The organism is Baaleninema sp. (assembly GCF_049974805.1).
Lineage (GTDB): Bacteria > Cyanobacteriota > Cyanobacteriia > Cyanobacteriales > Geitlerinemataceae > Baaleninema.
Window position 1 is genome coordinate 1 of the sequence record NZ_JBNGCO010000023.1, and the last position, 49,927, is coordinate 49,927.

General features: G+C 53.6%; 50 protein-coding genes and 1 pseudogene. 25 read left to right on the plus strand and 26 right to left on the minus strand.

The genetic code is table 11. From position 1 onward, the window contains the following. Positions 1 to 70: 70 nt before the first annotated feature. Together ACP5D4_RS06660 and ACP5D4_RS06665 are read right to left on the minus strand one after the other, a co-directional pair. On the minus strand, positions 71 to 685 hold the full coding sequence (locus ACP5D4_RS06660; RefSeq protein ID WP_428010846.1) for an alpha/beta hydrolase: 615 nt from the start codon (positions 683 to 685) through the stop codon (positions 71 to 73). A gap of 68 nt (positions 686 to 753) precedes the next feature. Next, entirely contained in the window at positions 754 to 1,005 is a 252-nt protein-coding gene (locus tag ACP5D4_RS06665) for a hypothetical protein (RefSeq protein ID WP_428010847.1), read from the minus strand. Here ACP5D4_RS06665 and ACP5D4_RS06670 point away from each other — a divergent pair. Beyond that, positions 1,004 to 2,029, plus strand: a complete 1,026-nt coding sequence (locus ACP5D4_RS06670) for a M23 family metallopeptidase (RefSeq protein WP_428010848.1) — start codon at positions 1,004 to 1,006, stop codon at positions 2,027 to 2,029. The genes ACP5D4_RS06665 and ACP5D4_RS06670 overlap by 2 nt on opposite strands. Positions 2,030 to 2,605: 576 nt before the next feature. After that, the gene (locus ACP5D4_RS06675) at positions 2,606 to 3,748 is read left to right on the plus strand and encodes a M23 family metallopeptidase (RefSeq protein ID WP_428010849.1); all 1,143 of its coding nucleotides are present in this window, start codon (positions 2,606 to 2,608) and stop codon (positions 3,746 to 3,748) included. Positions 3,749 to 3,830: 82 nt separating this feature from the next. Here the strand turns inward: ACP5D4_RS06675 and ACP5D4_RS06680 are convergent, their stop codons facing one another. The 4 genes from ACP5D4_RS06680 to ACP5D4_RS06695 form a co-directional block, all read right to left on the minus strand. Next, a complete protein-coding gene (locus tag ACP5D4_RS06680) occupies positions 3,831 to 5,009 on the minus strand; it encodes a nuclear transport factor 2 family protein (protein WP_428010850.1) in 1,179 nt (392 codons plus the stop codon). Positions 5,010 to 5,045: 36 nt separating this feature from the next. Next, positions 5,046 to 6,167, minus strand: coding sequence for a tetratricopeptide repeat protein (locus tag ACP5D4_RS06685; RefSeq protein WP_428010851.1), 1,122 nt, complete (start codon positions 6,165 to 6,167; stop codon positions 5,046 to 5,048). A 168-nt stretch (positions 6,168 to 6,335) separates the two neighbouring features. Continuing rightward, positions 6,336 to 7,334: a porphobilinogen synthase gene (gene hemB / locus ACP5D4_RS06690; RefSeq protein WP_428010852.1), complete on the minus strand. Its 999-nt coding sequence runs from the start codon at positions 7,332 to 7,334 to the stop codon at positions 6,336 to 6,338. Positions 7,335 to 7,348: 14 nt separating this feature from the next. Continuing rightward, a complete protein-coding gene (locus tag ACP5D4_RS06695; protein WP_428010853.1) occupies positions 7,349 to 7,537 on the minus strand; it encodes a hypothetical protein in 189 nt (62 codons plus the stop codon). Positions 7,538 to 7,673: 136 nt separating this feature from the next. On the opposite strand from ACP5D4_RS06695, the gene moaA reads away from it, so the two are divergent. Next, complete coding sequence (gene moaA / locus ACP5D4_RS06700) at positions 7,674 to 8,666, plus strand: GTP 3',8-cyclase MoaA (protein ID WP_428010854.1); 993 nt, start codon at positions 7,674 to 7,676, stop codon at positions 8,664 to 8,666. 276 nt (positions 8,667 to 8,942) lie between these two features. Here the strand turns inward: moaA and rpsD are convergent, their stop codons facing one another. Further along, positions 8,943 to 9,551 (minus strand): 30S ribosomal protein S4, encoded by a 609-nt coding sequence (gene rpsD, locus ACP5D4_RS06705; RefSeq protein ID WP_428010855.1) that lies wholly within the window; start codon positions 9,549 to 9,551, stop codon positions 8,943 to 8,945. Positions 9,552 to 10,247: 696 nt separating this feature from the next. Here rpsD and ACP5D4_RS06710 point away from each other — a divergent pair. Further along, positions 10,248 to 10,763 carry a hypothetical protein gene (locus ACP5D4_RS06710; protein ID WP_428010856.1) on the plus strand — a complete coding sequence of 172 codons (516 nt, stop codon included), beginning with the start codon at positions 10,248 to 10,250 and terminating at the stop codon, positions 10,761 to 10,763. A gap of 118 nt (positions 10,764 to 10,881) precedes the next feature. Here ACP5D4_RS06710 and ACP5D4_RS06715 read toward each other — a convergent pair whose 3' ends face one another. Continuing rightward, positions 10,882 to 11,439 (minus strand): thylakoid membrane photosystem I accumulation factor, encoded by a 558-nt coding sequence (locus ACP5D4_RS06715; protein ID WP_428010891.1) that lies wholly within the window; start codon positions 11,437 to 11,439, stop codon positions 10,882 to 10,884. Positions 11,440 to 11,691: 252 nt separating this feature from the next. Here ACP5D4_RS06715 and ACP5D4_RS06720 point away from each other — a divergent pair, with 252 nt between their 5' ends. Both ACP5D4_RS06720 and rpsU read left to right on the plus strand, forming a co-directional pair. Next, on the plus strand, positions 11,692 to 11,997 hold the full coding sequence (locus tag ACP5D4_RS06720; RefSeq protein WP_428010857.1) for an RNA recognition motif domain-containing protein: 306 nt from the start codon (positions 11,692 to 11,694) through the stop codon (positions 11,995 to 11,997). Between the two features lie 51 nt (positions 11,998 to 12,048). Next, the gene (gene rpsU, locus ACP5D4_RS06725) at positions 12,049 to 12,246 is read left to right on the plus strand and encodes a 30S ribosomal protein S21 (protein WP_017659473.1); all 198 of its coding nucleotides are present in this window, start codon (positions 12,049 to 12,051) and stop codon (positions 12,244 to 12,246) included. Between the two features lie 238 nt (positions 12,247 to 12,484). Here rpsU and miaA read toward each other — a convergent pair whose 3' ends face one another. Then, positions 12,485 to 13,417, minus strand: coding sequence for a tRNA (adenosine(37)-N6)-dimethylallyltransferase MiaA (gene miaA / locus ACP5D4_RS06730; RefSeq protein ID WP_428010858.1), 933 nt, complete (start codon positions 13,415 to 13,417; stop codon positions 12,485 to 12,487). Positions 13,418 to 13,589: 172 nt separating this feature from the next. On the opposite strand from miaA, the gene gyrB reads away from it, so the two are divergent. Further along, positions 13,590 to 15,530 (plus strand): DNA topoisomerase (ATP-hydrolyzing) subunit B, encoded by a 1,941-nt coding sequence (gene gyrB / locus ACP5D4_RS06735; protein ID WP_428010859.1) that lies wholly within the window; start codon positions 13,590 to 13,592, stop codon positions 15,528 to 15,530. Between the two features lie 527 nt (positions 15,531 to 16,057). Continuing rightward, on the plus strand, positions 16,058 to 16,465 hold the full coding sequence (locus ACP5D4_RS06740) for a hypothetical protein (protein ID WP_428010860.1): 408 nt from the start codon (positions 16,058 to 16,060) through the stop codon (positions 16,463 to 16,465). Positions 16,466 to 16,829: 364 nt separating this feature from the next. On the opposite strand, the gene recJ is transcribed toward ACP5D4_RS06740, so the two are convergent. After that, complete coding sequence (gene recJ / locus ACP5D4_RS06745) at positions 16,830 to 19,139, minus strand: single-stranded-DNA-specific exonuclease RecJ (RefSeq protein ID WP_428010861.1); 2,310 nt, start codon at positions 19,137 to 19,139, stop codon at positions 16,830 to 16,832. A 59-nt stretch (positions 19,140 to 19,198) separates the two neighbouring features. After that, positions 19,199 to 19,657 (minus strand): STAS domain-containing protein, encoded by a 459-nt coding sequence (locus tag ACP5D4_RS06750; RefSeq protein ID WP_428010862.1) that lies wholly within the window; start codon positions 19,655 to 19,657, stop codon positions 19,199 to 19,201. Between the two features lie 468 nt (positions 19,658 to 20,125). Here ACP5D4_RS06750 and ACP5D4_RS06755 point away from each other — a divergent pair, with 468 nt between their 5' ends. Further along, entirely contained in the window at positions 20,126 to 20,647 is a 522-nt protein-coding gene (locus tag ACP5D4_RS06755; RefSeq protein WP_428010863.1) for a phycobiliprotein lyase, read from the plus strand. A gap of 37 nt (positions 20,648 to 20,684) precedes the next feature. Here the strand turns inward: ACP5D4_RS06755 and clpS are convergent, their stop codons facing one another. Then, positions 20,685 to 21,008 carry an ATP-dependent Clp protease adapter ClpS gene (clpS, locus tag ACP5D4_RS06760; protein WP_428010864.1) on the minus strand — a complete coding sequence of 108 codons (324 nt, stop codon included), beginning with the start codon at positions 21,006 to 21,008 and terminating at the stop codon, positions 20,685 to 20,687. A gap of 263 nt (positions 21,009 to 21,271) precedes the next feature. Here clpS and ACP5D4_RS06765 point away from each other — a divergent pair, with 263 nt between their 5' ends. The 4 genes from ACP5D4_RS06765 to ACP5D4_RS06780 all read left to right on the plus strand — a co-directional run bounded on the left by ACP5D4_RS06765 (position 21,272) and on the right by ACP5D4_RS06780 (position 24,698). Next, the gene (locus ACP5D4_RS06765; protein WP_428010892.1) at positions 21,272 to 21,337 is read left to right on the plus strand and encodes a helix-turn-helix domain-containing protein; all 66 of its coding nucleotides are present in this window, start codon (positions 21,272 to 21,274) and stop codon (positions 21,335 to 21,337) included. 102 nt (positions 21,338 to 21,439) lie between these two features. Beyond that, positions 21,440 to 22,477 carry an RNA-guided endonuclease InsQ/TnpB family protein gene (locus ACP5D4_RS06770; protein ID WP_428010865.1) on the plus strand — a complete coding sequence of 346 codons (1,038 nt, stop codon included), beginning with the start codon at positions 21,440 to 21,442 and terminating at the stop codon, positions 22,475 to 22,477. A 191-nt stretch (positions 22,478 to 22,668) separates the two neighbouring features. After that, a complete protein-coding gene (locus ACP5D4_RS06775; protein WP_428010866.1) occupies positions 22,669 to 23,421 on the plus strand; it encodes a WecB/TagA/CpsF family glycosyltransferase in 753 nt (250 codons plus the stop codon). Positions 23,422 to 23,567: 146 nt separating this feature from the next. After that, a complete protein-coding gene (locus ACP5D4_RS06780) occupies positions 23,568 to 24,698 on the plus strand; it encodes an AI-2E family transporter (protein ID WP_428010867.1) in 1,131 nt (376 codons plus the stop codon). A 29-nt stretch (positions 24,699 to 24,727) separates the two neighbouring features. Here the strand turns inward: ACP5D4_RS06780 and ACP5D4_RS06785 are convergent, their stop codons facing one another. Continuing rightward, the gene (locus tag ACP5D4_RS06785; protein WP_428010868.1) at positions 24,728 to 25,465 is read right to left on the minus strand and encodes a response regulator; all 738 of its coding nucleotides are present in this window, start codon (positions 25,463 to 25,465) and stop codon (positions 24,728 to 24,730) included. Positions 25,466 to 25,724: 259 nt separating this feature from the next. Beyond that, positions 25,725 to 25,943 carry a photosystem II protein, Psb35-related gene (locus tag ACP5D4_RS06790; RefSeq protein WP_428010869.1) on the minus strand — a complete coding sequence of 73 codons (219 nt, stop codon included), beginning with the start codon at positions 25,941 to 25,943 and terminating at the stop codon, positions 25,725 to 25,727. A 203-nt stretch (positions 25,944 to 26,146) separates the two neighbouring features. On the opposite strand from ACP5D4_RS06790, the gene ACP5D4_RS06795 reads away from it, so the two are divergent. From ACP5D4_RS06795 to ACP5D4_RS06805, 3 genes are all read left to right on the plus strand, one after another. Further along, entirely contained in the window at positions 26,147 to 26,545 is a 399-nt protein-coding gene (locus tag ACP5D4_RS06795; RefSeq protein ID WP_428010870.1) for an ArsR/SmtB family transcription factor, read from the plus strand. A 198-nt stretch (positions 26,546 to 26,743) separates the two neighbouring features. Beyond that, entirely contained in the window at positions 26,744 to 27,442 is a 699-nt protein-coding gene (locus tag ACP5D4_RS06800; RefSeq protein WP_428010871.1) for an MBL fold metallo-hydrolase, read from the plus strand. A gap of 59 nt (positions 27,443 to 27,501) precedes the next feature. Continuing rightward, on the plus strand, positions 27,502 to 28,287 hold the full coding sequence (locus ACP5D4_RS06805) for a sulfite exporter TauE/SafE family protein (RefSeq protein WP_428010872.1): 786 nt from the start codon (positions 27,502 to 27,504) through the stop codon (positions 28,285 to 28,287). Positions 28,288 to 28,432: 145 nt separating this feature from the next. On the opposite strand, the gene ACP5D4_RS06810 is transcribed toward ACP5D4_RS06805, so the two are convergent. From ACP5D4_RS06810 to murC, 4 genes are all read right to left on the minus strand, one after another. Beyond that, positions 28,433 to 28,909 (minus strand): low molecular weight protein-tyrosine-phosphatase, encoded by a 477-nt coding sequence (locus ACP5D4_RS06810; protein WP_428010873.1) that lies wholly within the window; start codon positions 28,907 to 28,909, stop codon positions 28,433 to 28,435. A gap of 142 nt (positions 28,910 to 29,051) precedes the next feature. Then, on the minus strand, positions 29,052 to 29,396 hold the full coding sequence (locus ACP5D4_RS06815) for a YbaB/EbfC family nucleoid-associated protein (protein WP_428010874.1): 345 nt from the start codon (positions 29,394 to 29,396) through the stop codon (positions 29,052 to 29,054). 142 nt (positions 29,397 to 29,538) lie between these two features. Further along, positions 29,539 to 30,480: a UDP-N-acetylmuramate dehydrogenase gene (gene murB, locus ACP5D4_RS06820; protein ID WP_428010893.1), complete on the minus strand. Its 942-nt coding sequence runs from the start codon at positions 30,478 to 30,480 to the stop codon at positions 29,539 to 29,541. Positions 30,481 to 30,522: 42 nt separating this feature from the next. After that, positions 30,523 to 32,055: a UDP-N-acetylmuramate--L-alanine ligase gene (gene murC, locus ACP5D4_RS06825; protein ID WP_428010875.1), complete on the minus strand. Its 1,533-nt coding sequence runs from the start codon at positions 32,053 to 32,055 to the stop codon at positions 30,523 to 30,525. 278 nt (positions 32,056 to 32,333) lie between these two features. Between murC and nadD the strand changes: the two genes are divergently transcribed. Together nadD and ACP5D4_RS06835 are read left to right on the plus strand one after the other, a co-directional pair. After that, positions 32,334 to 32,978 (plus strand): nicotinate (nicotinamide) nucleotide adenylyltransferase, encoded by a 645-nt coding sequence (nadD, locus tag ACP5D4_RS06830; protein WP_428010876.1) that lies wholly within the window; start codon positions 32,334 to 32,336, stop codon positions 32,976 to 32,978. Positions 32,979 to 33,918: 940 nt separating this feature from the next. Next, the gene (locus tag ACP5D4_RS06835; protein ID WP_428010877.1) at positions 33,919 to 34,935 is read left to right on the plus strand and encodes a type I glyceraldehyde-3-phosphate dehydrogenase; all 1,017 of its coding nucleotides are present in this window, start codon (positions 33,919 to 33,921) and stop codon (positions 34,933 to 34,935) included. Between the two features lie 136 nt (positions 34,936 to 35,071). Here the strand turns inward: ACP5D4_RS06835 and ACP5D4_RS06840 are convergent, their stop codons facing one another. From ACP5D4_RS06840 to ACP5D4_RS06850, 3 genes are all read right to left on the minus strand, one after another. After that, the gene (locus ACP5D4_RS06840) at positions 35,072 to 35,539 is read right to left on the minus strand and encodes a DNA phosphorothioation-associated protein 4 (protein ID WP_428010878.1); all 468 of its coding nucleotides are present in this window, start codon (positions 35,537 to 35,539) and stop codon (positions 35,072 to 35,074) included. A gap of 174 nt (positions 35,540 to 35,713) precedes the next feature. After that, complete coding sequence (locus ACP5D4_RS06845; protein WP_428010879.1) at positions 35,714 to 37,624, minus strand: peptidoglycan D,D-transpeptidase FtsI family protein; 1,911 nt, start codon at positions 37,622 to 37,624, stop codon at positions 35,714 to 35,716. 56 nt (positions 37,625 to 37,680) lie between these two features. Continuing rightward, entirely contained in the window at positions 37,681 to 38,205 is a 525-nt protein-coding gene (locus ACP5D4_RS06850) for a hypothetical protein (protein ID WP_428010880.1), read from the minus strand. Between the two features lie 28 nt (positions 38,206 to 38,233). On the opposite strand from ACP5D4_RS06850, the gene ACP5D4_RS06855 reads away from it, so the two are divergent. The 5 genes from ACP5D4_RS06855 (at position 38,234) to glgB (ending at position 42,684) form a co-directional block, all read left to right on the plus strand. Then, positions 38,234 to 38,392 (plus strand): hypothetical protein, encoded by a 159-nt coding sequence (locus tag ACP5D4_RS06855; protein ID WP_428010881.1) that lies wholly within the window; start codon positions 38,234 to 38,236, stop codon positions 38,390 to 38,392. Positions 38,393 to 38,503: 111 nt separating this feature from the next. Then, the gene (locus ACP5D4_RS06860) at positions 38,504 to 38,788 is read left to right on the plus strand and encodes a hypothetical protein (protein ID WP_428010882.1); all 285 of its coding nucleotides are present in this window, start codon (positions 38,504 to 38,506) and stop codon (positions 38,786 to 38,788) included. 120 nt (positions 38,789 to 38,908) lie between these two features. Next, positions 38,909 to 39,580, plus strand: coding sequence for a glutathione S-transferase family protein (locus tag ACP5D4_RS06865; RefSeq protein WP_428010883.1), 672 nt, complete (start codon positions 38,909 to 38,911; stop codon positions 39,578 to 39,580). A gap of 236 nt (positions 39,581 to 39,816) precedes the next feature. Beyond that, complete coding sequence (locus tag ACP5D4_RS06870) at positions 39,817 to 40,113, plus strand: hypothetical protein (protein ID WP_428010884.1); 297 nt, start codon at positions 39,817 to 39,819, stop codon at positions 40,111 to 40,113. 243 nt (positions 40,114 to 40,356) lie between these two features. Next, positions 40,357 to 42,684: a 1,4-alpha-glucan branching enzyme gene (glgB, locus tag ACP5D4_RS06875; RefSeq protein WP_428010885.1), complete on the plus strand. Its 2,328-nt coding sequence runs from the start codon at positions 40,357 to 40,359 to the stop codon at positions 42,682 to 42,684. Positions 42,685 to 42,799: 115 nt separating this feature from the next. Here glgB and ACP5D4_RS06880 read toward each other — a convergent pair. Then, positions 42,800 to 42,989 (minus strand): annotated as a pseudogene (locus tag ACP5D4_RS06880) (hypothetical protein); the annotation flags it as partial. An 841-nt stretch (positions 42,990 to 43,830) separates the two neighbouring features. On the opposite strand from ACP5D4_RS06880, the gene cysH reads away from it, so the two are divergent. Next, on the plus strand, positions 43,831 to 44,589 hold the full coding sequence (gene cysH / locus ACP5D4_RS06885) for a phosphoadenosine phosphosulfate reductase (protein ID WP_428010886.1): 759 nt from the start codon (positions 43,831 to 43,833) through the stop codon (positions 44,587 to 44,589). Positions 44,590 to 44,661: 72 nt separating this feature from the next. Here cysH and ACP5D4_RS06890 read toward each other — a convergent pair whose 3' ends face one another. The 4 genes from ACP5D4_RS06890 to ACP5D4_RS06905 all read right to left on the minus strand — a co-directional run bounded on the left by ACP5D4_RS06890 (position 44,662) and on the right by ACP5D4_RS06905 (position 48,245). Then, on the minus strand, positions 44,662 to 45,942 hold the full coding sequence (locus ACP5D4_RS06890) for a TldD/PmbA family protein (protein ID WP_428010894.1): 1,281 nt from the start codon (positions 45,940 to 45,942) through the stop codon (positions 44,662 to 44,664). Between the two features lie 69 nt (positions 45,943 to 46,011). Further along, positions 46,012 to 46,881, minus strand: coding sequence for a Tab2/Atab2 family RNA-binding protein (locus ACP5D4_RS06895; protein WP_428010887.1), 870 nt, complete (start codon positions 46,879 to 46,881; stop codon positions 46,012 to 46,014). A 167-nt stretch (positions 46,882 to 47,048) separates the two neighbouring features. Continuing rightward, positions 47,049 to 47,822, minus strand: a complete 774-nt coding sequence (locus ACP5D4_RS06900; protein WP_428010888.1) for a tetratricopeptide repeat protein — start codon at positions 47,820 to 47,822, stop codon at positions 47,049 to 47,051. A 6-nt stretch (positions 47,823 to 47,828) separates the two neighbouring features. Beyond that, positions 47,829 to 48,245, minus strand: coding sequence for a resolvase (locus ACP5D4_RS06905; RefSeq protein WP_428010889.1), 417 nt, complete (start codon positions 48,243 to 48,245; stop codon positions 47,829 to 47,831). A 421-nt stretch (positions 48,246 to 48,666) separates the two neighbouring features. On the opposite strand from ACP5D4_RS06905, the gene ACP5D4_RS06910 reads away from it, so the two are divergent. Then, positions 48,667 to 49,863 (plus strand): trypsin-like peptidase domain-containing protein, encoded by a 1,197-nt coding sequence (locus ACP5D4_RS06910; protein ID WP_428010890.1) that lies wholly within the window; start codon positions 48,667 to 48,669, stop codon positions 49,861 to 49,863. Positions 49,864 to 49,927 lie beyond the last annotated feature (64 nt).

Consider the following 49,927-nt stretch of genomic DNA (forward strand, 5'->3'; position numbering starts at 1 on the left):
TTAATGCGATCGCCTGTGTTTGAGGGGGGTAGATTTACGTTTTGTTATTTTATTTATCTCATCGGACTCATCAATTTTGCGTGTTGTCGAGGACGAACTGACGCAATTTCAACACTTCTTGAGGACAGATTTGATGGGCCATATCGAACTCTTCGTATGCGACGGTGGCACCGATTTCGGTGAGTCGATCGCGGGCTTGACGAGCCGCCGACAGGGGAACGATGGGATCTTGGCGTCCGTGCATGACCAAGACGGGGGGGAATTTGGCACGAGCCTCGATCGAACCGTGAAGATAGCCGCTCATGGCCACCAACCCCGCCAAGGGATAGTGCGCTCCCACGTCCAAGGTCATGGCGCCCCCTTGGGAAAAGCCCGCCAGAACCGTCTTTTCGAGGGAAATTCCCGTTTTCGCTTCCAGGCCGTCGAGCCACTGACAGAGGCGATCGCGACTGTCCGCCAAGCCATCGTACTCCTCCGTTTCCAAGTCGTACCACATTTTCCCGCCGGGAACGTAGGGGTGGGGGAGAGGGGCATCGGGACAGAGACAGAGGTAATCTGGTAAGTTCAAGAGCGGATGTAACGACGCCAAATCTCTGGCGTTGGCGCCCCAACCGTGAAGGAGGACGAGAGTTGCCGTCGGTGTTCGATCGCGTTCTGGCGCGATTTCGATAACCTCAAGTGACATGGTGCGATCTCCTCGAATACAACGGTTTTAAGACGACTGGTGCGAAACCCTCGGTAACGCGATCGATCCTACCCCGAGATGGCTGAGATTCCGTTCTCTTTGGCGCGATCGCCGTTTTGATAGCTGCTTCCGACTTCTGTAACGGACATCATGACGTACTCTTCTCGTCCAGATCCCCCAACCCGAGGTGCGATCGATCCCTTCGATCGCACCTCCACCAACCCCGAGAAAAATCCGTTTTTTTCCGACAGCGACCGCGATCGACCGGCCGCCTCGAAGCGCGATCGCACCTCCACCGTCCCCCCGTTACCGAGTCCCATGTCCTACTCAGCCTTGATTGAATGGGCCAAAACCAACGAACGGGAAGCCCTCGCCGAACGACAACAGACCCAACGTCGCCTGTCCGACCTTCAAGAAGAAGGGGAAGAACGCCTCGAAGCCGAACGCCGCAAACTTTGGCTGGAATGGGCGCTTTTAGTATTCGTGTTGTTGGCCATGTTGGGGATTTCGCTGTTGCAGTTTTTTCCGGGTCTCAGCTTAACGCGAGGGAACGGAACCGCCACCACCGCCACGAACTCCGCCGAAACCACCCCAGAGACATCAGTTGACGAGACGCCGCCTCAACCCGACTCTCAACCCGACTCTCAAACCGACTCTCAAACCGAGGTCGATCGTGCCTTACAGCAGTGGCAGTGGGATTGGGGGGACGACGCCGACGATGCCGCCTCTAACGTACCGTCTCGACCCGAACCCGATGCCTCCCTGGGGGTCGATCGCGCCTTGGGACAGTGGCAGTGGGATTGGACGGACGACACCCACGACACCGCCTCAGCCGGAGTTTATCAACCCTCAGCCCCCCAAACCTCTAGCGGAGACATCCGAAGCGATCGCCCCAGCGGAGACGCCGACAGAAGCCCTTACCCTTCTTCCGGAGGCAGTTCGACCCCGTCCGCCGTCCGCCCCAGCGGTGGCACCGTCGAAGCCGATCCTGGCGTCAATATCTGGCTGCCAGAAGGCTCGAATTTGTACGCTGTCGGTAAAGACGGCGAGAAAGTCACGGTACGTTGCGAATCCCTCTCCCACGACGGCTTTTCGGCAACCATTGTCAGCGAACAGTTACCCGACTACGTTTTTCTGGCCTCGAACTTAGACGATTGCGTTCCCGGGGTGTACCGTCCCGGCGATGCGATCGCCACCGTGGGAGACCCCCAAAACTCGGGAGAGCCTCATTTCCATTGGGAAGTCCGACAGGACGGCACGCCCATCGAACCGCCCCTGTGGTCGATCGAGTACGTCATCAAAGGGGATTTATCGGTCTATTTACCCCATAAACCTTTAGATTGAAGTCGGGAGTTCGACTGAAACCATCTATTTATTGACTCAAAGAAAATCAATGCAGCCTCGCTTATTATTATTTTTTTGTAAATTCAGGATGTTTTTATGTGAATTTAATCTGAACAGACTATAAGTCTTTTTTAATCATCGTCTTTTGAAATCAAATTACGCCCGCAAAGAAAAAATAGAATATTCTGCTTTTTGGTATGTATTCTGCCAAAAAATAAATCCTGCCATAAACTCAAACAAACTCAATATGGACAAAAAAATGCTTTAAATCAACTTGAAATCCATAAAACGCAAATTATTTTATAGCTCAAAATTTAATTTTGTAAAAAATCGACATTTATTTATAAAACTCCCGAAAATTCGCGGCTGAGAGAGGCTATACTGCAAGAAAAGGCTAACTGTAGTCGCTTAATCGCCCATCGTCCCTATGGCTTGTCTGTTTGAGCCAGGACTCGGCTGTTGCGATAACGGCAGCGTCTCCGAGAAAGCAGTAAAATTCGGATATTTAAGCAGAAAACAGCCTCGATCGCGCGATAAAGGCACATCGTATGAAAAAAACACAGCACTTCAAGCCAAATGACTCAACTGCCACTTGAGGATGCATCGCCAACACAGCTCGATTCCCATCGCGCACGGAGCAATCCCTATCTCGATACCGCAGCTCGCCGAAAGCCGTCGGAGATTTACCCAGCGCCACCGAGACGCCGTCCTCAACCTCGTCCCTATCGTCCCCTGTCTTCACCCTCTCGATCGCAGGAAACGGGATTATCTGCCTATCATCCATTACACAACTGGGCCCGCCAAATCGAAGCCGAACGGGAAACTCAACTTAAAGAAGCCGAAGCTCGCATCGCCGCCCTCAAAGAACGCCACGACAGCTTACTCGCCGACGAAGGAACGCCGCTGTGGTGGGAATTGGTGGTGTTATTTCTCGCCGCTCTCGGCGTAAGCTGGGGCTATATTGCCTTGTTTCCGAACCTTGCCAAAGAGCGCACGGTTCCCGCCCCAACAATTCCCGGCAAACCGACGCCTGACATCGCCTCGAAACCCGCTCCCGTCCTCTTAGAAGATATTGCCGCCGCCCCAGTCGAAAAGCAAGTACAGTTAAAAGGACAGGACAGCGATTTCGCCACAGAACCGCTGTCCGAGTCGAAACTGCCCCTAGCGCGATCGACCCAAAAATTCAAAACGGTCATCGACGGCATCGCCAAAAAACTGCCTCCCGACTTAGAAAAACCCGTCACCCACAACGAACGCATCGCCGGGTATCGCGTCAGCGATGTTTTCCTACCCTGTCAGGCGGCGGACTTTTCCGACTGTCGCTCCGTCCATCCCGTGTACGGCAGTTACAGCGTCCCCCACTGGGGCGTCGATATCGCCATGCCCTACGGCGCTCCCTTGCGGGCTGTGGGTAAAAACAAAGCCTCTGTAGAAGTCACCTGTTCCTACCGAGCCGGAGGCGGACTCACGGCGACGATGTACAGTTCCAGCTTTCCCGAGTACGAATTCCGGGCGATGCACCTCAGCGATTGCTTGCCGGGAACTTACGAAGCCGGGGATATTGTAGCGGCGGTGGGTTCGAGTGGCGGCACCACCGGTCCTCATCTCCACTGGGAAGCGAAATTTTACGATCGCCGCATCGATCCCCCCCGTTGGTCGATCGAATACGTCATCAAAGGCGATATCGTCTTAGAAATTCCCAAAAAATACACCTATTAAACGACAGCAATTCAAGGAATTTCTCGATCGCAGCACGGGCGTCGAGCCGGTGCTGCGCCAGACCCAGCCTCAAAACCCCGCCTCAAATTATCAACCAAATCGCCAAGCCCCAAAACGGCAGGAATCGCAACCAACGCACCGCACTCCCCACAGGTTCGACGGCGCCAATTAACACCGCTTGAAAAATCCCGAAGAGGATTAAATCCGTACTGAACGCCACCGCCACGCGATCGCTCGTCACTTTCTCGGCGAAAAACTGCAACCGTTCCGCCAATCCCCCAAATTCCGGGCGTCCGACAAAAAACCAAACCACGGCGATCGATCCCACCACCAACCCCGTCCAGCCAAAAACCCGCGCCAGAAGTCCCTTTTCGCGCCGTTGGCTGACATCGGGAACCGTCATCGATCGACGCGCCATATAGGGCATCATAAAAATATTCGTCAAAAACATCGCCGCGCCCCACACCCCCACGCGAGGAACCCGATACCCTCGCGCATCGGCCAGAAACAGCGGCAAAAACATAAAAATCCAGGCTTCGGCAAAATTAAAAAACGCCTCTGTCACCGGATGCACCACCGGGGCGTCGATACCCGGAATTCCGCTGAGAATCGGCAACAGGAAAAAGAAATTGGTCGATTCGTCGATGAGTTCCCGTACCGTCTCCGGTTGAATCGCCCAAAGCGGCTCCCCAGGAAGCCACCAATTCGGCGGCGAGAGCAACAACAGCCCTACGTACACAGCCGTCAGAACCCACAACAACCGGGCGTAACCGGGATAGAGTTTCGTATTTTTCTCGTTTTTCTCATTCTCAGATTTGGGAGTTTCCCTCGGTTTCAACACAGGACGCACCAGCGGCGTTACCAACCGAATCACCCCTAACGAGAGTTTCCCCGGTTTCAAGGGCGGTTCGACTAAATCGCGGGCGAATACCAGCTTTCCCGTGGTATCGGAAATCCGGTAAAAACTCGCGCCGCGTCCGTTGGGAAACGGAATCCCATCGAGTTCCACGTGCCACAGCAACCCGACGGCGTTTCCCTCAGCTTCAGTAATATCGTCAATCACGAACAGCAAATCTTCAGGAACGCTGTCACAGGAGGTTTCAAACAGTCGGCGAACCGCTGCTTTTCCCCGAAACGGTTGAGGAAAATTCAAATCTTCATAAATACACTCGTCGTCTACCAGCGCGATCGCCCCATCGATATCGCGGCGGTTAATCGCATCGTAGAGCGATCGAACCAATTCGGACCCATTATCGAACATCTAAAAAGGAAACCCTAAATTCTCAATTCTCAATTCTCAATTCTCAAAGTTTCTCAAAAAGACCAAACCGCTGTAAAGCTGAAAGGCGGGGTCCCAATTCGTCGGTTCCGATCGCGGAATATCGATATAGGGCGTCACTTTCTCGAGGAGGAAGTTGAAATCGATCGCCGTTTCAGCAAACTGAGAAAAATCCGACCAAACGGGAATTTCGGGCAAAAATCGATCGAACGCCTGTATCATGCCGTTCCAATTAATCCGCGTCGTCGCCGATCGCATTTTACCGAGAGTTTGTTGCTGTTCCGGGGTAAAAATGACCCCTTGCTGGAAATCGTAACTGCGATCGCACAGGCGCAGGATGCAGCGTCGTCGCGGTAAGTGCAGATCGCACACTTGCGCGAAATCCCGAGTTTCCACCTTCCGCTTAACCTGTTCCTCCGTTTTGCGGCTGATGTCGTAACTCACCGCATTGACGAAAATCGGCACGCCACCGCGCACCTGCTGGCGCACCTCCTCCCAAGAAAAGCGAAATTTCCCCAGGCGATCGTGTCGATCGCGACACACCACCACAGGCTGAGGCGACAGCGATTCAAAATAAACCCCCCGCAACAGTTCCAATTTCTCAACATCCCCCACCGACGCCGCAAACGCGGGGATTTCCACCCCCTTCAACTCCTTCACATATAATTTCAACTCGCCCACCGCCCCCGTTCGATACAACCGCCACCCCCGCGACTGCAACATCAAGCGAGCGCTATAGGGATCGGCGTTAAAAATCTGGGCGAGATGTTGGGCGAATTCCTGACGGCGTTCCGGCGGCGTAGCTTCGAGGATTAACGCCCCCGGTTCCGCGTTTTTCGGATCGGCTAAAAGCTGTTCGAGTTCCTGCTGTCGCTGCTGTTGCGCCGCTTCCTGCAATCGCTGCAACCCCTGACGGGCGCGATCGATCAGTTTCGGCGAAGGACTATCTCGCAACAGTTGGCGGTAAATGGTTTCAGCCGTATCGAAACGGCGACTTTCCTCGTACAGTCGTCCGATGTAATACCGTACCCAGGGATTCTGAGGGGCTGTGCTGTTGAGGTGCTTGAGGAGTTTCGAGGCTTGTTTGAAATTGCGCTCCTCGAACGCCTTCGCCACCCGATCGATCGAGGGGTCGGACATAGATAATTTAATTTCTGAATTAAATTTAGGGCTTTCTCTATGGTTGTAGCATTTTCCGAGTTTCCCCCTCTAGAAAATGCCTTCGCCCCAACAAACCGAACCCCGATACCGTGAAGATACCGGGGTTCTCACCCAAACCGTTGCAGTTAGAACTGACGTTTCTCGAACCTATTTCAACATCAACGCCACTTCTTTCGCGAAATAGGTCAAAATCAAATCAGCCCCCGCCCGTTTAATACTGAGTAACGTTTCGAGAATCACCTTTTTCTCGTCAATCCAGCCGTTTTGACCCGCCGCCTTAATCATGGCATACTCGCCACTGACGTTGTACGCCGCCACAGGAACGTCCGTTTCCTCGCGAATCTGGCTGATGATGTCCAGATAAGGCAGAGCCGGTTTCACCATCACGATATCCGCCCCTTCCGCGATATCCAATTCCACTTCCTTAATCGCTTCGATCGAATTCGCCGGGTCCATCTGATACGTCTTCTTATCCCCAGACTTCGGCGCCGAATCCAGCGCATCCCGGAACGGACCGTAATAAGCCGAAGCATATTTCGCCGAATACGCCAAAATTCCCACGTTCGTAAATCCCGCCTCGTCGAGGGCATCGCGAATCGCCCCCACGCGCCCGTCCATCATATCCGACGGCGCCACCATGTCCGCCCCCGCCTCAGCGTGGGACACAGCCATTTTCACCAACACTTCCACCGTTTCGTCATTGAGGATATAGCCTTCCTCATCGAGTAACCCATCGTGGCCGTGGCTGGTGAAGGGATCGAGCGCCACATCCGTAATCACCACGAGATCCGGCGTACTTTCCTTGAGTGCGGCAACCGTCCGTTGAACCAAACCCTCACGATTGTAGCTTTCGCTGCCCGTTTCGTCTTTCTTCGCTTCAGGAATCACCGGAAACAGAGCGATCGCGTTAATCCCTAACGCATACACCTCCGCCACTTCTTTAACCAGGAAATCCAGCGTGTAGCGGTAGCATCCCGGCATTGACGCCACTTCCACTTTCTGATTTTCCCCTTCCATCACGAACATGGGATAAATCAGATCGTTGACGGTCAAATTCGTTTCTTGAACCATGCGCCGCAACGCCGGAGTACGACGCAAACGGCGAGGGCGACTAATGAGATTGAGGGCGTTAGGTTGAGGAGACATATGCGATCGAGTTTTTAAAACTGAATGCGTACTGAGTTAGCGAGGAGGAGTCGAAGACCGTTCCCTGGAAGTTCGAGACTTTTAACTTCGAGACTTTTAACCAAGATGCCAGCAGTCCCTTCGAGACCTTCGATCTGAGACATCTGAGAATAGTAGTTCATCGGACGGGACACCGTAAACGTTTCCGTTACGTTCTGCAACATTACTTCGCAATGTGGCCACCCCTTTCAACACCACAGCACAAACAATACTCGTTACGAGTTTAATTAAACTGGGTAGTCAAGGCGTCGTCTTTCTCAGTTGCGATGCCCGAAAACGCCTCGCCACCCACCTTTATTCATGAATCCGACCGTAGACTACCTTCGCATTAGCCTGCTCGATCGCTGTAACTTCCGGTGTCAGTACTGCATGCCCGAAGGCGAAGAACTCAACTACATTCTTCAACAAAACTTACTCAAGCCAGAGGAACTCCTGACGCTGCTGCGGGAAGTCTTCGTCCCCCTCGGATTCCGCCGCTTCCGCCTCACCGGGGGCGAACCCTTACTGCGTCCCGACGTAATAGAGATCGTCCGAGACATCGCCACCATCCCCGAAACCCAAGATTTAGCCATGACCACCAACGGCTTTCTACTGGCCGAGAAAGCCGAAGCCCTCCACGCCGCCGGACTCCAGCGCGTCAATATTAGCCTAGACTCCCTTCATCCCGATACGTTTGACAAAATTATCGGAAACCGCGCCAAAAGCCGCTGGAAACAGACCTGGGAGGGCATACAGAAAGCATATGAAGTAGGGTTCGACCCCCTAAAAATCAACGTCGTCGTCATCCCCGGCATCAACGACGAAGAAGTATTGGACTTAGCCGCCTTAACGGTCGATCGTCGCTGGCACGTAAGATTCATCGAATTCATGCCCGTCGGCAACGCCAACCTATTTACTCACAAAGGCTGGATTCCCTCCGAAGAACTACGCCAGCGCATCCGGCAACACTGGGGACTCCAAGCCGCCAGCGTCACCGGCGCCGGACCCGCCGACATCTTCCAAATTCCCGGCGCTCAGGGAACCCTCGGCTTTATCAGTCAAATGTCCGAATGTTTTTGCGATCGCTGCAACCGGATGCGTCTGTCCGCCGACGGTTGGCTTCGTCCCTGTCTCTTAGACGAAACCGGTCAAATCGACCTGCGCAGCGCCTTACGCCAAGGCGCATCTCTCCCCGAACTGCGCCAAGCCGTGGGCCATCTCCTACACCTCAAACCCGAAATCAACTTCAAAGACCGAGACAACGGCACCCTCACCGGAACCTACAGCCGCACCATGTCCCAAATTGGCGGTTGAGCGGGGGATGAGGGGATGATGGGGTGATGAGATGATGGGGTGATGAGATGATGGGGTGATGAGATGATGGGGTGATGAGATGATGGGGTGATGGGGTCAGATCCCCGGCATCTCGAAGATGCCGGGGATCTAGAAGTGGGATCTAGAAGTCACGCACCCTACCCCTGTTCCCTGTTCCCTATTCCCTGTTCCCCGTTCACTGAAAAAGTCGTCCCTTGTCGGCGATACCCAGCAAAGGACGACTTGATACGTTTGATGTGTTGAAGAGGCGGAGGATTAAGCCTGACGCGAGTAGTACTCGATCACGAGCAGCTCGTTGATTTGCAGAGCCACCCATTCTCGATCGATAACGCCGGTGACTTCCCCTTGCAGCTTGTCTTTGTCGAGTTTCAAGTGAGAAGGGATGTTGGCCAAACCGGGAGAGTCCAAGTTTTGTTTGACGAGTTCGCGAGACTTTTCGCGATTTCTCACTTCGATGAGATCCCCAGGACGACAGTTGTAGCTGGCGATGTTGACAACGCGGCCGTTGACAGTAATGTGTCCGTGGTTGACGAGCTGGCGAGCCGCCGGAATCGTCGGTGCCATACCCAGACGGAAAACCGTATTATCTAAGCGCATTTCCAGCAGTTGCAGCAGCACTTGGCCGGTGGAACCCTGGATGCGACGGGCGCGTTTGACGTAACGCAGCAGTTGTTTTTCGGTGATACCGTAGTTGAAGCGCAGCTTTTGCTTTTCCTCGAGACGGATGGCGTATTCAGAGCGCTTGCGGCGACCTTGGCCGTGTTCGCCTGGGGGATAGCTGCGTTTGGGATCTTTCCGGGTCAGACCGGGTAACGTACCTAAACGGCGAACGACTCTCAGGCGAGGTCCTCGATATCGTGACATAGAGTTTCCTGTGTGTGGATGTGTTCTAGTGGGTGGATGTGTTCTCGTTGACCGGGGCAGTCCATGTATCCCGGCGCTGACAAGCGTGCCTTCGGCACGGCTTTGCCAACGGTACTACAGCGCGGAACCGATCGCTCCGGCGAACCCCTTACAAGTTAATGGGGTCTACCATCTGCAACCATTTTTGTTGAATTCAGCCTGAATTCAGCCAATGGATAGCAGGAGAGGTTTCTGGTGGATTCAAGTGAAATTAACCCAAGCATTTTATTTTGACATCCTCTCCGCCCTAGAAAGACGGCGATTCCAGAACCTCACGATTTGGGTTGGGTGCTTCCTTCCCTTACGGGTTTTTGGCAACTGATCGATCGGGCATAATACCCTTTCGAGTTTTAAATGCGCTCCACAGGCTGTAACGGTGTGTCCCACCGCCAAAAGTTCAATTCGATTGGAATGTGAGCCAATGGAATGTGAGCCAAACTCACTAATTTGGTTTTCGTTAGTCAGTTTACCCACAGCCATCTAGTGTACCATGCAAAGTTAAAGCCGTTCTAGAAGGACGGGGTTTTCAGACCGAAATTTTCGATAAAGCACAGTCAGGCTGAGTTCTAAACGGTCTGGCTTTAAAATATTGGGGATTATGTCGCGATCGATTGACAGAAGTTGCCGAAAATGCAGTTATCCAAGCGAGAAGATTCTATGAACGCCAAATTTTTCCGGACGATTGCCAGTTTGGGAGCGATCGCGGGACTGTCGATGACAGTTCTGCCGAACCCTCCCGCACAAGCGAGAAAAGGTAGCCAAGCCGACTACAATGCCTGTACGACCCAATTACTCGATCGCGGTCTCGACAACGAAGTGGTGGCCTTGGCTTGCGGTACCGCCTTCGCGCCGAGAGATTTGGCCAGTTGCGTGGCCGAAATCGACGAAGGTACCGAAATTACAGCGGTGACCGCCCTCGATAACTGCCGCGAAGTCCGCCGTCCTCGGGAGTTGTCCAGTTGCGTCGTAGACATTGCGGGACTGACGACGACGGAAAACTTACCCATCGTCCTCGATAGCTGTCGCCGCAGCCTGCTTCCGGAACGCTACGCCAACTGCGTCACCGGAATCACCCCTCCCTCTGACTTAGCCACCCTTGACGTGATGGACAGTTGCATCGACGCCACCGATCGCATTCGCGATTTCTACCCCACCTTTATTCCGGCGGAATAGCAATTTTCAGCCCAAAAAAGCGAACCGATTTTAAACCGACGAAGAGAGGGGAAGATGGGGAGATAATTTCACATCATCCCATTCCCCCCCCTCATCCCATTACCCCATCATCCCCTCATCACTCAGTCAGTTCAGTATTGACCTCGTTGAGGGGTCGTCGTTTCAACTCCAGAGATTCCGATCGCGGTAGCAGGTCGAAAATCTCCCGAAATACGTCGTCGAGGGTTTCAAACGCCACCTGACCCCGACCTTGAAAGCGAACCTCTCCGCTATCGTCGAAGACGACGGTTTTGGGAACGAAGCCATCGTAGTAATAACCGGGGTCGGATCGATCGAACTCCTCTTTCATGGCAATACTATCGACGTTTACCGGAACGAAGTTCGCCACGCGACCGTAATAGGCTTGCAGTTGGGAAACCGTCGTGGTAAACCCCTTGCAGTCGCTGCTGTCATCGAGATACAGCACCAGCAGCGTCGGCCGTTCCGCCTCGAGAGACCGTTTTAAATCCACCTTCGGGGGAACCAAAGACCCGTTTCCGGCGTAGAGGGCGAAAATATTGCCATCATATTTATCGTCGTCGATTTTTGCCCAAGCTGGCGTCACGGCGATCGACCACAGCGCGATCGCTACACAAAAGACAGAGAGCCAGCGTCGCCAATTCCAGCAAGCACGCATCATCATATCCGTAGACAAAAGCAGTTTTCCCGTTAAGGTTTGTTAACGATTTCTCTAGAGTATCAGTTCCCTTCGGTTAACCGATGCCCCACCCCCTCGTCGGACGCCTGCAAATTCTGCTAAAGTCAAGAAAAGAGACAAGCCATTCGGCGGTGATAGAGGTTCATAGTATCGATCGGTTTCCCTATCGGTATTCACAGACCACACTCCGAAAGCTCCATCTCAAGACGAATTCAATTTGGGAAATCGCGAATGTCTATTTACATTGGTAATCTCAATTACGAGATTACCCAGGAAGACCTACAAGAGGTCTTCACTGACTACGGAACCGTTACGCGGGTTCACTTGCCGACCGACCGGGAAACAGGTCGCGTGCGCGGGTTCGCCTTCGTGGAAATGGAAGACGAAACCGATGAAGAACGCGCCATCGAAGAACTAGATGGAGCAGAGTGGATGGACCGCCGCCTTCGCGTTAACAAAGCGAAGCCTCGTCAAGACAAACGCTCTAGCAGTGGCGGCAGACAGTCTTTCGGTCGCAGCCGCTCTCGCGATTTCTAAAGCCGCCGAACGGGCGAAACAACTTGTAACGACTATGGAGAAGCTTCTGGTATGACCCAAATTATTGTGGGTGAAAACGAAGGAATCGAATCGGCTCTGCGCCGCTTCCGCCGTGGTGTTTCTAGAGCGGGAATTTTTCTCGATCTCAAGAAAAACCGCCATTTTGAAACGCCGCTGGAAAAACGCAAGCGGAAAGCGGAAGCCTTACGGAAACAGCGTCGTCGTCGGCATCGCCGTCGCTCGAGCTAGTATTCCGCAAGGGGTCGAGAGCTATCGATAATCGCGAAAATGTGGTTATCGACCGTTTCTGTTCGATCGATCCCCGTCAAGTGCGGGTTTTTCAGTGCAGAGGGTAGAGTGTAGAGGGTAGAGTGCGGCTTGAGTCGTTCTTATCTGCACTCTGGCTTGGCTGGAAAACCCGCACTTTTACAGCGAACAGCGATCGGTTAACAGTTAACAGATTGCTCCTCATCACCCCATCACCCCATCATCCCCTCATCTCTGACAGGATTTGGGTGAGAACGCGATCGCGCAAATCCGGTGCGTCTGCGTCGAACCATTCAATTTCGGGATAAGCGTTAAACCAAGTTCGTTGACGTTTGGCAAACTGACGGGTGTGTAACGCCGTCAACTCTACGGCTTCGTCTAAAGAAATGTCTCCGGCGAGATAACGCTTCATTTCCGCGTATCCCAAGGTGTTCAACAGGGGCAAATCTGCCCCGTAGCGACGAATTAGGGTTTCGACTTCCGCCACGAATCCCATGTCCACCATTTTTTGCGTGCGCTGGCGAATGCGGCGATCGAGTGCCTCGGGGTCGCAGGCTAAACCGAGATGTAAAATAGGATAGTCTGGTGGCTCTTCTCCCTGTTGCTGCGAGAGGGGACGGCCGGTGACGGTATAGACTTCTAAAGCCCGTAGGGTGCGCGTGGCGTCGTTGGCGTGGATTTTTGTCGCTGCTGTAGGGTCTACCTGCTGCAACATCTGATAACACTGCGGTTGTCCCAAGGCCGCCAGTTGCGATCGCAGTTCCGGATGTGGCGGAACCCGGGGAATCTTCAACCCCTTGGTGACGGATTTGATATACAACCCCGTTCCCCCCACCAACAACGGCGGCGATTCTGGATTTTTTTGATGTTGTGCGGCGATGAGATGCTGCGCTTGTTGCTGGTAGTCGGCGAGAGTTAGCTGTGCGATCGGATCGCAACAATCGATGAGATAATGGGGAACGAGTTGTAACTCTTCTGGCGTGGGTTTCGCCGTGCCGATGTCGAACTCTCGATACACCTGACGGGAATCGGCACTGAGAATCACCGAACCGAGTCGCTGCGCCAATTCGATCGCCAATCCCGATTTTCCCGTTGCCGTCGCTCCACAAACAACAATACATCCTGGTAACGGTTTCGCCTTCGCTCCCTTCACGCCATTTCCCTACGCACTAACCCATTAATTTTAGTACATCCACCCCCCACTCAAATCGCGCTCCATCTGCCCCTAAAATCGAGCGTAACCATTTTGTGTTAGAATTTTTATGATTTTTGTCGTCCGTCAAAAAATCTGGCGGGTTTAACCCCCTATTTTCGGAGAAGCAGTCATGACCAGTAGCTATAGTGCCGACCAAATTCAGGTTCTCGAAGGACTGGAGGCGGTTCGCAAGCGACCGGGGATGTACATCGGTTCGACGGGGCCGCGAGGTCTGCACCACTTGGTTTACGAAGTGGTGGACAACGCCATCGACGAGGCACTAGCTGGTTATTGCACCCACATCGAAATCGACCTCAACGCGGACGGTTCGGTGAGCGTGACGGACGACGGAAGAGGTATTCCGACGGAAGTTCACTCGAAAACCGGACGTTCCGCCCTGGAAACGGTTCTCACCGTCCTCCACGCCGGCGGTAAGTTCGGCGGCGGCGGTTATAAAGTCTCTGGGGGGTTGCACGGGGTTGGCGTCTCTGTCGTCAACGCCCTCTCGGAATGGGTGGAAGTTACGGTTTGGCGGGAGAAAAAGGTTCATACCCAACGCTACGAACGGGGTAAACCCGTCGAAGACCTGAAAACGAAACCCAGTCCCGAGAAGAAACGCACCGGAACCTCGGTTCGATTTTTACCCGATCGCGATATCTTCACCACGGGAATCGAGTTCGATTACACCACCATCGCCGGACGCATTCGCGAACTGGCCTATCTTAACGCGGGCGTTCGCATCACCTTTACGGACTATCGCCTCGAACTCCTGGGAACGACGGAACCTCGCGTGGAAACCTACTGTTACGAGGGGGGAATCCGCGAGTACGTTCAATATATGAACCGGGATAAAGAACCGATTCACGAAGAAATTATTTACGTTTCTGGAGAACGGAATAACGTCCAAGTCGAAGTGGCCTTACAGTGGTCGATCGACGCCTACAGTGACAACCTCCTCGGCTTCGCCAACAACATTCGTACCGTAGACGGCGGAACGCACCTCGAAGGCTTGAAAACCGTCTTGACGCGGACGATGAACAATATCGCCCGCAAGCGCAACAAATTGAAGGAAGGGGCGTCGAATCTGGGGGGCGAGAACGTCCGCGAAGGCTTGACGGGGGTGATTTCCGTGAAAGTCCCCGATCCCGAATTTGAGGGTCAGACGAAGACGAAACTGGGAAATACGGAAGTTCGCGGAATCGTCGATTCGTTGGTGGGGGAAGTGCTGACGGAGTATCTGGAGTTTCGCCCCAACGTCGCCGATGCGATTCTCGAGAAAGCGATTCAAGCCTTTAACGCTGCTGAAGCTGCACGCCGGGCCCGGGAACTGGTACGCCGGAAGTCGGTGTTGGAATCTTCGACGCTACCGGGGAAATTGGCTGATTGCAGTACGAAAGATCCCTCGGAATCGGAAATCTTTTTGGTGGAGGGGGACTCCGCAGGTGGGAGTGCGAAACAGGGACGCGATCGCCGCTTTCAGGCGATTTTGCCCCTGCGCGGTAAAATCCTCAACATTGAGAAAACGGACGACGCGAAGATTTATAAAAACAACGAGATTCAGTCGTTGATTACGGCCATCGGTTTGGGGATTAAAGGGGAAGAGTTCGACGAATCCCAATTGCGCTATCACCGCATTATTCTGATGACGGACGCTGACGTGGACGGGGCGCACATTCGGACGCTGTTGTTGACGTTCTTCTATCGCTATCAGCGGGAGTTGGTCGATCGCGGTTTTGTATACATTGCTTGTCCGCCGCTGTACAAAGTGGAACGGGGACGCAACCATCAATATTGTTATAGCGATCGCGAGTTGCACCGCTATCTCAACGAGTTACCGTCTAACGCCAATTACAACATTCAGCGGTTTAAAGGGTTGGGTGAAATGATGCCGACTCAGCTTTGGAATACGACGATGAATCCAGAAACTCGTCTGTTGAAGCGGGTTGAAATTGAAGACGCCGCCGAAGCCGATCGCATCTTTACGGTGTTGATGGGGGATAAAGTCGCCCCCCGCCGCGAGTTCATTGAAACGGAAGGTCCGAAATTGAATCTCGACGATTTGGATATTTAAGTTCGAGATTTCAAGAGAAATTTCAAGAGAAGATACGATAGGGATGTTGGATACAACGTCCCTATTTTTTTCTGATATTGTCTGATTTCACAGAAAAGGTTTACTTCACTACAGAGGCACAGAGAACACAGAGAGTTTTTTGCAGGCTAAACTGCGGAAGCTTGCACGAACGGAGAAACCGATGCAGGACTTACGTATTCACCCCATTTGTAGGGTGGGCAATGCCAACTCTAACCTACATTTAGTGTGGTTAACGTTTAATTGCGTAAGTCCAGCGATGTTTGAGATTCGGATTCTGTATAACTGTCCCCAGGGTGCATCTCAAAAATGTAAATTCATCGAATTGGGCGCACTCAATTTCCAGATCCCCGGCATCTTGGAGATGCCGGGGATCTTATACCGGAAGTGCTAATCGGGAATTTTGCCACCCCAAACTGATGTTTTTGCAAAAGTGAGATGCACCCTGTCCCCAAATTACTAATGCTATTTCACTTAATTTTATTTCGGATGTCACTTCTCGATAAATCATGCCTGAAGAATCCTTAGAGAATATATTAAAAAAATATCAAAATTCTTTTAGCGACAAAGTTTATGCTAAAGAAAATGAAGAGCGAGATCCTTTAATGAATGTATTTGAAATTTCTCCTCAATTAAAAAGAGAAAACAGACAGTATTGGGGACGCGAACTTGGAATGTGTTGGCAGTTATTAGTTGTTGAAGTCTGTAAAAAATACTGCCCTGATTTTCATCCGGCGGTCAAATTTGGAAGTGATGAGCCATGCGATTTGGTCGTTGAAAATTATGCAATTGATACGAAATATCGGATAGGTTCTGGAGATTCGGGAACTCTGAAAAAATTTAAGCGGTATGGTTCGCTGCTACGCAAAAAAACTATACACCTATTTTATGACTTCGTTGAGCGTCATTGTTTTTAGGGAGATATATTGATATGATGTATGCTATATTTTTTGTTGTTTTTTTAAGTCCTGATATCGATTTGTGATAATATATTATTTCTGAATAATATCAATTTTGCAATATATTGCAAGTTCATTTTTTAAATGATTTGCTATGAATAAAATTTTGATTTTTAACCACAGAGGTACAGAGAACACAGAGGGTGCATCTCAAAAATGTAAATTTATTAGATCGGAGTCTCTGCACTGAATCGATATGTTGTTGGGTTTCGCTCTCACTCCACCCAACCTACCGCAAACTAATATTTTTACAAAAGTGAGATGAACCCAAACACAGAGAATTACACCGGGTAGACAGGCTATAAAATGAAGAAACAAAAAATCAAAATGTCACCACGTCTCGAATCGTTGAAATGGAGGCTTTGGTGAAGTAACTACAGCGAAATTGTTCTTCACAAACGGCTTCTAAAAATCGGTCGATCGATGGCTTATCCTCCGAATTTTTCTCTAAAACTTGAGAGTGTTTTATTTGAACAGTATCCTGACGAAGCTGGGTTTGAAAACCCAACTCTTGCAGGGCTAAAAATCCGAGGGATAGGGTGCGATCGCTCAATGCCAATTTATCGCGAATTTTATAAATCTCAACCCGTTTGCCCGTCCGATTTAAATACTTAGCAACACCTAACAATTCCATGAAAATCTCTTCTGGCGAAACGGGTTCCGGCTCGGAATAAGCCAGGGCTAATTCTCCCGTCGCGCCCAACTCTTGGCGAACTTGGCGAAACCATCGTTCGAGTTGTTCCCAACTACTCGGACAGGTTTCTAGTAACGGCGGGTGCGGCTGGGGAATTTCCGATTTTACCCGCCAGTCGAGAAGGCGAAATTTCGGTTTCCCCACGATTTCCGCCGCCTGTCGCTCTAAGGCCGATCGCACGTCGATTAACCGAACTTCATAGCGTTTTTCGTAAGTATTGACATCCAGCACCACTACGGCGTCGCAGCGTCCTTTGGGAATTTCGTCTTGATAATGTCCCCACCAAACGCCGTGAAATCCGCTTTCTGCGGTTTCGTCCCAGATTTTAAAAAAGGTCTGGATGTATTTGACGGTTTTTCCGGTACTGTCGCGAAGGTTTTTATTCCAAACCTCCTCGAACCAACAATCCCGTATCAATAACTGAGGAACGGGATTTCCCATTCCGCAGGGTTCGAGATGTTTCAACTCTTTAAATAAGTCTCGTCCTAACTCCGCCACCGTCACCGTTAAATCGATGTGCAGTTGAGAGGCGACACCTCCAGTTCGTCCTAACTGCTGGGCTAATTCTCGGTTGATGGCTTCGGCGAACAAGTCCAGGTTCGACACCGGAAGACTCAACCCGGCGGCGAAGGGATGGCCGCCGAAACGATGGAGGAGATGTTCTTGGGATTTGACGAGGCGGTAGAGGTCGATTCGATCGATCGATCGCGCCGAACCCCGCGCCATCGGTGGGTCTCCCACGAGGTCGGTGCAGAGTAAAATCGTGGGACGGCTGTAATCCTGGGCGATTTGACCGGCCACCAATCCCAACACTCCCACTTCCCACTGAGGATCGCTCAATACGATGACGCTAGTGGTGGACAAGTCCAATTGTGCGAGTTTGGCTCTGACGCTGTGGTTGACGCGCCGCTGAAGTTCCTGACGTCGTGCGTTGGCCAGTTCGGCCTTGTGGGCTAAGGCTTTACAACGTTTTTCGTCGCGACTGGTGAGGAGTTCGACGCAAAAGCTGGCGTCGCCGTGAATGCGACTGACGGCGTTGATGCGCGGTCCGATCCCGAAAGATACGTCGCTGGGGCGATCGCCGCTGCGCTTACAGCGGTTTAACAGTTCTGCCACGCCGGGACGGGTGGGGTGTGTCAGTTGTTGTTGCAGTTTTTTCAGCCCCATTTGGGCTAAATAGCGACAGTCGCCGCTGAGTTCGACTAAATCGGCGATTAAGCCGATGGCGACTAAATCCAGTAAGTCTTCGAGAGGCTGTTGGGGAACCTCGGGGAGGGTTTGATAGAGAGCTTGGACGAGTTTGTAGGCCACCGCCACCCCCGACAGGTGATAGAGGGGATGGGTTTCGGGAAGGTTGCGGGGATTGACGATGGCCTCGACGGGCGGCCGCCGTTCGGGAAGGGTATGGTGGTCGGTAACGATAACGTCGATCCCCAGTTCGGCGGCCAACTGGATTTCTTCGAGGTTGGTGCTTCCCGTATCGCAGGTGACGATGAGGTTGACGTTTTCTTCGGCGAGGCGTTGGATTCCTCGTCGGTTTAAACCGTGGGAGTCGGTAAAGCGGTTGGGAACGATGTAGGACAGTTGTCGATCGCGCTCGAAAAACTGTCCTAATCCCTCCCATAACACTGAGGTTGCGGTCACGCCATCGGCGTCGAAATCGCCCCAAATCGCCACCTGTTCGTTGCGCGATCGAGCTTCCGTCAGACGGCGGACGGCTCGCTGCATTTCTCCAGCAAACTCAAAGGGGTCAGCACTTCGGTATTGCTGGGGGTCGAGGAATCCCGGTAATTTTTCCAGGTCTCGGATGTTTCGATTCCAAAGTAAAACTGCCAAGCGTTCGCACCGACCATCGGTATGCTTTTGAAGCGATCGAACAAACTCGGCGGGTGGGGTTTCGATCGGGCTGTAATGCCAAATTTTCGGGGGGGCTGACATGGCATGATTATATCACTCCCCCCTCGTCGTCCACTTCCTCTCATGAGTTTTAATTGTTGTTAAGTTTCCAACTCTATTGAATACGAGTTCCGGCTTTCAAGCGATGCGGGTTGGGATACCGAAACCGGTGAGGAAGACCGATCGATCGAGGGGGGCGAGACTTTCGCCAAGGTCTGAGGTTTAGGGAGTTTTGTGGGAGGCGCGATCTTTTTTTTCGTAGATTTGTTTGTCGATTGACGAATCTCGAAGCTACTTTCGAGATGCGCCACTTCTAGCATGGCACGGGCGGTTTCTGAGGGATCGCGCAATATGAGCTGACATCCGGCTTTACTCGCACAGCGCCGTAAAGCGACTAAGCTGGTTAAGCCGTTGCGATCGATCGCCCTCACGTCGGACAAATCGACAATCCAAGTATTTTGAGTTTTGGGACTCGACGCAACGAGCGATCGCAGCTTGCGCCGGAGTTTGGCCGCTCCGCGAGCGTCGAGCTTACCGTGAGGTCGCAGTACAATCGCCATCGCCGCTTTCGAGGTTCCCTAGTGTTCCGAACGAGCCTAATATCTCAGATATCACCCTTGAGTTCAGTAATTAAAATCCCGTCTCAGGGCGATCGCACTGAGTCATCTGATGTGATAGGCGAAGGACAGGACTTGCGATCGCGATCGCTTTCCGCGCCTCACTTCCCTCTAACTCGAGCTACTCAATGGAGGGGGTTACTGTGAAAACTCAGTTTCGCTGTGTTCGAGCCTCTTGGGGAGGAAGTACTCCGATCTTATCCTGAAACACCTGCTGGCTCTATACTTCTCCCCGGAACTTTGAAATCTCTTTACAGAGACTTTAAAAAACTTCGCCGCTGGGGATGAAGGTCAGGAGATCGATCGCCCAGCACTGCTATCGATCTCCCTGTGGCGATCGATGGCGTAAGATATCTGAAGGCAGTTTGTCCCTTCCAACGACAATCGAACACAAAAGTTAAGACAAGATAGATGGACGTTCTCGAATTTATCGACCAGTGTGCGGGAAAATGGTTTTCGCAGCGTACCAGTCACGCCGTTCCACCTCGAGAGTTAGAGGCAGGAAAATCGGATTTATGGATCGATCGCTTACCGACTGACGATCGCGCCACGATCGATCGCTGTCAGTCTCTCGGAATCTCTCCAGACGAGGTTTTATGCGCGATTCGTTCCCGCTGGGAAGGTACGGTAGGCACTTCTGCCAGCCCGCACAAGGGATCGACAATGCTGGTATTCGTCGCCGACGGCGATCGTGCAAACGCGGGCAAATTCTGGCAATGGTCCCAACAGCCCAACGCGAAACCCGTCACGGGAGAATTCGTCCTCGGTGCCGACGAAGCGTTAACCTTACTCGCCCGTGCCGAGGGCTTCGAGTCCGAAGAGCGTCTCTGGTTCGTCAGTCCCAACTTACGGGAACGCACCAGCGTCATCAAACACGCCAACGGCGACAGTTACGCCTCTTTCTGTTCTGAAATCCGCATGGGACTTTCATAGCAAACAGCGAAGATCTCCCTATTTCCCCATCTCGCTATCACGCCGGTTCGATGGGGGCCATGGTGAGGCCGGCGCGGCTGAGTTGCATGTGGTAAAACTCGGCTTGTTCTTGGGGACCGACCCACACGATCGCCTGTCCTTCGTAATGTACTTGATTGGTCAGTTCCCAGGCGCGATCGCTCGTCATCTGGGGAATGTATTTCATCAAACAGGTGGCGACGTGCTGAAACGTATTGACATCATCGTTTAACACGATCACCTTATAGTTAGGATAGTCTTTGCGCGTGACTTGGCGCGACCGGTCGGGGGTGACGGTCGGTGTGGTGGTGGGACTGGCTACGGCGAACTGCATGACAGTCATCTTGAATTTTTCCTCGTAGGGGTCAATGCGATCGCTCGACTCGCGGCAAAATGAAGCAGATAGTTCTAAGGCACGACTCGAACCCAAGGCTCGAACGCGCTTTTGACGATTTTAACTGATGGGGGGCGAATCGATGGGGCTCGATGCCCCGGAGATGAGCATTTAAGGGGCATACTTTTCTCCTTAAATACTGCTAGAATAGCAGTATGTTTGTAATGAATTGGCAGTACCGAATCTATCCATCTTTGGAGCAAGAAGCCCGTATGGTTTCCTGGCTCGAAATCTGTCGAGGCGTATACAATTACGCCCTGGCAGAGAGGAAAGATTAGATCCAGTCTCGGAAATGCCCAATAGATCGGTGCAGCCTGGAGAAGAGTTACATTATTCCAGCGGATGCGCCGTATCCTGACTATTACAAACAACAGAATGCAGTGACTGTAGCCAAGAAGAAATTCCCGCATCTTCGAGACGTGCAGTCTCAGGTATTGCAGGAACCAATACGGCGCGTCGAGGCTGCATTTGCTGCCAGGAAAGAAAGAGGATTTGGTTTCCCTCGCTTCAAGAAGTTTGGGCAATATCGCTCTTTTCTGTTTCCGCAGTTCAAGACCAATCCCGTCCGAGGTAACAAAATCAAGCTGCCTAAGATTGGAGAGATGCCGATTGTGCTGCATCGCCCTATCCCGGATGGGTTTGTTGTCAAAACGGTCCGTGTCATCAAAAAGCACTCGGGATGGTACGCCACCCTTTGCCTGCAGATTGATGTCAGCGTTCCAGAAGTCCCGCCCGTTATCGGACATGCCATTGGCATCGATGTTGGGTTGGAGTATTTCCTTTCCACTTCTGATGGCTTGCAAGTCGAGAGACCTCGTTTCTTTGCCAAGCTGCAACGCAAGCTTAAATTGCTGCAACGCAGGTTAAAAAGAAAACAGAAGGGCTCCAATAATCGAGCTAAGCTTATCAAGAAGATTGGACGGGTACACGAACAAATCGCAGCATATCGCCTGGATTGGCAATTCAAACAGGCTCACAAGCTTTGCCGACTCGCAAGCAATATCTTCATCGAGGATATTGATTTCCGAATCATGGCCAAGGGATTCCTGGGCAAGCACACCCTGGATGCTGGATTGGGTCAGTTCTTGAATCAAGTCCTGCCTTGGGTGTGCTTCAAGACCGGCACGTACCTTGGCAAGGTCGATCCCAATGGCACCAGTCAGGAATGTCCTGATTGTGGGGCTATTGTGAAAAAAGATCTGAGAGTCAGGGTTCATGAGTGTCATGAGTGTGGGTCGGTCAAGCCGAGAGATATTGCCAGCTCGGAAGTTATCAAAGCCCGTGGTCTTTCGGGTATCGAAAATGTCTGTGGAGTCGAGGTAGCGGGGATATGGGAAACCATATCTAGCCAACTGGCTGAGAAGCAGAAAAGCTCAGAGGCGACTCTGAGAAGCCCGCGCCTTATCGCGCAGCGATAGGCGTCGGGAGGAATGTCACCAACAAGCTTGGTTTTCGCGAGGGAAATTTCCCTCGAAGCCCGAAACCCTGTGAAACCGAACGGGTTTCGGGAAAAAGTTCTTCGCCGTTCTTCGCAAAGGCTTTCCCAAACCAGTACACTAGACTCCGCAATCGATCTGTGTGCGATCGCGCCTTTGGGAAACTCGATGCTATGTCTGAAGTCTTAGACACTTTCGCCTTAAATACGGTTAGCGTCTTGGGAATGCCCGTCCACCTACATCCCAATTATGTAGCGTGGTTGCGTTCTCGACTCGATCGACATCTCGGGACTCACGTTATCACGCTCAACGCAGAGATGACGATGCAAGCTGAAACTCACCCCGATCTCGCTGACGCCATCCGTCAAGCGGAACTCTCGATTCCTGACGGGGCGGGGGTCGTGCTTTATTTACAACTGTCAGGATACCGCGTCAAACGCTATCCGGGGATCGAACTAGCGCAAACGCTACTGTCGCAACTGGACTCGTCGCGATCGGTCTTTTTCTACGGCGGGAAACCCGAGGTGATTCGACAAGCCGCCGACAACCTCCAACGAGAGTATCGAAACTTAAATATCGTCGGCGTGCGACACGGCTATTTATCCGACGAGGAACGACAAGACTTAACCCGCGAGTTACAACAGAAACAGCCCGATTTGGTTTTAGTGGGGTTGGGGGTTCCCCGTCAGGAACTCTGGATTGTCGAACACCGCCATCTTTGCCCCAATGCTGTCTGGATTGGTGTCGGTGGCAGTTTCGACATTTGGGCGGGGGTCAAAACTCGCGCTCCGGAATGGATGGGAAACAACCATCTAGAATGGGCCTATCGCCTCTATCAAGAACCTTGGCGCTGGCGGCGAATGTTGGCCTTGCCCAAGTTCGCCTTGAAGGTGTTGGGCGATATCGGACAGCGTAAGGTATTCTAAGCGCAACGTCGTTTTTGCTCAAACCACTGCTCTCCAACGGCAAAACACTGCAAATTTCCCCTGGGATAGATGCTTTTGAGCTGTTCTCAACCGAGAACTCCGCTCAAAGCCGGTTCGATCGCTTTTTGGTGTCAGGAGTCAACGTTGTGAAACTCGGGGATTGGATCGCCGTTATCGGCTTCGTCATATCGATTACCATACTTTGGCAGTTTCGTCAAGTCTTGCTGCTGGTGTTTACGGCGATGGTGTTAGCGATCGCCCTGAACAGTCTGGTTCGCTGGATTCAGCGGTTCGGCCATCGTCGGGGTATCGCGATCGATCGCGGCCAAGCGGTGCTACTGTCGCTGTTGTTGGTGTTGCTGTTCGGAATCTTATTCATCGGACTCGTCGTTCCGCCATTTGTCGAGCAGTTCCAACAACTCCTCGAACTGGTTCCCGTGGGATGGCAACGGTTTCTGGCGTGGCTCGATGGCGTCCTGCAAAATCCCCCCAATTGGTTAAATCTCGAGGAAATCAACTTACCCAACTTCACCGATTTGACGCGCCAAGTCGGACCGCTGGCGGGCGATTTACTCGGAAACTTCTTTACCTTTTTCTCCAACTCCCTCGCCGTCTTGCTGCAACTGCTCCTCGTCGTCGTTCTGACGGTGATGTTCCTCGTCAATCCCAGCGCCTATCGCAACCTGGCGATTCGCCTGTTTCCCTCCTTTTACCGCCGTCGCGCCGACGAAATCTTTACCGCCTGCGAAACATCCCTTCTCAACTGGATGGGGGGAATCGTCATCAACTCCCTGTTTGTGGCCAGCCTCAGCGCCCTCGGCTTAATCCTATTACAGGTTAAATTTGTTTTCGCTCACGCCCTCTTGGCCGGTGCCTTTAACTTTATTCCCAACATCGGGCCGACGATGAGCGTCGTGTTTCCCGTTTCCGTGGCGTTACTGGATACGCCGCTAAAAGCCTTAGCCGTCATCGTTCTGTATTTACTCATTCAGAATCTCGAAAGTTACTGGTTCAGTCCGATGGTGATGCAGAAACAGGTGTCTCTGCTTCCGGCATTGACGTTAACGGCGCAGATTTTCTTTGCGACGTTTTTGGGGCTGTTGGGGTTGATTTTGGCGCTTCCGTTGGCGGTGGTGACGAAAACTTGGATTGAAGAAGCCTTTATTAAAGATGTCCTCGATCGCTGGTCGGTTCGTCCTCCGCGTCAGATTTCCCGTCCCGTCGCCGCAGGGGAACGATCGACCCCCACCGAACCCATCGCCGATCCTTGGGATTGAAAAGACATCGGGGTGAACGCCGTTCCCCCCTACGGGTGGCGGTACAGTTCCCAATCGGTACAAGTTGGAGTTTCCCGGCCGAAAGGGTACGGCGCACAGTGAACTTCGTCACCGCCGTGGTAATAATCGCAGGCTTGGCAAGGACGCGCCTGTAACAGGGTTTTTCGCCACTGTTCGATCGCTTTTTCAGCAGTTTGGCGCGATCGCGTCGCCCAGCGATCGCCCGGTGCCAAATGTAAGGCGTTCTCAAAAGCATCGAGGGCGAATTCGTACAGCCGCATCACTTTTAAGCCGTAACGGGTAGCGGACTGCCGTCGATTTTCGTACAGTCGTCCTTGCTCGAACAACAGCCATCCGTATTCGCTCCACGCATCGGCGGAATTGGAGTTGTCTTCGGAGGGCTGATAGTCTGCGATCGCCCGATCGATCGTCGCCAAGAGTTCCCGAGGATGCCAAGGTTTGCTGATATACGCTTCAGCGTGTTTGAGACTCCAGTACAAGGCGATGGTTTGCGCGTTTCCCGTCAGCATCACCACCGGAACGTTGCGGGTTTGGGGATTGGCTTTGAGCAACCGACAAGCTGCGTAACCGTCGAGATTCGGCATCACCAAATCCATTAACACCACGTCGGGGCGGGATTGTGCCACCCGTTCGAGGGCTTCTACCCCGTCGCAAGCCGCGATCGCATCGAGTCCGCTCCATTTGAGCTGGTACGCGATACATTCCCGTTGGCTGCGCGAGTCTTCGACGACGAGGATGGTACTCATGAGGCTAGGGGCTTGAAGTCAAGGAGAGAAGCCGGAAACCGAATTGAAAAATCTAACTTTCTAGGTTTAGCGTACCCACATCTCTTGAAAAAACCTGCAAGTCGGAGTTTTTAAGGTTTCTATCCTTGGGGACGGGCTGAAATCTGTCAACGTTTTTCCACGAAAAAGAGGCCGACTCCGGAGTCGGCCTCGAATTTGTTGAATTCACTTGGGAATTCTTTATCGAATTCTCAAACGCTTTCCGCTGCACGGGACGGGTTTAGCTCTTGGTGGCGAAAGCGTCCAAGCTGTAGGCGGGGGTGCGATCGCTGTAGTCGGTTTGGTTTCCGGTAAAGGCTTCGGCGAGGCGATCGAACTCGTCAGAGTTCCAGTTCCGCTCGTGGATGGGTTTGCTTTGTTCGCCCCGGAAGTAAGCTTGCGTTCCGATGAGAGCAGCTGCGACCCAACCCACGACGAGAATTCCGATTACGAATGCCATAGCTGTCGTTCTCCTTTCTGTTTTGCTTCGTTTTCTCTTATCTGTTAATCATTGTAACACTTTGTTACGCAATGTAAATAGAGCTTGACAAAAAAATGGTTGTAATATCCGTAATCGAACCGAACGCCGGGGCGAACGTCGCCAAATCTTAAGACTTTGTGATAATATGAGCATTTAAGCGTTGTTTCCCCTTCGGTGTTACTATGTCCGATCGATTGTCCGCTCCGCCCTCCACCTCTGATTGTGGATTGATTGATGCTTCTCCAGAAGCCCTCGAAACCATCGCCGATTTTTTCAAAGTCCTCTCGGAAGTCAATCGCCTGCGCATCGTCTGTTGTTTGAAGTCTGGGGACAAGAACGTTTCGCAAATTATCGAGGCCACGGGTTTGGGACAAGCCAACGTCTCGAAACATCTGAAATTATTGAGTCAAGCGGGAGTTGTCAGCCGCAACCAACAAGGGGTCAACGTCTTTTACGGAATCTGCAATCCGCTAGTGTTTCCGTTGTGCAACCTCGTTTGTCAAGCCCTCACCGCACAGATGCAGCAACGCAGCGAACAAGTGGAACTGTTGAAAACGTTACAGCAGTCGTTCGATCGATAAGTTGTAATTGACCGTTGATAATTGACAATTGATAACGAAGGTCGCGATTTCCCGCGCCAGAACGTTTGAGGTAACGTTCTGGCGCGGTTTGGACAGATGGCACGATCGACATTTATCGATAAAATATAACTAATTAGTCAATTAATTGTATAAAATAGGGCGGAGAGTCTTCGATCGAACACGCAGAGGGCGAAAACGATGCTTTTCCGACAACTCTTCGATCCCGAAACCAGTACCTACACCTATCTCGTCGCGGACGAAGGCAATGGTGAGGCAGCCTTAATCGATCCGGTTTTGGCACGAGTCGATCGCGATCGCCGCCTCATCGAAGAACTGGGGTTGACCCTAGAATACGCCATCGAAACTCACCTTCACGCCGACCACGTAACCGGAGGGGGGAAACTGCGAGAACTAACCGGATGTCAAACCGTCATCCCCGAAAAGGCCCCGGCCACCTGCGCCGATCGGGTTTTACAAGATGGGGAAGTCTTGCAAATCGGCGAAATTCCGGTGCGTGCGATCGCCACCTGGGGACATACCGACAGTCACATGGCGTATCTCGTCAACCGCGATCGCGTCTTGACAGGAGATTCCCTGTTAATTCGAGGATGCGGCCGGACGGACTTCCAAAGCGGCGACGCGGGAACCCTCTACGACAGCATTAGCCAACGGTTGTTTGCACTCCCCGACGAAACCCTCGTCTATCCCGGTCACGACTACCGAGGATATACCGTTTCCACCATCGGCGAAGAAAAACGCTTCAACCCTCGCCTAGCCCGTCGAGATCGATCGGACTTTATCGAACTGATGGCGAATCTCAACCTTCCCCATCCGCAACGCATCGCCGAAGCCCTCCCCGCCAACGCTCAATGTGGCTGCCTCAGCGAGACCCCATAGCCCAACCGCCTTCAAGACATTTTTCCAAGACCGTTTAAGCCAATTTTTCAAGAGCATCCATGGAAATTCTCGCCCCCTTTAGCCTGACCTGGGCGATCGGACATTTACTCGCCGTTGCCATCGGCTTAAGTTTGGGACTCCTGGGCGGAGGCGGCTCGATTTTGGCCGTTCCCATCCTCGTCTACGTCATGAGTTTACCGACGAAAACCGCCATCGCCACAAGTTTGTTCGTCGTCGGCCTCGTCAGTCTCATCGGTTTGATTCCCCACTGGCAACAGCAGCAGGTCAACTTGAAAGTCGCCTTCACCTTTGCTCCCTTTGCCATGATGGGGGCTTACGGCGGGGCGCAAATGGCAGCTTTACCGTTCGTCACCGACACCGTACAACTGGTGAGTTTCGGGACAATGATGTTGTTGGTGAGTCTCTTAACGATTCGCAAAAGCCATCGCACGCGATCGCAGAGGGCAGATCTCGACGACTCCAACCCCTTCAAAATGGCGATTTTACCCATTATCGGAGCGTTCGTCGGCGTTCTGACGGGATTCGTCGGCGTCGGGGGCGGATTTGCCATCGTTCCCGCCCTGGTTTTGTTAGCGGGCGTTCCGATGAAAGAAGCCATCGGCACCTCGTTACTGTTGATTGCCATCAACTCCGCCAGTGGCTTTTTCGGGTACGCCAACCAAGTCAGTCTCGACTGGCAGTTAACGATATCGTTCGCCGTTGCCGCCACCGTGGGAACGCTTCTCGGCGGCTATCTCGCCCAAGCGATCGACGCCAAACACCTACAAAAAAGCTTTGGCTATTTCGTTTTCGCCGTCGCCGTATTTACCCTGTTAAATCCCTAATCCGGTGAGAATTGATAATCGATCGGGAACGGGGAACAGCGAACAGGGGTAGGGTGCGTGACTAAAAAAATCAGGTGTCGATCCTCAGACGGAGAAACCTGAGACTGAGAAATCATCACGCACCGACTCCTCCCCCTCTCCCCCTCTAATCCAAATGCGGGCGAATCTCCTCGAGGAGTCCTTCGCAGGCGTCGAGGAGTAAATCGATAACGAAATCGAATCCTTCCGAACCGCCGTAATAAGGATCGGGAACTTCTTTAACGTCGTAATTGCGGCAAAAATCGCACATTAAATAGACTTTATCCTCGTAAACGCCCGCGCGATCGAGAGCCAGGATATCGCGGTAATTTTCCAAATCCATGGCCAGAATGCGATCGAAGCGAGCGAAATCCTCTTCCACAAACTGGCGGGCGCGTCCGACGAGGGCGATACCTCGTTTTTTCGCCGCTTTCCGCATTCGGGCATCCGGCGGACTGCCGATGTGATAGTTAGACGTTCCCGCCGAATCGCAGCTAATTTTCCCCGTCAAACCTGCCTGTTCGATGGCGTAGCGCATGATATTTTCCGCCGACGGAGAGCGGCAAATATTCCCCAAACAGACGAACAGCAATCGATAAGCCATAGTGACGCCTTAAAACAAACCTTCCAACCAACTGTTGATGCTGAGCGAGTCAGCGGTCGTTTCGCCAACTTTTCAAATCCAGCCTGAAAACAAACAAGCCTGCACGTGCAGGCTCGAATTTAGACAAAACTGCCAGAAAAAATTAAACGCCCGGTAAGTTTAATCCGCCCGTCAGTTCTTCCATTTTTTCGCGCATAGTGGCCGTCGATTTTTGATAGGCGTCTTGCATGGCCTCCGTCACCAGTTTCGAGACCACTTCCGCCCCTTCACCGAGGGCATCTTCCGAGATTTCGGCCCGACGGGGTTCCTGGTTTCCACTTAAGACAACTTTCACCAAACCGCCCCCAGCTTGTCCCTCGATTTCCATGTTATCGAGGTCTTCCTGTAACTTTTTCGCTCCTTCTTGGACTTCCTGAGCTTTTTTGAACGCCTCGGCCAGTTCTTTCATTTTGCCGAGACCGAAACCAAAACCTTGTCCCTTTGCCATAACTAATTTACGAGTTGATTTGCAGGTCGATTGACGAGTCGAGCGGCCAGTCAGTTTACAGGTTGAATTGACAACGCCAGTTCAACTCCAGTACGACCTTAGACCGTATACGTCTCCCTATTTTTACACCTCAACGTCTTTCTCACCAAAGATCCTCCAAGGAGCGAGAAAACTCTCCGAGAAACTTCACCTCGGGTTCGAGCCAAACGTTCCAGCGATCGAACACCGTTTGGCGCACGTGACGGATGACGGACACCACATCATCGGCGCTAGCTTGTCCGCAGTTGAGAATAAAATTGGCGTGTTCTCGCGCGACGCAGGCGCCGCCGACGGAATATCCTTTCAATCCCGACTGTTCGATCAGCCATCCCGCCGCTTGAGGGGTGGGATTGCGGAAAACGCTACCGCAACTGGGCCGGTGATAGGGTTGGCTGGCGTGACGTTGCTTGAGGTGAGTTTCCGTGCGAGTTTTGACCTGTTGGGGGTCGTCTCCCACTTCCAGGGTGAAGGTGGCGCTGACGACAGTGCGATCGCTCCCCTGGAGTACCGAGTGGCGGTAACTGTACTGTAAATCGCCCGAGGAGAGAGTTTCCAAAGATCCGCCGGGGGACAACACCTCGACCCTTTCCACCACGTCCGCCGTACAATTGCGGTGAGCGCCGGCGTTCATCACCACTGCACCGCCGACGGTTCCCGGAATCCCCACCGCCCACTCAAAGCCACTCCAGCCGCGATCGGCGATTTGCCAAGCCAGTTTCGGGAGGGGGACTCCGGCGGCGACGCGTACCCGTCCGTCTTCAGCGAAAGTGGTTTCGCGGAGATAGCGGGTACAGACGACGAGGCCGGGAACGCCTTTATCGCCGATGAGGAGGTTCGACCCGGCACCTAACAGCGTGATGGGGAAACCTTCCGAATTAGCCCAACTGACAGCGGCGTGTAAGTCGTCGAGGTGGCGGGGCGTCACGTACCACTGAGCGGGGCCGCCGACGCGCAGGGTCGTCATTCGCGCCAAGGGAACTTGGCGGTAAACGGGGGATTCCGTTCCCAAGATGCGAATCGGAGATCGATCGAGATCGTCCGTCATGACGATAGGGGAGGATCTGGGTTGAGAAAACGTCACGATCGTTCAGGATATACGGTACGACGGCGCCGAACGCACCTCCACCGACGGGCGATCGCGTTCGACTTGGCGGCGCTCTTCCATCACGCGAGGCACGATTTGGTTGAGATCGCCTGCCCCTAAGAATAACGCTAAGTCTCCAGTTTCGAGGAGATCGCCGAGAAAATCAGCTAACTCGGGGAGTTTGGGGCGGTAGTAGACACATTGATGCTGTTGGGCGATCGCGTCGGCCAGACGTCGCGAAATCGTGCGATCGAACGGTGCTTCTCCGGCGCTGTAAACATCGCTGACCACCACTACATCTGCATCCGAGAAGGACTGGGCAAATTCCGTCAAAAACGTTTGGGTGCGGCTGTAGCGGTGAGGTTGGAAGACGGCCACGACGCGGCGAATTTCCTCGGGGTTGCCCTTGGCTTGCAATCGCGCCGCCGAGAGGGTGGCTTGAATTTCGCTGGGGTGGTGCGCGTAGTCGTCTATAAAGCGAATTCCATCGGCGATACCGCGCAACTCGAACCGACGGCGGGCCCCTTCAAACTGTTTGAGGGCGCTGGCGATGGTCTCGAAGTCGAGGCCGAGATGGCGTCCTACCGCCACGGCGGCCAGGGCGTTGCTGAGGTTGTGTCGTCCGAGAAGTTTTAATTCGAGAGTGCCGAGAATCTCGCCCCGTTCCCAGACGCGGGCGCTGGCGCCGTTGGCCGAAAAGGTCACGCGATCGGCACAGTAATCCGCCTCAGCCGTCGGATCGAGGCTGTAGGTGAGATCGGGAGCGATGCGATCGCGCACCACCTCACAGTCGATGCAGCCGATGGTGAGGCGACAGCGATCGGCGAACTGCCGAAAAATTTGCGTCACTTCATCGAGACTTTGATAGTGGTCGGGGTGGTCGAGTTCGATGTTGGTGACGATGCCGATAGCCGCGTCGAACTTCACCAGAGAGCCATCCGATTCGTCGGCTTCCGCCACGAGATAGTCTCCGAGACCGAGACGGGCGTTGCCTTCCCAAGCTTTGACGTCGCCTCCCACGACGATGGTGGGGTCGAGACCGGCGTGGAGGAGGAGAAAGCCCACCATGCTGCTGGTGGTGGTTTTTCCGTGGGTTCCGGCGACGGCGATACTTTTGTAGTCGCGAATCAAGGCCGCCAAAACGTCCGAACGATGAAAAATCGGACAACCGAGGTCTAGGGCTGCCCGATATTCGGCGTTCGTGGCGTCAATGGCGGTCGAACAGATGACTTGGGGAAGCGAGCGATCTGGCTGCTGTCCTCGACCGTTCAGGTGGGTGCGATCGGTGGAAGAGACCCGTCGAGGGCGATCGGATCGAAGATTTTCGTGAAAAAATTCTAGGTTACTGGCGTTTTGTTCCCAGAAAATATGAGCGCCAAGCTGTTGCAATCGTTGGGTATGGGAATTGGATTTTAAATCCGAACCGTAAACGGGAAGCTGGCGCTTCGCTAAGATATATGCCAGGGCTGACATTCCAATTCCACCAATTCCGATGAAATGAAATGGCTTGCCGCTGAAATCAACAGAATTCGGCATTTTCGCTCCTAACACACCACACCGTACCGATAACACGCGATATCATATCAGGTATTGTTATTTTCCGATACAACTTGAGTTAAACATCGCGGGTTGTCTCTGGGGAGATAACACTCCGTTAGTTTATCGCGAGGTTTATCGCGATTAAGTTTATCGCAAGGGGTTCGCATTCGATCGCCAGATACCCGTTTGAGGCGGTCGAGACTGCCAGTTCGATAGGGCGCGATCGCCTGCTACGGATTTTGAGAAGGCATTTGAGAAGGCATTTGAGAGGGGATTTGGCAGGGAATTTAGCAGGGAGTCACTTCGGAAAGTTGGCTGTCTTCGGCGGTACTTTCGATCCCGTCCATTGTGGCCATCTGGCATTGGTTGAAGCCGCCCGCCAACAGTTCGATCTCGAGGCGGTGGTGTGGGTACCGACGTACCGTCCGCCCCATAAAGGCGATCGCGTCGTGGCTCCCTTTTGGCGACGCCTGGAAATGGTGGAGATCGCCATCGGACCGAGGTCAGAATTCCGGGTTTCGGCCGTGGAAGGGGAGCGTTCGGGTCCCTCTTTTGCCATCGATACCTTAGAGGCGTTACAACAGCGATATCGTGCCGAACGATGGTATTGGATCGTCGGGAGCGATGCCGTGCAGTTTTTGCCCCGTTGGGTGGGGATCGAAATCCTCGTGCGACGGTGCGAGTGGATTGTCGCCCCCCGCGCCCCGGATGCGGGCGCCGAAAGAGCCGAAGCCGTGGCGCGACAGTTGCAACAGCGACAGTTGAACTGGCGCTGGCATCCCTTGGATTGGACGCCGCTGCCGATTTCCTCGAGCGACGTGCGCCGCGCCTGTCGTCGCGGGAAAACTCTCGAAGATTCAGTCCCCTCCTCCGTGGCAGATTACCTCAAAAAATTCCGCCTCTACGAAGATTCGCCGTAGAAAACTCCGGCAAACGAGGTAAGATTTCGACGATCCCCGATCGGTTCGGCAGGCGATCGCGTTGGCGTTCGATCGACAAAACCGCGATCGCACCCCCGTCGCTCGCCTCGGAAAACCTTCGCTACCGCGCGAGTTTTTTTCCGAGGGTTGCCAACAGATTCTCCGAGAAGCGATCGAGAAACGGACGGTCTTTGCGATATGATGAGAGGCACTACCGTCCCCGACCGAAAAGGGTTCGGAAACTCGAACGCCGCAAGGCTGGCGAGCGATCGAGCGCAGACTGTGACTCGTCATTCGTCAATCGGGGCGTGTAGACACTCGATCCCCTCTTCAGGTCGCGATCGAAATTTCCCGGCAGAGATCGTTAAAACTCCTCAAAGTCCCCCATGTTTTGGGAGTTAGCCGTTCCTTGAAAACTCAGCGTTCGGCGGGTTCCACAGGGAAAAGCTCCTGTGGTTAAAACGTTGAAGCGTCAAGGCGAGTGCGTTCGGACTTCGGTGTTCGTTAGAAACCCGTTTTGCCGCTCGCTTCCCCCGAGAACTGAGTGTGAATGAAGTTCTCAAGGTACGTCGGGACACGGCGGAACCGAGGCCGGTCGGCCTCAAAAGTCTGTGGAGAGCCGCACGCGACCCGACGCGATCGGGAAACTCGATCGCCGTCGCGGCGCTCGCTGAAACAGAAACCTCATCTCGCTGGCGGAATCGTTCCGCCGGTTCGCGTGAAGAGGACGTCCGTTTAGGTAATCCCAATACCCAGGGCAAGGCTTGCCCGATCACACGCAGGCGTCCGACAGACTGTCGGCGACCGCTAAGTGTGGTAAGTTCCTTGAGGGACTAACCCACCCTGAGTTGGGCAAGTTAAAAAACCGACATCAAACGAGTCAAACCAAGGGTTGCGCCCGTCACGGAGCGCGGGCGAAAAGCTGTTAGGAGGTAAAAAGGTGATTAGAGTCGCAATTAACGGTTTTGGACGCATCGGACGCAACTTTTTGCGTTGCTGGCTAACCAGAGAAAACAGCCAATTAGAAGTCGTCGGCGTCAACGATACGTCCGACCCGAAAACCAACGCTCACTTACTCAAGTATGACTCGATGCTGGGTAAGTTGGATGCTGAGGTCAGTGCCGATAGTAATTCCATCACCGTCAACGGCAAAACGATCAAGTGCGTCAGCGATCGCAACCCCCTGAACCTGCCCTGGAAAGAGTGGGGAGTCGATCTCGTGGTGGAATCGACGGGTGTTTTCGTCACTGAAGAAGGTGCCTCGAAACACTTACAAGCCGGTGCGAAGAAAGTGCTGATTACGGCGCCCGGAAAAGGCGGCGACATCGGTACTTACGTGATGGGCGTCAACCACGAAACCTACAAGCACGAAGATTACAAGGTCGTCAGTAACGCCAGTTGCACGACCAACTGTCTCGCCCCGGTGGTGAAAGTGCTTAACGATAGCTTCGGCATCATCAAAGGCACGATGACCACCACCCACAGCTACACGGGCGACCAACGGTTACTCGATGCCAGCCACCGCGACGTTCGCCGCGCTCGGGCGGCTGCGCTCAACATCGTTCCGACTTCCACGGGTGCAGCGAAAGCTGTGGCACTGGTGATTCCGGAAATGAAAGGCAAACTCAACGGTATCGCCCTGCGGGTTCCCACTCCCAACGTCTCGGTGGTGGACTTCGTGGCTCAGGTGGAGAAGAAAACCTTCACCGAACAGGTTAACGAGGTGATTCACGAAGCCGCTAACGGCTACATGAAAGGCATCTTGGGTTACAGCGACGAACCTCTCGTCTCCTGTGACTATCGCGGGACTAACGAATCGTCTATCGTAGACTCGAGCTTGACGCTGGTGATGGATGGCGATTTGGTGAAAGTCGTGGCTTGGTATGACAACGAATGGGGTTACAGCCAGCGCGTGGTGGACTTGGCCGAACTGACGGCTCAAAAATGGGCTGAATAAGTCCGAGCGAGACCTGTTTCTCGTCTGACTCCATAGTCTGGGTATCGATCGACGGTTTTTTGAAACTGTCGATCGATCTTTTTTTGGGGAAATTCGACGAATCGTCGCGGTGGGAAGTCGGACTCTCTCACGGGAACTACGCGAACTGTTGTAAATCGAAACCGCTGCTGTGGGGATCTTCGGTGTGACGTTCCATCAACATGATTAACAGTAGGCGTTCCCCGTAATCGATCGCCCCTCGCAATTCCGCCTGTAGAATTTCCAAGCCCCCGTTGGCGTACTCTTCAAACAACGCGACTCGAGCCGCGCGAGCCTCCGCGTTCGTCGGAGACAAGAGGGCAGGATCGCGAGTTTCCACCGCAGTTAACAAATTAAACAGGCGATCGTACCCTCGCGACAGGAAAATCTCTAAAGCGATCGGCGCCGGTTCTCGGTTCGACACCTCCCGTACCGGAGATTTCTGCTGTCGTTTCATCCCCAACGCCGCCGCAAACGCCAACAAATCCGCATAGGTTTGAAACGGCGAGGCGCCATCGGTTTCGTTTCCCACCAATCCGCGCACGAATTCCGATTTGTCCTTGGCGACGCGAACGCGATGCACCATCGTTTGAATTGTCTCCTTTGGCTTTCACGAATTTGAGGTGACGATAAGCTGAGGTGATGAGGTGACATCTCTCCATCTGCCCTTTTACCGCAAACAGCCAACCGTGGCGGGCAACAGTTCACCGGTCAGATAACAGATCGGACTTTGGCTCCATCCCCTCATCTCATCATCTCATCATCTCATCATCTCATCATCACCTCCGGAACGATCGCTCGGCGGAATGCCCTCGATCGCGATCGTCGTTTCCATCGCGGCCTTCGCCACCGGTGCCGCCGCTACGCCACCGGTGCCGCCGTTGGGTTCGTCTAACGCCACAAACACGACGTACCGGGGATCGTCCGTCGGAAACACGGCCACGAAACTGGCCACCACTGCCGATTCCGAATATCCCCCGCCGTCTTGACGGCTTTTCTGAGCCGTCCCCGTTTTTCCCGAAATGCGATAGCCGGGAATTTTAGCGTTTTGACCGGTTCCAGCTTCGACGACTTCTTCCATCATGGCCAAGACCGATCGCACAGTTTCGCGGGAAAAGATGCGTTGGGGTTTCGGCTGCGCCATGGGTTTTTGAAGGTTCCCTTGGGAATCGCTCAACCCCCGTACCACGTGAGGCGTCACTAGATAGCCGTGGTTGGCGAGAGCGCCGTATAACTTCACCAACTGAATCGGCGTAATCGCAAACCCTTGTCCGAAGGAGGCGGTTGCCGCTTCCACGGGAGAGGCCACGAACTGTTCTCGGGATTTGATCTGACCCGAGACTTCAAAGGGTAAATCGATATCAGTCGGTTGTCCGAGTTGAATGCGATCGAGCCAGTCGTAATAGTCCGAAGCGGCCATTTGCTGAACGATGCGAACCATGCCGACATTACTCGAATCTCGCAAAATATCCGTGACGCTGACCTGCCCCCGTCCTCCCGCGATTTCGTAATCGTAGTTGGCGATTTCCCAACCGTCGATAAAAATTTGTCCCGGGTCGTCAAAGGTATCCGTCGGGCGAATGGCATCGGCTTCGAGCGCGATCGCGACGTTAATGGGTTTGAAAGTGGAACCCGGCTCGTACAAGTCGCTCAACGCCCAATTCTTAAATCGCTCCACCGGCGTTTCGTAGTATTTGTTGGGGTCGTAAGAGGGTTCGGACACCAAAGACAACAGCGAGCCGTCTCGAGCGTCCATGACGATGGCGGTTCCCTGTTTGGCGGAGAACTGTTCCATTTGGGCGACCAAGGCTTGACGGACAGATCGTTGCAAGCGCAGGTCGAGGGTCAGTTGTAACTGTAAGTCGTCGAGTCGCACGAAGGGGGCTGCGCTGCGATCGAGAATGCCGTTTTCGTCGGGGGTATCTCCCACCACATCGAAGGGCCGTTGCAGGCGTTCTCGTTGGCTGTATTCGACGCCAGCTTGGCCTTCTCCGTCGAAGTTGACGTAGCCGACGACAGCGGCGGCCAGTTCGTTTTGGGGATACAGGCGGGCGGCGTGTCGCACCAGTTCTAATCCGTCCCAACCCAAATCGGCCACGCGGGTGGCGGTGGCTTGCGAGAGAAAGTCCGCCACTCGCACCCCGCTGCTGGCGCGGCCCAGCACGGCTTCGAGGTTGGGGGGTGCTTGCCCCAATAGGGGGGAGAGCGATCGCGCCACCTCGGAGGAGTCTACATCGAAGAGTTGAGGGTGAGCGTAAAGGGTATAGACCGGGCGATCGATGGCGAGGGCGTTTCCCTGTCGATCGACGATGGTGCGGCGAGGAATGAAGTTGGCTTGCGGTCGCTGTTGCTGTTGTCCGGCCAGGGTTTTGAGGGTCGAGGCTTGAAACATCTGTAAGCCCAGCAAGTTGAGGGTCAGTCCCAAACCCGCCAGGACGAGTAACGCCCACACCACCGTCACCCGTCGATGAGAGGGGGTAGCCACGGCGTCGCGAATCATCTGGAATTCCAGCAGGCGACGAATCCAGGGGGGCAGGTCTCCAGAGGTCAGACCGGCCGAGGGTTGGGGAGGGTGGCGGAGACGTGGCGGCTCGATCGCTCGCCCCGGCTTGACGGGAGAGCGTCCGAGGCGAGATTTGAGGCGGGACGATTTCGAGACGCGATCGCTCATCGGCAAAATTCCTCAGTCAAGCATTTTTTCTCTCTTTTTCCTGCCCTCTCGGCGCTCTAATAGGCACTGGGAAAGGGAACCGACGGCTCGGAGGCGGGCGTGGTGGCGGGCGCTGGGGGGCGCGGCGGCGCGGGGTCGAGGTAGACAGCCCGGTCGGAGATCGAAGCGTCGAGTCCCGTGTTTTCTGAGGCGGCCAGTTCCAAGACCTGCTGTCGCAAGGCTTCGGTGGCGATCGTCAGTTGGCGTTCGTCTTCCCGTAGGCGATCGAGGTCGCTGGAGGCTTGATTCCAACGATGTTGGGCGTATACCGTACTGCCGTATACGGCTAAGGTGGTTGCGGCCAGGGTCGCACTGAGAGCCGCCGTGACACGCCGCAGGCGTGCTAAACCGCGTACTTCTTCGGAGACGGCGGGTGTTTTCGGTTGTAGGGGAACGACCCGAGAAGCGGCCGCCTCAGCTACACTCGACCGACGGCGGCGCGATCGCTGAACTTGACGGGCGGCATCGAGGGAAGCGACCCGAGAAGACCGGGCAGACGGACGCTCGGACGCTACAGACGCAGAACGAAGTGCGTAAGTCATAAACACCACCAAGACGAGAGAAAAATAAGTGAAAGCCGGCGATCGCAACGGAATCTTCGTTGAATCGACGGGTTTTCAGCGACGTTTCGGACTCGATCGAAGTCTTCCCCATCCTAGCACTCAGGTTTCCGCTTCCTACAAGGATCTGCCCTCCCTGGTGGAATCGAGTCGTCTGCGACTGTGTTAATTTTTTGAGTTAAGTTTTTGAGTTAAGTTTAGGTTAAATTACAATATCGCGTACAAGATCGCGGTTTCCCGTAAACCATCTCACTTGTGTTTCACCGACAGAGGTATAACCATGAAATTTAAAGCGCTCAGCACGGCTGTTCTCCTCGGCATGACGTTAACTCTCGGCGCTTGCGCCAGCGGCGGCGACACCACGGCACCGGATGCCACTGATGACACCACCACCGAAACCCCCGCCGAAACGGAAGAGGGCATGACGGAAGAGGAAGCTCCTGCCGAAGAAGGCATGACGGAAGAGGAAGCTCCTGCCGAAGAAGGCATGACGGAAGAGGACATGACGGAAGAGGAAGCTCCTGCCGAAGAAGGCATGACGGAAGAAACCCCGGCCGGCGAATAACCCTCACGATCGACCTTTACGATCGCTCCTAAGTCGGCGTCTCTGTTGCGTTTGGGATAACTGCCAGCGCAACAGGCGTCTTCGTTTGTTCCTCGCACGTTCTTCCCTGGCCGCGCCTTCATGCAGTTACTGCAATTCAGTACCTCTCACTACTGCCGGAAACTCCGCTTGGCGTTAGGTTACAAGGGCCTCGACTACGGGGTGGAAAATTTAACCCCCGGCGCTCACGCTTTCAAGCTCAAGCCGCTGACGGGGTTAACCACCGTTCCCACGTTACTGCCCCAGTTGCCTGACGCCCCAGAAGCCATCGGCGACTCGACGCAAATCTTAAAATTTTTGGAAATTCGCTATCCCGATCCGCCCTTGACGTTTGACGATGCGGATCTCAACCGCCAAGCCTGGATGCTAGAAGATTGGTTCGATGAGAGCATCGGCACAGCGACGCGCTTTGTTTACTACGATTTTCGGGCTGGGGAAGGTCAATCCATCGATTCCTCTTGGTTCAGTCAACTGCTGGTGCGCGTGGTGCGGTTTCAGTATTCCATTACTCCGGCGGCGGTGGCACTGGCCCGCGATCGCCTCAATTTAGCCTTGTCCTATCTGGAAAGTCGTTGGCAAGAGCGTCCTTATCTGGTAGGCGATCGCCTCAGCGTTGCGGATTTAGCGGCGGCCGGCTTACTCAGTCCCCTGGCGTTGATTCCCCACTATCGCCACAATTATCCCTGGCTGTTCGATCGCCTCGCCGCCGTTCATCACCAGTGCGGCGAGGCGCTCCCCCCCGGATTGGACTAATTCAAAAAACAGGGTTCGACAGACCGATCGCGACTCGAAAAAACTTGAATCCCTCCCCAAATCCAGTAGACTGGCGACGAAGCCGAGACCGACCGACCTCCATCACTTCGACGCCTTCTCTCGAGCTGTCAAATTTCCATTTACTATATTTGTGTTATTTTGTCAAGACCCAAGAGAGGCGATCGAGTGAGTTCGAGGGGTGGCGGTTTCACTCGTTGCAACCCACAAGCCAATCCATGAAGCAATTAACCGTTTGTTGGGGAATGTCGATCGCCACCGCGATCCTGTCGTGGAGTGCGATCGCCCGGGCCCTACCGCCAGCCGACGATCCCCCCGAAGAAATCCTGCGAACGGAAATCGTACTCGAGGCGCGATCGCCCATTGACGGAGAACCGCTGACCCCCGCCGAGTACGCCCAACTGCAAGCGGAACTCCAACAGCCCAACCAGCCGCCACAACTGAGTTCGGACGTGCGATATAACCTTTTTCTGCTGCGACTGCTGAAACTGATTCGCACTGTGACACCGCTTTGAGGGTTTCCGACAGCGCGATCGAGCGATCGCCGCAAAACGTAAAGATTTGTTTCAAGATGCGCTATCTTAAATCCTGAATCCTTAGCTCCAAACCGTAAAGATTCCAGGTATAGTTTCCCGCAGGGGCATCGGCGTCGATTTTCCCCAAATTTCCCAAAACAGCGGCGTCAATCGGAGCCTTGATAACAAAAAAACGACAAAATCGCGTAAAAAATACAGACGAGACATTACACGGGTAGCTTCATGTCTATAACCATCGCCACCGAGCAAATCGATCGAATCGTTCACAACAGCCACCAAGATCCCTTTTCCGTTCTCGGACCTCACCCCGTCGAACGAGACGGTAAATCCGTCTGGGTGGTTCGAGCGTACCTTCCCGACGTCGAAGCCGCTTGGGTCGTCCTTCCCGAAGAGCGCGAAAGCTATCCCATGCAGTCAGTTCACCACCCCCACTTCTTCGAGTGCCAACTCGACCGCGTTGTAGACAAACAAGACCCCGACCCCTTCCCCTTCAACTACCAACTCCGTCTCAAACAAGGCGGTCACGAGCGCGTCACTTACGACCCCTACGCCTTCCGCTCCCACAAACTCACCGACTTCGACATTCACCTCTTCGCCGAAGGCAACCACCACCGCATCTACGAAAAACTCGGCGCCCACCCCATCGAACAAAACGGCATCAAAGGCGTCTACTTCGCCGTCTGGGCCCCCAACGCCCGCAACGTCTCCATCCTCGGCGAATTCAACCACTGGGACGGTCGCCAACACCAAATGGCCAAACGGGGTAACGGCGTCTGGGAACTCTTCATTCCCGAAATCGGCGTCGGCGAACACTACAAATACGAAATCAAAAACTTCGACGGCCACATCTACGAAAAATCCGACCCCTACGGCTTCCAACAAGAAGTCCGTCCCAAAACCGCCTCCATCGTCGCCGACGTAGACAGCTACACCTGGAACGATAGCCAATGGATGGAACATCGGCGCAACACCGACCCCATGACCTCCCCGGTCTCCATCTACGAAGTCCATTTAGGCTCTTGGTTAAATGCCTCCTACGACGAACCGGGAACCGACTACCTGGGCAACCCCTTACCTCCCGTTCCCGTCGCCGACCTCAAACCCGGAGCGCGGTTTTTAACCTATAAAGAACTAGCAGACCGCCTGATTCCCTACGTCAAAGACCTGGGCTTTACCCACATCGAACTGCTACCCATTGCCGAACACCCCTTCGACGGCTCTTGGGGCTACCAAGTCACCGGATACTACGCCGCCACCTCCCGTTACGGCAACCCCGAAGACTTCATGTACTTCATCGACCAATGCCACCAAAACGGCATCGGTGTCGTGGTGGACTGGGTTCCCGGTCACTTCCCCAAAGACGGCCACGGTTTGGCGTTCTTCGACGGAACCCACCTGTACGAACACGCCGATCCTCGTCAGGGGGAACATAAATCTTGGGGAACCTTAGTCTTCAACTACGGCCGCAACGAAGTTCGCAACTTCCTCGTGGCCAACGCCCTGTTTTGGTTCGACAAGTACCACATCGACGGAATCCGCGTCGATGCCGTGGCTTCGATGTTGTATTTGAACTACGATCGCGAAGACGGGGAGTGGATTGCCAACAAATACGGCGGTTGCGAAAACATCGAAGCGGCGGACTTCATACGTCAAGTCAACCATCTACTGTTCAGCTACTATCCCGGCGTTCTCTCCATCGCCGAAGAGTCCACCGCCTGGCCGATGGTGTCTTGGCCCACCTACGTGGGCGGGTTGGGTTTCAACCTGAAATGGAACATGGGCTGGATGCACGATATGCTGGACTATTTCGGCATGGATCCCTGGTTCCGCCAGTTCCACCAAAACAACGTCACCTTTAGCATTTGGTATCACCACAGCGAAAACTACGTTTTGGCGCTGTCCCACGATGAAATCGTCCACGGTAAAAGCAATATGCTGGGTAAGGTGCCGGGGGACGAATGGCAGAAATTCGCCAACTTGCGCTGTTTGTACGGTTATATGTTCGCCCACCCCGGCAAGAAGACGCTGTTTATGAGCATGGAGTACGGACAGTGGAGCGAGTGGAACGTCTGGGGCGATCTCGATTGGGATCTGTTACAGTACGAACCCCACAAACAACTGAAAGTCTTTGTCAGCCAACTCAACGAACTCTACAAGCGGGAACCGGCTTTACACAGTCAGGATTTCGAGGAACCGGGGTTTGAGTGGATTGACTGCAACGACAACCGCCACAGCGTCGTCTCGTTTATCCGTCGCGATAAGTTTTCTGATGAGTTTATTGTGACGGTGTGCAACTTCACGCCGCAACCTCACAGTCACTATCGCGTCGGGGTTCCCGAAGCTGGGTTTTATACGGAGTTGTTTAACAGCGACGCAGGCGAGTTCGGCGGCAGCAATATGGGGAATTTAGGCGGTAAATGGACGGACGAGTGGGCGTTCCACAACCGTCCTTACTCTCTGGATTTGTGTTTGCCCCCGCTGTCGGTGTTGATGTTCAAGCTCGATCGATCGAAAAATACTCAAACGGTAAAGGCGACGGAAACTGAATAATCGCTCGGTTTGGGTGAAGACCCCCGGCATCTTGAAGATGCCGGGGATCTGGCTGTTGGGAAATCTGGCTGTTGGGCGTCAGCCTGGATGTTTCCCGTCAGGATTGAGGGTTTCGATAGAGTAAATCTCTGGCTACCCAGACATCGCAACGGTGGTTAAAGAGGCTTTCTAAGTTGTCTTTTATGGTAACAATCCAACGAAACTGTTGGGTATTGTCCGATATTGTCGGATATGGGATTTCCGTCGCTATCGGGGTAGATGACGGCTGATTTGTCTTGTGCAATGGTCGTATTCGTTCGGGACATGCCACAGTAATCAAACTATTAAAGCTCAGAAAATATATTTTTTAAACTATGTTTTTTGGGTAAAATACTTATTTTCTAGCGACAATATTTTTAATTAAAACTATCAAAAAATAAAGGATTCATAAATCAAAATATATCAAGGATAGGAGTAAGATAGTAAAAAAATGCAAAACAGTCGATACGAGATGTTGTTCGCGCGAGCGGTTCGTAGCACTGTCGCCATGATTTTGACGAATTTGATTTTGAAGACTTTAATAGAAATTGCTATAAAATAGCTATAAAATAAACGCAGAGCAGGTTGTAACGAGCCACAAAATCCCAGTCAAAACCTCTCTAAAAAGCAGTAAATTTCCTTCACCGATCGCCACGCCTTAAAATGGGCGGTTCGAGTCAGTTGAAGTGAGGCGAGAGCCGTTGTGACTCATCGGGTGTTGGCGCGGCGACTCCTGCGATACGCCCAAGGTGAGGGTGGCAAGAGGTCACCGAGAGAAACCGTTGCTCAAGACGCTTCGCGCTTCGCCCTTCACCCAAAAAAGCGGACTTCAAACGAGCTAGGAGGGCCGCAATTTAGAAAAATTAAAGGTTTGACGTTCGGTCGTCCGTATTTTTTCGCGCCTTTGACCGTTTGTAAACTGCTGTAGAATTAACCTGGTCTATATTTCTCGACCTCTCGCACCTCTCAGGACACTTATAAGTATCCTGTCAGCGGTGCGCGATCGGCGCTCAATCCTCACGCGCGATCGTGTCTTGTTCTCTCTCCACGCGCCCACGCACCCCCGATAGATGCTAGAGGTCTCGTCCGTACCGTAATCACGCTGTTTTTTACTAACCATCGCGCTGTATGACCGTTTTCACACCCGAAAAAACAGGCTTGGATCTCGAAGCCGTCAACCAAAAACTCGAGAACGCTTCTGCGACAGAAGTGGTGGAATGGGCTGTTACCACCTTCGGCGACGGCTTAGTTATGAGTAGTAGTTTTGGGATTCAGGCCGCCGTCATGCTCCATCTGGTGACGTGCGTGAAGCCGGACATTCCCGTCATCTGGATCGATACTGGATATCTCCCACCGGAAACCTATCGCTTCGCCGCCGAACTCACCGGACGCTTAAATCTCAATCTCAAGGTCTACCAGTCGCCGATTTCTCCGGCTCGTATGGAAGCCCTCTACGGTAAACTCTGGGAGAAACACGACGTCGAGTCTCTCAACCGCTACGATTACATCCGCAAAGTCGAACCCATACAACGGGCGTTACAGGAGTTGGGAGCGACGGCGTGGCTGGCTGGATTGCGAGCCGATCAAACCCAACACCGTCAAAATCTGAACCGGGTCGGATTGCAAGGCGATCGATACAAGGTCTATCCGATTTTGCGCTGGAACGCGAAAGACGTTTACCAATACCTGACGAAGTACGATTTACCGTACCATCCCTATTTCGACCTGGGATATACCACCGTCGGCGATTGGCATTCGAGCCGTCCCCTGACGGCGGACGACGAACACGAGCGCGACACGCGATTTCGCGGTCTCAAACAAGAGTGCGGCTTACACCTCCCACAAACGGACGGAGAAGCGGAAAGTTTGAATTCGAGTTCGCTATAGAGGACAAGGGGACAAGGGGACAAGGAAGAATCTCTCCCCATCCCCTCATCATCACCTCACCCCATCATCACCTCACCCCCGGCCGGTGACAGATAAGCCTTCGACGATAATGGAGGGGGTGTAACAGGAGCCGTTCCAGATGCCGTCGCCGCCGAGTCGGACGACGTTTCGCAGGGCGGTGTAGACGTTGCCGGAGACCATTGTATCTTTGACGCGGCCGATAACTCGGCCGTTTTTAATGCGATAGCCGAGGGCGACGTTGATGGAGAAGTCGCCGGACAAGCCACCGCCACCGCCGAGCATTTCATCGACAATCAAACCGTCCTCGAGTTGGGAGATGAGGTCGTCGAGGGAACCGGAACCGGGACCGACGATGAGGTTGAACAGTCCGGGGGTGGGGTAGCCTTCTAAGCCGGGGCGAAATCCGTTCCCGGTGCTGCCACAGCCCAGAATTTTGCCGATGCGGCGATCGGTATAAAACAGTTGTAAGACTCCGTCTTCGATAAAAACGATGGGACGGGTGGGGATGCCTTCGTCGTCGAAGGGACAACTGTAGGGTCCGAGGTGGGGATGTTGGGACAGGGTGAGATGGGAGGAAAGGACGCGATCGCCGAGTCGATCGCACCAGGGGGAAGATTTTTCGATCGCCCGCTTGCCGTTGAGAGCCGATTGTACCGTTCCCCAGAGGAGATCGGCGGCTTTTGAGGTAAACAGGATGGGGACGCGGCCGGTTGGCGGCGAAACGTTGGTTTGCGCCCAGGCCAGACGCAACAGGATTTTATCGGCCAGTTCTTGGGGGTCGAGGTTGTCCCGTTGGGTTTGACCGTCGCAGATGCTTAGAAAGTCGTCGCCGCGCACCCATTCGGCGGCGAAGTCGCTGCTGAGGGTGGTGTCGGTGTAACTGGCATCGAGGCCGTAGGTGTTGGCGATGCGGGTGGTTTCCATTTCGCATTCCCAGGCGGCTGTGCAGAGGATTTCTGGGTAGTGCGATCGAACGATGTCGATGGCTTCCCGTCCCCACTGCACCAGTCGATCGACCGGAATTTCCCGGCCGATATCGGGATAGTTGATATTAGAGGAGGGACTGAGTTCGATGTCTTCGGGGGGATTGAGGGAACTAATGGCGATGGCACGATCGACCAAATCCCGAGGATCGACATCCCCGTAAGCCACCGCCAACCCAGGACGCCCTTGTTTCCACAACCGCAAACACAATCCGTCTGACTCCACGCTTTCGAGTTGCTTGAGGCGATTGGCTTCAAAGTACACCGGCCGCGTGTGAGATTGCGACAGAAAGACTTCAGCCGCTTCAGCCCCAGCCTGAAGCGCGAGATCGAGGAGTTTTTCTACCATGACCAGCCCCAACGCCACAAACGATCGATCCGTCTCACTCTTCTCTCTCAGAATCTCCTTTGAAATCCTTTAAGTTAAATTGAGTTCCGGTAACAACCAAAACCCGGCGAAGGATTCGGCGTTGGGATCGGATTGGATGGCTAGAAAGTGGACGCCGCGAGCTTGTTCTTTCACCGATTCAAAGCCTTTCGCTTCCGAGAGGGTTCGATCGTCGGTGATGTTGGCCAAACGCCAGCTATCGTCGGCCCCAGTTTCGAGAACCAGTTGCGGGTTCGGCGCCGTCACGAACTTGAGAAAACCCAGTTCTAACCCGGACATCCAAGCGGCCAGGGGAAACGCTCTCGGCGAAAAGACGATGACGCCGGGAACGCGCGTTTCGGGGTCTAAATCGAGCAGTTCTAAGGGAAAGCCTTCGCTAAAATCCATTTCCCATTCGTCGAAATCGGCAAAATCCTTGGCCGTGAGGGTCACGAACGCCCATTTTTGTCCTTCTAGGGCGTCCGGGAGAGATTTGGGGGCTTGAGGTTGGTAGCGTACCGACGGAGACTGAGCGGCCGCGGCGTCGTAGTTGGGATCTTGGGGATAGACGGTTTCGAGCCGTTCTTCAAGCCACTGATACAAGGCTGCGGTTCGGCGGCTGATGTTGGCGTCGATGCCGAGGTCTTTGGCGGCTTTGGTAATTAGGTTGTTCATCTGACGCCGGAAGAAGCGGATTTTCGTCGGCGGTTCCGCAGCTTCTTTCATGGCGTCCGTGAGGGATTCCGCCAGCCAAGCGGAGTTTACGGTACTGCTCGGACAGTAACGGGAGAAGCGAAACAGACTGTCGGTCGATCGTGTCGTCGTGAGTGGACTTTCACAAACGAGCAGTTCCCAGCGCTTTTTTCCATTGTCGTCCAGGATAGGACGGGAGTAGAAATCGATTTCCCAAACGATGCCCATGCCACAGTTATGTTCGTCAAGTTAAATTCGTCACGTCTTCCATCATACGGTGAGGAGGTGATGGGATGAGGGGATGAGGGGATGAGGGGATGAGGGGATGATGGGATGAGGGGATGATGGGATGAGGGGATGATGGGATGATGGGAAATCTCCCAATCTCCCCGGTTCTACTTTAAATCGGCGATCGCATCGAGGGCGAGTTCGGAGGCGGCGAAGTTGTTTTGTTTGCGAAAGAGGGCTTCGGCGGTTTCGAGATCGGCGATCGCGGCATCGGTTTCGCCGAGGGTAGCGTAGACCATACCGCGATTGTAAAAGGCTTTGGCGTATTCCGGTTCGAGGATTACGGTTTGGTTGAAGTCTTGTAGCGCCTTGGTGTATTCGCCGAGTTCGACGTAGAGACTGCCGCGATTGAAATAGGCGAAGGTATATTCAGGAGAGAGTTCTAGGGCGCGGTTGTAGTCTTCGAGGGCTTTTTCGGTGTCGCCGAGTTTTTGATAGGCGCTCCCTCGATTTCCGTAAGCGCGAACGTCTTCGGGAGCGAGTTCGACGATACGGGTTAAATCAAGGATGGCACCGTTGTAATCTTCGAGTTTCAAGCGAGCCAAGGCGCGACCGTGATAGGCGACGATATTATCTGGAGCGATTTGCAGGGCGCGATCGAAGTTCGCGATGGCGTCGGTGTAGTTTTCCGTTTCGAGATTCTGACGACCCTGCGAAACGGCGTTGATATAGTTCGGGTTGGTTTCGGCTTGAGCTGTGGCAATTTGCTTCGACCACCAAGATCTCCTTTGAGAGTCGGAATCGGAGTCAGATGTCGAAGACGTGAGGGGATATAAGTTTTCGGTCAGGCTACGGGGCCCGAGGACGAAAACGACAGCTAGAAACGCAACGATCGCGCTCCCGTAAGTGAGTGCGATTCGGTTTTTTGAGTTCAAATTCATCCGTCGTCAGTGCCGACTTAGATAGCGTTCTACGAGTAAGATAGCTACAATATCATCGATCGGCCTTGGGGGAACACGCATTCCTTGGGGAATTATACGCGACAATCCTCGCGGTGGATTCATTTTCCAATAGCGATCGCGGGCTTCAAGAGTACTGTTTTGTTCGTTGACTTGTGCGATCGCTACGGTGGGTAAGGCGTCGGAAATGGTACGCTGCCACTGTTTAGAGGTGGTGCGATCGCCGATGACAATGCGATCGCTACCGTAGGTTTGACAGGCGGTTTTTAGATGTTCGATGGCGCGGTCTGAGGAAACGACGCAAGCCTCGAGAAGGTTGCCGTTTTCTGCGACGACGGCGAGACCGCATTTATCGCGGCCGGGATCGAATCCAATCAATATGCGATCGTGAGTGGGAGAGGTCATCAATTTTTCACTTGAAGCAGGTTGGCTCGAGGGTTTCGCCAGCGATCGATCGACTCGTCCGAGTCGGTGCTGTTAATTTTTACAATATCCTTATTTTAGGATTGTTCGAGGCAACTTGCGTTTGAAAGTCCCTTCAATTCGCGATCGCGACAATCGTTTCTCGAAGGTTTTTGCTTCTGAGTCTATTCGGAGAAATCGCGGTCGATCTCCTCAATTTTTAAGTTTTGAAATTCCGTTTTCCCTTAGTTTCTCGTTATGATTGCGGTTGCGATCCCCTCAAACGGGACCTTCGACGAGGCAGCGTTCGACGGAAAGCTTTGTTGAAAACCCGATGAATTCTCAAGCTTTTTCAAAGATTGACAACCCCTCGTTCGGGAAATCCAATCGTATAATTGACAGCAACGGCGCAACCCTCCAGCTTATGACACCAGCTCGCGACAAAGTGAAATCCTTCGGAAAGCAGGTGGCTCTCGGGATCGGATTCATCGGTGTGGGGGCTGTGGCGGTTCTGGTCGGCGTTCGCGCTGGAACAGTCTTGTCCGATCGCTCGCCATCGGCAACCTTACAACCCCCGGAATTCTCAGCTTTACCGTCCGGTCGCACGAATTTTATCGTGGAGGCGGTTCGTCGGGTGGAAGCTTCTGTGGTTCGCATCGAAACGACAACGGCGCGGTCGGTTCCCAATCTGGATCGATCGCCCCGTTCGCCCCGGTCTTTGCCGCCGTTACCCGATTTTCCCCCGCCAACGCCTCAAGGCTCGGGGTCGGGATTTGCGATCGACTCGTCCGGCCGCATTATGACTAACGCTCACGTGGTGGGAGAGGCTCGAGATGTGGAGGTGATTCTTCCCACGGGGCGGCGGTTGCCGGGAACGGTTCTCGGGGTCGATCCCCTGACGGACGTGGCGGTGGTGGAAATCGATGGGCCGACGAAAAACGACGGTTCGCCGTTGCTTCCGGCGATTCCGTTGGGGAACTCGCAGAGGTTGAAAGCGGGAGAATGGGCGATCGCTATTGGAAACCCGATGGGACTCGATCGAACGGTGACGGTGGGCATTATCAGCGCCATCGATCGCAGCAGTCGCGATATCGGCGTCCCCGACAAACGAGTCGGTTTCCTGCAAACAGACGCGGCCATTAATCCCGGTAATTCCGGCGGACCGTTACTCAACGCCGCCGGGGAAGCCATCGGTATGAATACGGCTATTATCGACGGCGCTCAAGGGTTGGGTTTCGCGATTCCTATCGAAACCGCCTTGCGGGTGGCGCGACAAATCGTCGAAACCGGCCGCGCCGAACATCCCTATTTGGGCATTCAAATGCTCACCCTAGAACCGGAGATGGATTTGGAAGACGCCAGCCATCCTTTAATTCCGGAGGCGGTGTCGGTGCGGGAAGGGGTTCTCATCGTGCGGGCGATCGAAGATTCTCCCGCTGACAAAGCTGGGTTAAAAAAAGGTGACGTGATTCGGAAAATGAACGGTCAAACGGTGATGAGTTCTGAAACTGTCCAGCAAATCGTTCGCGATAGTCGCATTGGCGAGGCGATTTCGATGGAGGTGTTGCGGGGCGAGGAAACTGTCACCCTGGAAGTGCGTCCAGGGGAACTGCCGCTTTAGCTAAAACTTATTGACGTTCTCCCCCGCCTGAAGGCAGGGGGATTCCTGGTTCGTCGATCCACCT

Coding starts and splice junctions, on each gene's coding strand:
- ACP5D4_RS06660 (WP_428010846.1), bottom strand. CDS start 685: ATGTCACTTGAGGTTATCGAAATCGCGCCAGAACGCGATCGAACACCG.
- ACP5D4_RS06670 (WP_428010848.1), top strand. CDS start 1,004: ATGTCCTACTCAGCCTTGATTGAATGGGCCAAAACCAACGAACGGGAA.
- ACP5D4_RS06665 (WP_428010847.1), bottom strand. CDS start 1,005: ATGGGACTCGGTAACGGGGGGACGGTGGAGGTGCGATCGCGCTTCGAG.
- ACP5D4_RS06675 (WP_428010849.1), top strand. CDS start 2,606: ATGACTCAACTGCCACTTGAGGATGCATCGCCAACACAGCTCGATTCC.
- ACP5D4_RS06680 (WP_428010850.1), bottom strand. CDS start 5,009: ATGTTCGATAATGGGTCCGAATTGGTTCGATCGCTCTACGATGCGATT.
- ACP5D4_RS06685 (WP_428010851.1), bottom strand. CDS start 6,167: ATGTCCGACCCCTCGATCGATCGGGTGGCGAAGGCGTTCGAGGAGCGC.
- hemB (WP_428010852.1), bottom strand. CDS start 7,334: ATGTCTCCTCAACCTAACGCCCTCAATCTCATTAGTCGCCCTCGCCGT.
- ACP5D4_RS06695 (WP_428010853.1), bottom strand. CDS start 7,537: ATGTTGCAGAACGTAACGGAAACGTTTACGGTGTCCCGTCCGATGAAC.
- moaA (WP_428010854.1), top strand. CDS start 7,674: ATGAATCCGACCGTAGACTACCTTCGCATTAGCCTGCTCGATCGCTGT.
- rpsD (WP_428010855.1), bottom strand. CDS start 9,551: ATGTCACGATATCGAGGACCTCGCCTGAGAGTCGTTCGCCGTTTAGGT.
- ACP5D4_RS06710 (WP_428010856.1), top strand. CDS start 10,248: ATGAACGCCAAATTTTTCCGGACGATTGCCAGTTTGGGAGCGATCGCG.
- ACP5D4_RS06715 (WP_428010891.1), bottom strand. CDS start 11,439: ATGCGTGCTTGCTGGAATTGGCGACGCTGGCTCTCTGTCTTTTGTGTA.
- ACP5D4_RS06720 (WP_428010857.1), top strand. CDS start 11,692: ATGTCTATTTACATTGGTAATCTCAATTACGAGATTACCCAGGAAGAC.
- rpsU (WP_017659473.1), top strand. CDS start 12,049: ATGACCCAAATTATTGTGGGTGAAAACGAAGGAATCGAATCGGCTCTG.
- gyrB (WP_428010859.1), top strand. CDS start 13,590: ATGACCAGTAGCTATAGTGCCGACCAAATTCAGGTTCTCGAAGGACTG.
- ACP5D4_RS06740 (WP_428010860.1), top strand. CDS start 16,058: ATGCCTGAAGAATCCTTAGAGAATATATTAAAAAAATATCAAAATTCT.
- recJ (WP_428010861.1), bottom strand. CDS start 19,139: ATGTCAGCCCCCCCGAAAATTTGGCATTACAGCCCGATCGAAACCCCA.
- ACP5D4_RS06750 (WP_428010862.1), bottom strand. CDS start 19,657: ATGGCGATTGTACTGCGACCTCACGGTAAGCTCGACGCTCGCGGAGCG.
- ACP5D4_RS06755 (WP_428010863.1), top strand. CDS start 20,126: ATGGACGTTCTCGAATTTATCGACCAGTGTGCGGGAAAATGGTTTTCG.
- clpS (WP_428010864.1), bottom strand. CDS start 21,008: ATGACTGTCATGCAGTTCGCCGTAGCCAGTCCCACCACCACACCGACC.
- ACP5D4_RS06775 (WP_428010866.1), top strand. CDS start 22,669: ATGTCTGAAGTCTTAGACACTTTCGCCTTAAATACGGTTAGCGTCTTG.
- ACP5D4_RS06785 (WP_428010868.1), bottom strand. CDS start 25,465: ATGAGTACCATCCTCGTCGTCGAAGACTCGCGCAGCCAACGGGAATGT.
- ACP5D4_RS06790 (WP_428010869.1), bottom strand. CDS start 25,943: ATGGCATTCGTAATCGGAATTCTCGTCGTGGGTTGGGTCGCAGCTGCT.
- ACP5D4_RS06795 (WP_428010870.1), top strand. CDS start 26,147: ATGTCCGATCGATTGTCCGCTCCGCCCTCCACCTCTGATTGTGGATTG.
- ACP5D4_RS06800 (WP_428010871.1), top strand. CDS start 26,744: ATGCTTTTCCGACAACTCTTCGATCCCGAAACCAGTACCTACACCTAT.
- ACP5D4_RS06805 (WP_428010872.1), top strand. CDS start 27,502: ATGGAAATTCTCGCCCCCTTTAGCCTGACCTGGGCGATCGGACATTTA.
- ACP5D4_RS06810 (WP_428010873.1), bottom strand. CDS start 28,909: ATGGCTTATCGATTGCTGTTCGTCTGTTTGGGGAATATTTGCCGCTCT.
- ACP5D4_RS06815 (WP_428010874.1), bottom strand. CDS start 29,396: ATGGCAAAGGGACAAGGTTTTGGTTTCGGTCTCGGCAAAATGAAAGAA.
- murB (WP_428010893.1), bottom strand. CDS start 30,480: ATGACGGACGATCTCGATCGATCTCCGATTCGCATCTTGGGAACGGAA.
- murC (WP_428010875.1), bottom strand. CDS start 32,055: ATGCCGAATTCTGTTGATTTCAGCGGCAAGCCATTTCATTTCATCGGA.
- ACP5D4_RS06840 (WP_428010878.1), bottom strand. CDS start 35,539: ATGGTGCATCGCGTTCGCGTCGCCAAGGACAAATCGGAATTCGTGCGC.
- ACP5D4_RS06845 (WP_428010879.1), bottom strand. CDS start 37,624: ATGAGCGATCGCGTCTCGAAATCGTCCCGCCTCAAATCTCGCCTCGGA.
- ACP5D4_RS06850 (WP_428010880.1), bottom strand. CDS start 38,205: ATGACTTACGCACTTCGTTCTGCGTCTGTAGCGTCCGAGCGTCCGTCT.
- ACP5D4_RS06860 (WP_428010882.1), top strand. CDS start 38,504: ATGAAATTTAAAGCGCTCAGCACGGCTGTTCTCCTCGGCATGACGTTA.
- ACP5D4_RS06865 (WP_428010883.1), top strand. CDS start 38,909: ATGCAGTTACTGCAATTCAGTACCTCTCACTACTGCCGGAAACTCCGC.
- ACP5D4_RS06870 (WP_428010884.1), top strand. CDS start 39,817: ATGAAGCAATTAACCGTTTGTTGGGGAATGTCGATCGCCACCGCGATC.
- glgB (WP_428010885.1), top strand. CDS start 40,357: ATGTCTATAACCATCGCCACCGAGCAAATCGATCGAATCGTTCACAAC.
- cysH (WP_428010886.1), top strand. CDS start 43,831: ATGACCGTTTTCACACCCGAAAAAACAGGCTTGGATCTCGAAGCCGTC.
- ACP5D4_RS06890 (WP_428010894.1), bottom strand. CDS start 45,942: ATGGTAGAAAAACTCCTCGATCTCGCGCTTCAGGCTGGGGCTGAAGCG.
- ACP5D4_RS06895 (WP_428010887.1), bottom strand. CDS start 46,881: ATGGGCATCGTTTGGGAAATCGATTTCTACTCCCGTCCTATCCTGGAC.
- ACP5D4_RS06900 (WP_428010888.1), bottom strand. CDS start 47,822: ATGAATTTGAACTCAAAAAACCGAATCGCACTCACTTACGGGAGCGCG.
- ACP5D4_RS06905 (WP_428010889.1), bottom strand. CDS start 48,245: ATGACCTCTCCCACTCACGATCGCATATTGATTGGATTCGATCCCGGC.
- ACP5D4_RS06910 (WP_428010890.1), top strand. CDS start 48,667: ATGACACCAGCTCGCGACAAAGTGAAATCCTTCGGAAAGCAGGTGGCT.